The 57,540-nt window shown below is 72.4% G+C and carries 46 protein-coding genes (2 of these 46 running past the window's edge); 20 read left to right on the top strand and 26 right to left on the bottom strand.

Features of this window, described 5'->3' with window-relative positions; all coding sequences use genetic code 11:
• A protein-coding gene (locus ACWCQS_RS35485) for a GntR family transcriptional regulator (protein ID WP_451008280.1) crosses the window boundary here: on the top strand, positions 1-202 show its 3' portion. It extends 596 nt beyond the left edge of the window; the window shows 202 of its 798 coding nt (coding positions 597-798); its start codon lies beyond the left edge, outside the window; the stop codon is at positions 200-202.
• A gap of 72 nt (positions 203-274) precedes the next feature.
• On the opposite strand, the gene ACWCQS_RS35490 is transcribed toward ACWCQS_RS35485, so the two are convergent.
• Positions 275-1,042: a hypothetical protein gene (locus ACWCQS_RS35490; RefSeq protein WP_451008281.1), complete on the bottom strand. Its 768-nt coding sequence runs from the start codon at positions 1,040-1,042 to the stop codon at positions 275-277.
• Positions 1,043-1,209: 167 nt separating this feature from the next.
• Entirely contained in the window at positions 1,210-2,883 is a 1,674-nt protein-coding gene (locus tag ACWCQS_RS35495; RefSeq protein ID WP_451008282.1) for a PucR family transcriptional regulator, read from the bottom strand.
• Between the two features lie 343 nt (positions 2,884-3,226).
• On the opposite strand from ACWCQS_RS35495, the gene ACWCQS_RS35500 reads away from it, so the two are divergent.
• The 6 genes from ACWCQS_RS35500 (at position 3,227) to ACWCQS_RS35525 (ending at position 10,707) form a co-directional block, all read left to right on the top strand.
• Entirely contained in the window at positions 3,227-4,120 is an 894-nt protein-coding gene (locus ACWCQS_RS35500) for an FAD binding domain-containing protein (protein ID WP_451008283.1), read from the top strand.
• Positions 4,120-4,716 carry a (2Fe-2S)-binding protein gene (locus ACWCQS_RS35505; protein WP_451008284.1) on the top strand — a complete coding sequence of 199 codons (597 nt, stop codon included), beginning with the start codon at positions 4,120-4,122 and terminating at the stop codon, positions 4,714-4,716. The genes ACWCQS_RS35500 and ACWCQS_RS35505 overlap by 1 nt, the downstream gene beginning before the upstream one ends.
• Before the next feature lie 2 nt (positions 4,717-4,718).
• The gene (locus tag ACWCQS_RS35510; RefSeq protein ID WP_451008285.1) at positions 4,719-7,103 is read left to right on the top strand and encodes a xanthine dehydrogenase family protein molybdopterin-binding subunit; all 2,385 of its coding nucleotides are present in this window, start codon (positions 4,719-4,721) and stop codon (positions 7,101-7,103) included.
• Between the two features lie 211 nt (positions 7,104-7,314).
• Entirely contained in the window at positions 7,315-8,781 is a 1,467-nt protein-coding gene (locus ACWCQS_RS35515; protein ID WP_451008286.1) for an NCS2 family permease, read from the top strand.
• A 45-nt stretch (positions 8,782-8,826) separates the two neighbouring features.
• On the top strand, positions 8,827-9,978 hold the full coding sequence (locus tag ACWCQS_RS35520; protein WP_451008287.1) for an XdhC family protein: 1,152 nt from the start codon (positions 8,827-8,829) through the stop codon (positions 9,976-9,978).
• Between the two features lie 90 nt (positions 9,979-10,068).
• The gene (locus tag ACWCQS_RS35525; RefSeq protein WP_451008288.1) at positions 10,069-10,707 is read left to right on the top strand and encodes a LysE family translocator; all 639 of its coding nucleotides are present in this window, start codon (positions 10,069-10,071) and stop codon (positions 10,705-10,707) included.
• An 86-nt stretch (positions 10,708-10,793) separates the two neighbouring features.
• Here ACWCQS_RS35525 and ACWCQS_RS35530 read toward each other — a convergent pair whose 3' ends face one another.
• Complete coding sequence (locus ACWCQS_RS35530) at positions 10,794-11,234, bottom strand: SRPBCC family protein (RefSeq protein ID WP_450983919.1); 441 nt, start codon at positions 11,232-11,234, stop codon at positions 10,794-10,796.
• Between the two features lie 125 nt (positions 11,235-11,359).
• Between ACWCQS_RS35530 and ACWCQS_RS35535 the strand changes: the two genes are divergently transcribed.
• From ACWCQS_RS35535 to ACWCQS_RS35560, 6 genes are all read left to right on the top strand, one after another.
• Complete coding sequence (locus tag ACWCQS_RS35535) at positions 11,360-11,998, top strand: phosphoribosyltransferase (RefSeq protein WP_451008289.1); 639 nt, start codon at positions 11,360-11,362, stop codon at positions 11,996-11,998.
• Positions 11,999-12,183: 185 nt separating this feature from the next.
• Positions 12,184-13,920, top strand: a complete 1,737-nt coding sequence (locus ACWCQS_RS35540; RefSeq protein ID WP_451008290.1) for a trypsin-like peptidase domain-containing protein — start codon at positions 12,184-12,186, stop codon at positions 13,918-13,920.
• Positions 13,917-16,220: a tetratricopeptide repeat protein gene (locus ACWCQS_RS35545; RefSeq protein ID WP_451008291.1), complete on the top strand. Its 2,304-nt coding sequence runs from the start codon at positions 13,917-13,919 to the stop codon at positions 16,218-16,220. The genes ACWCQS_RS35540 and ACWCQS_RS35545 overlap by 4 nt, the downstream gene beginning before the upstream one ends.
• Positions 16,221-16,266: 46 nt before the next feature.
• Positions 16,267-17,796 carry a VWA domain-containing protein gene (locus ACWCQS_RS35550; RefSeq protein ID WP_451008292.1) on the top strand — a complete coding sequence of 510 codons (1,530 nt, stop codon included), beginning with the start codon at positions 16,267-16,269 and terminating at the stop codon, positions 17,794-17,796.
• Positions 17,793-18,884 (top strand): hypothetical protein, encoded by a 1,092-nt coding sequence (locus tag ACWCQS_RS35555; RefSeq protein WP_451008293.1) that lies wholly within the window; start codon positions 17,793-17,795, stop codon positions 18,882-18,884. Before ACWCQS_RS35550 ends, ACWCQS_RS35555 begins: the two co-directional genes overlap by 4 nt.
• Positions 18,881-20,182, top strand: coding sequence for an extracellular solute-binding protein (locus tag ACWCQS_RS35560; protein WP_451008294.1), 1,302 nt, complete (start codon positions 18,881-18,883; stop codon positions 20,180-20,182). The genes ACWCQS_RS35555 and ACWCQS_RS35560 overlap by 4 nt, the downstream gene beginning before the upstream one ends.
• A gap of 519 nt (positions 20,183-20,701) precedes the next feature.
• Here the strand turns inward: ACWCQS_RS35560 and ACWCQS_RS35565 are convergent.
• Complete coding sequence (locus ACWCQS_RS35565) at positions 20,702-21,865, bottom strand: magnesium and cobalt transport protein CorA (protein ID WP_451008295.1); 1,164 nt, start codon at positions 21,863-21,865, stop codon at positions 20,702-20,704.
• A gap of 136 nt (positions 21,866-22,001) precedes the next feature.
• Between ACWCQS_RS35565 and ACWCQS_RS35570 the strand changes: the two genes are divergently transcribed.
• The 3 genes from ACWCQS_RS35570 to dmpI all read left to right on the top strand — a co-directional run bounded on the left by ACWCQS_RS35570 (position 22,002) and on the right by dmpI (position 24,361).
• Complete coding sequence (locus ACWCQS_RS35570) at positions 22,002-23,177, top strand: winged helix DNA-binding domain-containing protein (RefSeq protein ID WP_451008296.1); 1,176 nt, start codon at positions 22,002-22,004, stop codon at positions 23,175-23,177.
• Positions 23,178-23,219: 42 nt separating this feature from the next.
• Positions 23,220-24,086, top strand: coding sequence for a LysR substrate-binding domain-containing protein (locus ACWCQS_RS35575; protein ID WP_451008297.1), 867 nt, complete (start codon positions 23,220-23,222; stop codon positions 24,084-24,086).
• A gap of 92 nt (positions 24,087-24,178) precedes the next feature.
• Complete coding sequence (gene dmpI, locus ACWCQS_RS35580) at positions 24,179-24,361, top strand: 4-oxalocrotonate tautomerase DmpI (protein ID WP_023545801.1); 183 nt, start codon at positions 24,179-24,181, stop codon at positions 24,359-24,361.
• A 115-nt stretch (positions 24,362-24,476) separates the two neighbouring features.
• Here the strand turns inward: dmpI and ACWCQS_RS35585 are convergent, their stop codons facing one another.
• The 3 genes from ACWCQS_RS35585 to ACWCQS_RS35595 all read right to left on the bottom strand — a co-directional run bounded on the left by ACWCQS_RS35585 (position 24,477) and on the right by ACWCQS_RS35595 (position 29,276).
• Positions 24,477-25,268 carry a S1 family peptidase gene (locus tag ACWCQS_RS35585; protein WP_451008298.1) on the bottom strand — a complete coding sequence of 264 codons (792 nt, stop codon included), beginning with the start codon at positions 25,266-25,268 and terminating at the stop codon, positions 24,477-24,479.
• 205 nt (positions 25,269-25,473) lie between these two features.
• Complete coding sequence (locus ACWCQS_RS35590; RefSeq protein ID WP_451008299.1) at positions 25,474-28,293, bottom strand: ATP-binding protein; 2,820 nt, start codon at positions 28,291-28,293, stop codon at positions 25,474-25,476.
• Positions 28,294-28,445: 152 nt separating this feature from the next.
• Positions 28,446-29,276, bottom strand: a complete 831-nt coding sequence (locus ACWCQS_RS35595; protein WP_451008300.1) for a LuxR C-terminal-related transcriptional regulator — start codon at positions 29,274-29,276, stop codon at positions 28,446-28,448.
• Positions 29,277-29,428: 152 nt separating this feature from the next.
• On the opposite strand from ACWCQS_RS35595, the gene ACWCQS_RS35600 reads away from it, so the two are divergent.
• Both ACWCQS_RS35600 and ACWCQS_RS35605 read left to right on the top strand, forming a co-directional pair.
• Complete coding sequence (locus ACWCQS_RS35600; protein WP_451008301.1) at positions 29,429-31,102, top strand: AMP-binding protein; 1,674 nt, start codon at positions 29,429-29,431, stop codon at positions 31,100-31,102.
• Positions 31,099-32,691, top strand: coding sequence for an AMP-binding protein (locus ACWCQS_RS35605; protein ID WP_451008302.1), 1,593 nt, complete (start codon positions 31,099-31,101; stop codon positions 32,689-32,691). The genes ACWCQS_RS35600 and ACWCQS_RS35605 overlap by 4 nt, the downstream gene beginning before the upstream one ends.
• A 584-nt stretch (positions 32,692-33,275) precedes the next feature.
• On the opposite strand, the gene ACWCQS_RS35610 is transcribed toward ACWCQS_RS35605, so the two are convergent.
• Complete coding sequence (locus tag ACWCQS_RS35610) at positions 33,276-34,052, bottom strand: hypothetical protein (RefSeq protein ID WP_451008303.1); 777 nt, start codon at positions 34,050-34,052, stop codon at positions 33,276-33,278.
• A gap of 267 nt (positions 34,053-34,319) precedes the next feature.
• Here ACWCQS_RS35610 and gcl point away from each other — a divergent pair, with 267 nt between their 5' ends.
• On the top strand, positions 34,320-36,107 hold the full coding sequence (gcl, locus tag ACWCQS_RS35615; protein ID WP_451008304.1) for a glyoxylate carboligase: 1,788 nt from the start codon (positions 34,320-34,322) through the stop codon (positions 36,105-36,107).
• Positions 36,108-36,338: 231 nt separating this feature from the next.
• Here gcl and ACWCQS_RS35620 read toward each other — a convergent pair whose 3' ends face one another.
• The 18 genes from ACWCQS_RS35620 to ACWCQS_RS35705 all read right to left on the bottom strand — a co-directional run bounded on the left by ACWCQS_RS35620 (position 36,339) and on the right by ACWCQS_RS35705 (position 55,589).
• Positions 36,339-36,572 carry a hypothetical protein gene (locus ACWCQS_RS35620; RefSeq protein WP_153543919.1) on the bottom strand — a complete coding sequence of 78 codons (234 nt, stop codon included), beginning with the start codon at positions 36,570-36,572 and terminating at the stop codon, positions 36,339-36,341.
• Positions 36,573-36,989: 417 nt separating this feature from the next.
• Positions 36,990-38,453: a catalase gene (locus ACWCQS_RS35625; RefSeq protein WP_451008305.1), complete on the bottom strand. Its 1,464-nt coding sequence runs from the start codon at positions 38,451-38,453 to the stop codon at positions 36,990-36,992.
• A gap of 161 nt (positions 38,454-38,614) precedes the next feature.
• A complete protein-coding gene (locus ACWCQS_RS35630) occupies positions 38,615-39,508 on the bottom strand; it encodes a 2-hydroxy-3-oxopropionate reductase (RefSeq protein ID WP_451008306.1) in 894 nt (297 codons plus the stop codon).
• A 42-nt stretch (positions 39,509-39,550) separates the two neighbouring features.
• Positions 39,551-40,390, bottom strand: a complete 840-nt coding sequence (locus ACWCQS_RS35635; RefSeq protein ID WP_451008307.1) for a TIM barrel protein — start codon at positions 40,388-40,390, stop codon at positions 39,551-39,553.
• A 149-nt stretch (positions 40,391-40,539) separates the two neighbouring features.
• The gene (locus ACWCQS_RS35640) at positions 40,540-41,310 is read right to left on the bottom strand and encodes a hypothetical protein (protein WP_451008308.1); all 771 of its coding nucleotides are present in this window, start codon (positions 41,308-41,310) and stop codon (positions 40,540-40,542) included.
• Between the two features lie 34 nt (positions 41,311-41,344).
• A complete protein-coding gene (locus tag ACWCQS_RS35645; RefSeq protein WP_451008309.1) occupies positions 41,345-41,833 on the bottom strand; it encodes a hypothetical protein in 489 nt (162 codons plus the stop codon).
• Positions 41,830-43,104 carry an MCE family protein gene (locus ACWCQS_RS35650; RefSeq protein WP_451008310.1) on the bottom strand — a complete coding sequence of 425 codons (1,275 nt, stop codon included), beginning with the start codon at positions 43,102-43,104 and terminating at the stop codon, positions 41,830-41,832. Before ACWCQS_RS35650 ends, ACWCQS_RS35645 begins: the two co-directional genes overlap by 4 nt.
• Positions 43,101-44,384, bottom strand: coding sequence for an MCE family protein (locus ACWCQS_RS35655; protein WP_451008311.1), 1,284 nt, complete (start codon positions 44,382-44,384; stop codon positions 43,101-43,103). Before ACWCQS_RS35655 ends, ACWCQS_RS35650 begins: the two co-directional genes overlap by 4 nt.
• Entirely contained in the window at positions 44,381-45,499 is a 1,119-nt protein-coding gene (locus ACWCQS_RS35660; protein ID WP_451008312.1) for an MCE family protein, read from the bottom strand. Before ACWCQS_RS35660 ends, ACWCQS_RS35655 begins: the two co-directional genes overlap by 4 nt.
• On the bottom strand, positions 45,496-46,497 hold the full coding sequence (locus tag ACWCQS_RS35665) for an MCE family protein (RefSeq protein ID WP_451008357.1): 1,002 nt from the start codon (positions 46,495-46,497) through the stop codon (positions 45,496-45,498). Before ACWCQS_RS35665 ends, ACWCQS_RS35660 begins: the two co-directional genes overlap by 4 nt.
• A gap of 242 nt (positions 46,498-46,739) precedes the next feature.
• Positions 46,740-47,780 carry an MCE family protein gene (locus ACWCQS_RS35670; protein ID WP_451008313.1) on the bottom strand — a complete coding sequence of 347 codons (1,041 nt, stop codon included), beginning with the start codon at positions 47,778-47,780 and terminating at the stop codon, positions 46,740-46,742.
• Positions 47,777-49,033 carry an MCE family protein gene (locus ACWCQS_RS35675; RefSeq protein ID WP_451008314.1) on the bottom strand — a complete coding sequence of 419 codons (1,257 nt, stop codon included), beginning with the start codon at positions 49,031-49,033 and terminating at the stop codon, positions 47,777-47,779. Before ACWCQS_RS35675 ends, ACWCQS_RS35670 begins: the two co-directional genes overlap by 4 nt.
• Before the next feature lie 4 nt (positions 49,034-49,037).
• On the bottom strand, positions 49,038-49,853 hold the full coding sequence (locus tag ACWCQS_RS35680; RefSeq protein ID WP_450983947.1) for an MlaE family ABC transporter permease: 816 nt from the start codon (positions 49,851-49,853) through the stop codon (positions 49,038-49,040).
• A gap of 3 nt (positions 49,854-49,856) precedes the next feature.
• The gene (locus ACWCQS_RS35685; protein WP_023545776.1) at positions 49,857-50,627 is read right to left on the bottom strand and encodes an MlaE family ABC transporter permease; all 771 of its coding nucleotides are present in this window, start codon (positions 50,625-50,627) and stop codon (positions 49,857-49,859) included.
• Positions 50,624-51,553: an ABC transporter ATP-binding protein gene (locus ACWCQS_RS35690; RefSeq protein ID WP_451008315.1), complete on the bottom strand. Its 930-nt coding sequence runs from the start codon at positions 51,551-51,553 to the stop codon at positions 50,624-50,626. Before ACWCQS_RS35690 ends, ACWCQS_RS35685 begins: the two co-directional genes overlap by 4 nt.
• A 380-nt stretch (positions 51,554-51,933) precedes the next feature.
• Positions 51,934-52,992, bottom strand: coding sequence for a sigma-70 family RNA polymerase sigma factor (locus ACWCQS_RS35695; RefSeq protein ID WP_451008316.1), 1,059 nt, complete (start codon positions 52,990-52,992; stop codon positions 51,934-51,936).
• A gap of 53 nt (positions 52,993-53,045) precedes the next feature.
• Positions 53,046-54,134, bottom strand: a complete 1,089-nt coding sequence (locus tag ACWCQS_RS35700) for a lytic transglycosylase domain-containing protein (protein WP_451008317.1) — start codon at positions 54,132-54,134, stop codon at positions 53,046-53,048.
• A 138-nt stretch (positions 54,135-54,272) separates the two neighbouring features.
• Complete coding sequence (locus ACWCQS_RS35705; protein ID WP_451008318.1) at positions 54,273-55,589, bottom strand: hypothetical protein; 1,317 nt, start codon at positions 55,587-55,589, stop codon at positions 54,273-54,275.
• A 596-nt stretch (positions 55,590-56,185) separates the two neighbouring features.
• Between ACWCQS_RS35705 and ACWCQS_RS35710 the strand changes: the two genes are divergently transcribed.
• A protein-coding gene (locus ACWCQS_RS35710) for a transglycosylase domain-containing protein (protein WP_451008319.1) crosses the window boundary here: on the top strand, positions 56,186-57,540 show its 5' portion. The gene runs 1,165 nt beyond the window's last position; 1,355 of the gene's 2,520 nt are visible here — the first part of the coding sequence; it begins with the start codon at positions 56,186-56,188; its stop codon lies off the right edge, out of view.

Consider the following 57,540-nt stretch of genomic DNA (forward strand, 5'->3'; position numbering starts at 1 on the left):
GCTCGCGCTGTCGGGCAACGAGCAGCTGGTCGGCATCGCGTCCGATCTGCACCGGCGCTCGCAGTGGCCGCCGGTTCGGCGGGGCCGGGCGTATCTGGTGGCGGACGCGGCCGAGCACATGGCTCTGCTGGACGCGCTGATCGCCGGGGATGTGGATGGGGTGCGGGGGTTGGTGTCCCAGCACTTCGCCGGGGCCCGCTGAGGGATTGCCGAAAGGCACGACCGCCCGCGGCTGCGGCGCCGAGCCTGCCGACGAGACCGACCCCACCCGCCCCTACGCCGTAGCCACCCCCGGAGCCGGCGGCGCCAGCTGTCGGGCCAGCCATGTCGGTACACCCCCGAGCAGCCGGAACAACCGTCGCGCCTCCTCCCGCAACCGCGAAGCCTCCGGCTCGGACTCCGCGTCGGCCAGTGAGGCCAGCGCGGGGGCCGTGCCCACCAGATAGCCCAACTCCTCGCGGATCCGCAGCGATTCGGCGAAGCCGTGCCGCGCCTCGGGCAGCTCGCCGTCGCGCAGGGCGAGTCCGGCGAGGTGGCGCCAGGTGAAGGACAGCAGCAGCGGATCGGCGTGCGCGGCGGCGCCCGCGTGCGCCCGGCGGTACGCGGCGCGCGCCGCCTGCGGGGAACGGGTCAGGTTCTCCGCGACCAGGCCCCGGCGGAAGTCCAGCAGGGCCCGGCCCGGCGCCCCCGGCGGGATCAGCGCCGCTGCCCGCCCCAGCGCGGCCCGCGCCTCGTCCGCGCGGTCCCGGACGCCGTGCAGCGTTGCCGTGTAGGCGAGTTGGCCGCGCTCACAGGCGGCGGCACCGCGCTCCTCGTCGGTGTGCGCGAGCGCCTCCGCCGTCCGCAGGGCGTCCTCCGCGTGTTCCCAGCCCCGCTCGGTGTACAGGCACCGTTCGACCAGCAGCGCGGCCCGTTGCAGGGACGTGGCGGGGGTGTCCGGCGGCAGCAGGGCCGCCGCGTCCGCCCAGCAGGCCCGCGAGCGCAACCGCCATACCGCGGTCTGGAGCGGATCGTCACCGGCGGTCGTTCCGTTACCAGACATGGCGGGATGCGCCACGTTGCCCTCCCCGAGCACGCCATCGAGCTGTTGAGTGGTGGCGGCATTCCAGCACCAATCGCAGGGCGGGGCCAAGAGGGTGGGTGAAAGATTTCACAAAGTCGTGGGGCGCGGGCGTGGCCGGGTTCGGCCGCCGCGCGCCCCCGCCGGCCTCAGCTCATGCGCAGGGCGAGGAAGAAGTCGAGCTTGTCCTCCAGGCGCGACAGGTCCCGTCCCGTCAACTGCTCGATCCGGCCCACCCGGTAGCGCAGCGTGTTGACGTGCAGGTGGAGCCGGGTGGCGCAGCGGGTCCAGGAGCCGTCGCAGTCCAGGAACGCCTCCAGGGTCGGGATCAGCTCGGCCCGGTGGCGGCGGTCGTAGTCCGTCAGCGGGTCCAGCAGGCGCGCGGTGAAGGCGCGGCGGACGTCGTCGGGGACGAAGGGGAGCAGCAGGACGTGCGACGCCAGCTCCTGGTGCCCCGCCGCGCAGACCCGGCCCGGGCGGGCGGCCGCCACCCGGCGGGCGTGCCGGGCCTCCTCCAGGGCGCCGCGCAGCCCCTCCGCGGAGTGCACGGCCGCGCTGACGCCGAGGGTGAGCCGCCCGTCGTCGTTCAGGCCCGCCGAGAGCGTCTCGCGCACCGACTGCAGCAGGGAGTCGGCCAGCAGCCCGGTCTCCGAGCCGTCGTGCTCGGTGGAGACCGCCGGCAGCGGCACCAGGGCGATCGCCTCGTCGCCGGTGTGCGCGACGGCGATCCGGTCGGACGGCTCCGGGCCGGTCGCCTGCGGGTCGACCAGCACTTCCTCCAGGAGCGACTGGGCGACCGGGCCGCCCTCGACCTCGCCGCCGTCCCACTCCACGCGGGCCACCACGACCTGCCAGTGCGGGGCAGCCCCGAGCCCGGGCAGCAGCACCGGGGCGGCCACCCGCAGGCGGGCCGCGATCTCGGCCGGCGCCGCGCCCGTCTGGACCAGCTCCAGCACCTCCTGGGCGAGCCGGCGCCGCACCGTGCGCGCCGCGTCCCGGCGGTCCCGCTCGACCGAGATCAGCTGGGTGACGCCCTGCAGCAGGTCCAGCCGCTCCTCGGGCCAGTCGCCGGCGTCCGCCTCGACGGCCAGCAGCCAGTCCGACAGCACCGACTCGCGCACATCGCGGGCGGCCTGCGGGGAGCGGCCGGAGGAGCGGATCGGGAAGAGGGAGTAGGTGCTGCTGCCGAGCAGGACGCGGTGCGGGCCGCGGCGGCCGGTGCGGGTGGCCGCCAGGTGCTCGGCGGCGAGCCTGGCACAGGTCTCGGCCGGCAGGGCCGGGCCCGCGACCTTGGAGCCGGCGATCAGCCGGCCGGTCGGGGCGAGCACCCAGGCGCGCAGGTCCAGGTCGGTGCCGAGCAGGTCCAGGACCACGTCCGGGCCGCCGCCCGCCGGGCCCGAGGTCATCATCCGCCGGTGCCGGTCGACCACGGCCGCCAGGTCTCCGGCGCGCTCGCTGGAGACCTGCCGGACGACGTGCTCGGTGATCGTGGCGAAGGCCACCGACTCGTGCACCGCGAACAGCGGCAGCCGGTGTCTGGCGCAGGCCAGGACCAGGTCGTCCGGGACATCGCCCAGCTCCGCCTCACCGGCGGCGAGCGCCGCCACCCCGGCCTGCACCAGGATCCGTACGAACGGCTCGGAGTCGGCGGCGTCCCGGCGCCAGGCCAGGCCGGTCAGCACCAGCTCGCCGCCGGAGAGATAGCGGCTCGGGTCGCGCAGGTCCGTGGTCATGACCCCGCGCACCGACCGGTCCAGTTCCTCCTCGCCGCCGAGCAGCCGCAGGCCCAGCGCATCGGTGTCCAGAAGTGCGCGCAGCCGCATCTCGTCGCCGCCGTTCTATGTCTCGAAACCTACGATGAATCTTGGAGGGTGACGGGGAAGTCACCCCGAACCTGTCGCCCGGGAACGCGTTCGGCGGTCCCCCTGCTGTTTCCTGCGTTTCTCCAGGAAAACGGAGAGGTTACCGATGACCTCCGTTCATACGAATCTACAAGATGCTCGCTGTGGCCAGCGAACTCCTTCATGGTTTCGGTGACTGACCCCGCCGGAGCACGGGGCGGTGTACTGAGTCCACTCCGCGTTAAGAGCACATGAACGAGCCGCGCCCGCCGCACACGGATTGGCTCAGTCTGTACGACCCACGAGACGAAGAAGAGAGCCGGTCATGGACTTCCTTCGCCCCGCCAGCTGGGAGGAGGCGCTCGCCGCGAAGGCCGAGCACCCCACCGCTGTGCCGATTGCGGGTGGCACCGATGTGATGGTCGAGATCAACTTCGACCACCGCCGGCCCGAGTATCTGCTGGACCTCAACCGCATCGGTGACCTCTACGAGTGGGAGGCCGGCGAGGAGAGCGTGCGGCTGGGCGCCTCCGTCCCGTACACCAGCATCATGCAGAACCTCCGTGCCGAGCTGCCGGGCCTCGCGCTCGCCTCGCACACGGTCGCCTCCCCGCAGATCCGCAACCGCGGCGGCGTCGGCGGCAACCTCGGCACGGCCTCGCCCGCCGGTGACGCCCACCCCGCTCTGCTCGCGGCGGGCGCCGAGGTCGAGGTGGAGTCGGCGGCCCGCGGCACCCGGCTGATCCCGATCGACGAGTTCTACACGGGCGTCAAGCGCAACGCGCTCCAGCCCGACGAGCTGATCCGCGCCGTGCACATCAAGAAGGCCGACGGACCGCAGCAGTACTCGAAGGTCGGCACGCGCAACGCCATGGTCATCGCCGTGTGCGCCTTCGGCCTCGCCCTGCACCCCGAGACCCGTACGGTCCGGACCGGCATCGGCTCGGCCGCCCCGACCCCGGTCCGGGCCAAGGCCGCCGAGGAGTTCCTGAACGCGGCGCTCGAAGAGGGCGGCTTCTGGGACAACGGGAAGATCATCACCCCGTCGGTCGCCAAGCAGTTCGCCGACCTGTGCTCGGCCGCCTGCAACCCGATCGACGACGTCCGGGGCACCGCGAGCTACCGCCGCCACGCGGTCGGCGTGATGGCCCGCCGGACGCTGACCTGGACCTGGGAGTCCTACCGCGGCACCCGCCGCACCACCGAGGGAGCTGCGTAATGCGCGTCAACTTCACCGTGAACGGTCGTCCGCAGGAGGCCGACGACGTCTGGGAGGGCGAGTCCCTGCTGTACGTCCTGCGCGAGCGCCTCGGCCTGCCGGGTTCCAAGAACGCCTGTGAGCAGGGCGAGTGCGGCTCCTGCACCGTCCGCCTGGACGGCGTGCCCGTGTGCTCCTGCCTGGTCGCGGCCGGCCAGGTCGAGGGCCGCGACGTGGTGACCGTCGAGGGCCTCGCGGACTACGCCAAGCAGCGCGCCGAGGGCGGCTGCGCTTCCGGCGCGTGCGGTACTGCCCTCCAGGACGCCCAGCATTGGCAGGCCAAGGGCACCGACTCCCAGACCGGCGAGGGCGCCATCTCCCCGGGCGCAGCCCTCTCGCCCATCCAGCAGGCGTTCATCGATGCCGGCGCGGTCCAGTGCGGCTTCTGCACCCCGGGTCTGCTCGTCGCCTCCGACGAACTCCTGGAGCGCAACCCGAACCCGTCCGACGCCGACATCCGTGAGGCGCTGTCGGGCAACCTGTGCCGCTGCACGGGCTACGAGAAGATCATGGACGCGGTCCGCCTGGCGGCCGCCCGCCAGTCCGAGGGGGTCTGACCATGCCGGCCAACGGCGCTCCTACGAAGATCACGCAGGGCTCCCAGACCAGGGGCGGCATCGGCGAGTCCACGCTCCGCCCGGACGGCACCCTCAAGGTCACCGGCGAGTTCGCGTACTCGTCCGACATGTGGCACGAGGACATGCTGTGGGGCCAGATCCTGCGCTCCACCGTCGCGCACGCCGAGATCGTCTCGATCGACACCGTCGAGGCGCTGAAGACCCCGGGTGTCTACGCCGTCCTGACGTACGACGACCTGCCCACCGAGGTGAAGAACTACGGCCTGGAGATCCAGGACACCCCGGTCCTCGCGCACGGCAAGGTACGCCACCACGGCGAGCCGGTCGCCCTCGTCGCGGCCGACCACCCGGAGACGGCCCGCCGCGCTGCCGCCAAGATCAAAGTCGAGTACCGCGAACTCCCGGTCATCACCGACGAGAAGTCGGCGCTGGCCCCGGACGCGATCCTCGTCCACGAGAACCGCGACGACCACCACGTCGGGCACGTCCCGCACCCGAACATCGTGCACCGCCAGCCGATCATCCGCGGCAACGTGGAGGAGGCCCGCAAGCGGGCCGACGTGATCGTCGAGGGCGAGTACACCTTCGGCATGCAGGACCAGGCCTTCCTCGGCCCCGAGTCCGGCCTCGCCGTGCCGGAGGAGGACGGCGGCGTCCACCTCTACATCGCCACCCAGTGGCTGCACTCCGACCTGCGCCAGATCGCGCCCGTCCTCGGCCTGCCCGAGGACAAGGTGCGCATGACGCTGGCCGGCGTCGGCGGCGCGTTCGGCGGCCGCGAGGACCTGTCGATGCAGATCCACGCCTGCCTGCTCGCGCTGCGCACCGGCAAGCCCGTCAAGATCGTCTACAACCGCTTCGAGTCCTTCTTCGGGCACGTCCACCGCCACCCGGCCAAGCTGTACTACGAGCACGGGGCCACCCGCGACGGCAAGCTGACCCACCTGAAGTGCCGGATCGTCCTGGACGGCGGCGCCTATGCCTCCGCCTCCCCGGCGGTCGTCGGCAACGCCTCGTCCCTGTCGGTGGGCCCGTACGTGGTGGACGACGTCGACATCGAGGCCATCGCCCTCTACACCAACAACCCGCCCTGCGGCGCCATGCGCGGCTTCGGCGCGGTCCAGGCGTGCTTCGCCTACGAGGCGCAGATGGACAAGCTGGCCAAGGAGCTGGGCATGGACCCGGTGGAGTTCCGGCAGCTCAACGCGATGGAGCAGGGCACCATCATGCCCACGGGCCAGCGTGTCGACTCCCCCGCCCCGGTCGCCGAACTGCTGCGCCGCATCAAGGCGATGCCGCTGCCGCCCGAGCGCCAGTGGGAGTCCAGCGAGGGCGCCGACGTACGGCAGCTGCCCGGCGGTCTGTCCAACACCACGCACGGCGAGGGCGTCGTACGCGGGATCGGTTACGCGGTAGGCATCAAGAACGTCGGCTTCTCCGAGGGCTTCGACGACTACTCCACGGCCAAGGTGCGCATGGAGGTCGTGGGCGGCGAGCCCGTCGCCACCGTGCACACCGCGATGGCGGAGGTCGGCCAGGGCGGTGTCACCGTCCACGCGCAGATCGCCCGCACCGAGCTCGGCGTCACCCAGGTGACCATCCACCCGGCCGACACTCAGGTGGGCTCGGCGGGTTCGACCTCGGCTTCCCGGCAGACGTACGTCACCGGCGGCGCCGTGAAGAACGCCTGCGAGCTGGTTCGCGAGAAGGTCCTGGAGATCGGCCGGCGCAAGTTCGGCACCTACCACCCGGCCTGGGCCACCGCCGAACTCCTGCTGGAGGGCGGCAAGGTCGTCACCGACGGCGGCGAGATCCTCGGCGATCTGGTCGACGTGCTGGAGGACGAGGTCGTGGAGATCGAGGAGGAGTGGCGGCACCGGCCGACCGAGGCCTTCGACCTGCGCACCGGCCAGGGCAACGGCCACGTCCAGTACTCCTTCGCCGCGCACCGCGCGGTCGTCGAGGTCGACACCGAGCTCGGCCTGGTCAAGGTCATCGAGCTGGCCTGCGCCCAGGACGTCGGCAAGGCGCTCAACCCGCTCTCCGTCATCGGCCAGATCCAGGGCGGTACGACCCAGGGCCTGGGCGTGGCGGTGATGGAGGAGATCATCGTCGACCCGAAGACCGCGAAGGTCCGGAACCCCTCCTTCACGGACTATCTGATCCCCACGATCCTCGACACGCCGACCATCCCGGTCGACGTGCTCGAACTCGCCGACGAGCACGCCCCGTACGGGCTGCGCGGCATCGGCGAGGCCCCGACCCTGTCGTCCACCCCGGCCGTCCTCGCGGCGATCCGGAACGCGACCGGGCTGGAGCTCAACCGCACGCCGGTGCGGCCCGAGCACCTCACGGGAACCGCGTAACACCCCACAGCTCTCCGGGCGGCGCAGGGAACGTCACACACTCCGGCGCGCCGCCCGGAGGAACCCCCTTTGAGTTCCGCACCGCTCGCGGTCCTTGAAGTACCAGGAAATTCGTTCGTCTCGGGCCGTCCCCCGGGTCGTCCATTCCCCAAATCCCGTGACCGTCAGGGCGGTTGCACGGGTGCCCCTGTGAACCTTGGGAGATGGCACCATGACCCAGCAGTCAGTGGAGCCCACGACCACCGCCGAAGACGCGGGCGCGGGTTCGCGCCCGCCGGCCGGCAGGTCGTGGCTCGACCGGTACTTCCACATATCCGAAAGAGGATCCACCGTCGCGACCGAGGTCCGCGGTGGCGTCACCACCTTCATGGCGATGGCGTACATCCTTCTCCTCAACCCCGTGATCCTCAGCGGCGCGGACAAGTCGGGCGACTCCCTGGGCCAGAAGGCCCTCATCACGGCCACCGCGCTCGGCGCGGCGGGCACCACCCTCCTCATGGGCTGGATCGGCAAGGTGCCGCTCGCCATGGCCGCCGGACTCTCCGTCTCCGGAGTGCTGGCCGGACTGGTCCTGGGGACCAAGACCCTGACATGGGCTCAGGGGCTGGGCATGTGCGTCGCGTACGGCGTCGTGATCATGCTGTTGGTGGTCACGGGACTCCGTGAGATGATCATGAATGCGATCCCGCTGCCGCTCAAGCACGGCATCACCATCGGCATCGGTCTGTTCATCGCGTTCATCGGCCTGGTCAAGGCCGGCTTCGTGCACGCCGGCACGGCGACCCCGGTCACCCTCGGCGACGCGGGCGAACTCTCCGGCTGGCCCGTCCTGCTCTTCGCGGTCACCCTCCTGCTGATCTTCGCGCTGCAGTCCCGGAACATTCCGGGCGCCATCCTCATCGGCATCGTCACCGGCACCGTTCTCGCGGTGGTCGTCAACGCGGCCGGCCTCGTCGGCGACAAGGGCTGGGCCAACGGCGAGGGCCCCGCGCTGCACGGCAGCGCCGTGTCGATGCCGGACTTCTCGCTCATCGGCAAGGTGTCCTTCAGCGGCCTGGGCGACGTCGGCTACATGACGGTGACCTTCATCGTCTTCACGCTGGTGCTCGCCGGCTTCTTCGACGCGATGGCCACCATCATCGGCATCGGCACGGAGGCCGGACTCGCCGACTCCCAGGGGCGGATGCCGGGCCTGTCCAAGGCGCTGTTCATCGACGGTGCCGGCGGCGCCATCGGCGGCGTGGTGGGCGGCTCCGGCCAGACCGTGTTCATCGAGTCCGCGACCGGCGTCGGCGAGGGCGCCCGCACCGGACTGGCCTCGGTCGTCACCGGTGGGTTCTTCGCCCTGTGCCTCTTCTTCACACCGATCACGGCGATCGTGCCGCGCGAGGTGGCCTCGGCCGCCCTCGTCACCATCGGCGCGATGATGATGATGAACGCCCGGCACGTGGACTGGGGCGACCGCTCCGTCGCGATCCCGGTCTTCCTCACCGTCGTGATCATGCCGTTCACGTACTCGATCACGCCCGGTGTCGCCGCCGGTGTGATCTCCTACGTGGTCATCAAGCTCGCCCAGGGCAAGTGGCGGGAGATCGGTCCCTTCATGTGGGGTCTGACGGTGCTCTTCCTCGTCTACTTCTCCCTGCATCCGCTCCGGTCCCTGCTGGGCGTGCACTAGCCGGTTGAACGTCCCTTCCACGCAACCCCGTTAGGAGACCGACAGATGCTGGACATCGCCGAAGAGCTGAACCGGTGGGTCGAGCAGGGCCGTGACTTCGCCGTCGCCACCGTGGTGGCCGTCGGCGGCAGCGCCCCGCGCCAGCCCGGCGCCGCGCTCGCGGTGGACGCCGAGGGCACGGCCATCGGCTCGGTCTCCGGCGGGTGCGTGGAGGGCGCCGTGTACGAGCTGTGCCGACAGGCGCTGGAGGACGGCGAGACCGTGCTCGAACGCTTCGGCTACAGCGACGAGGACGCCTTCGCCGTCGGCCTGACCTGTGGCGGCGTCATCGACATCCTCGTCACGCCGGTCCGGGCGGACGGTCCCGCCCGGCCGGTGCTCGCCGCCGCGCTGGCCGCCGCCGCCCGCGGGGAGGCGGCGGCGGTCGCGCGGATGGTGGAGGGACCGGCAGAGCTGCGGGGCCGGGCCCTCCTCGTCCGGCCCGACGGCCCCTACGACGGCGGTTTCGGCGCCCATCCCGAACTGGACCGCACGGTCGCCGCCGAGGCCGGCGCCTTCCTGGACGCCGGCCGCACCGGCACCCTGGAGATCGGCGAACAGGGCTCGCGCTGCGGCGCCCCGCTCACCGTCCTGGTCGAGTCCTCCGTCCCCGCTCCCCGCATGATCGTCTTCGGCGCGATCGACTTCGCCTCCGCACTGGTCCGCGTCGGCAAGTTCCTCGGCTACCACGTCACCGTGTGCGACGCCCGCCCGGTGTTCGCCACGAAGGCCCGCTTCCCGGAGGCGGACGAGATCGTGGTCGAGTGGCCCCACGAGTACCTGGAGCGCACCGAGACCGACGGCCGTACGGTCCTCTGCGTCCTCACCCACGACGCCAAGTTCGACGTGCCGCTGCTCAAGCTGGCCCTGCGGCTGCCGGTCGCCTACGTCGGCGCGATGGGCTCCCGCCGCACCCACCTCGACCGCAACGAGCGGCTGCGCGAGGTCGGCGTCACCGAGCTGGAACTGGCCCGGCTGCGCTCGCCGATCGGCCTCGACCTCGGCGCCCGTACGCCGGAGGAGACGGCCCTGTCCATCGGCGCGGAGATCGTCGCCGGCCGGCGGGGCGGCTCGGGCGTGTCGCTGACCGGTGCGCACACGCCGATCCACCATGACACGACCCCGGCACCTGTCGGCCGCATCGGCTCGGTGGCCTGAGGCCGCTTCGGCCGTCCTCCACGCCGCCCGGGGAGACCGCGTCGGGAAAACGGTTTGCCGGGCGCCGAGGCCGCCGTATTGCATGAGGGCATGGTGTCCACCGACCGGCTGGCTGCGTTCGCCGCCCTGTCCTTCCTGCTGATCGTGATCCCCGGCCCGAGCGTGCTCTTCGTCGTCGGGCGGGCGCTGGCGCACGGGCGGCGCGCCGCGCTGACCACGGTCCTCGGCAACACCCTCGGTGCGTACGTGCTCGTGGCGGCCGTGGCGCTCGGCATCGGCTCGATCGTGGAGCGCTCGGTGCTCGTCTTCACCGCCCTGAAGCTCGCCGGCGCCGCCTACCTCGTGCACCTCGGGATCAAGGCATGGCGGCAGCGGGGCTCCCTGCGGGCCGCGTTCACGGAGTCCGGACCGGCCCACGGCAGCCTGCGCACCCTCTGGGAGGGGTTCGCGGTCGGCGTGGCCAATCCCAAGACGGCGGTGTTCTTCGCCGCCGTGCTGCCCCAGTTCGTGGACCCCGAGCAGGGCCATGTGCCGGTGCAGATGCTGGTGCTCGGCCTGGTCTTCAACGCTATCGCGGTGGCCTCCGACAGCCTGTGGGGACTGGTGGCCTCCGCCGCCCGCGACTGGTTCGCCCGCTCGCCCCGGCGGCTCGCCGCCGTCGGCGGGATCGGCGGACTGACCATGGTCGGGCTCGGTGTGACGGTGGCGGTGACGGGGCGCAAGGACTGAGCGCTCCCCGGGGTGCCGTGCCGGGCCGTCCGGCGTCCGCGGCGCCGCCGTGGCCGGTCGCGCCGTTCCTCGCGTCCCCTCGGCGCTCACTCCCGCCGCAGCAACCGGTTCACGGCCCGCCCGAACACCGTACGGGCCGTGCGCTCCACCAGGCCGTCCAGGGCCGAGGGCAGGAAGCGCAGGCGCACCTCCTCGCGCCACACGACCCGGCTACGGCCGCCCGGCCCCGGCCGCACCTCGATCTCCGCCCAGCCGAGGATCACCCGGCCGCGTTTCTCCAGGCGGCACAGCCCGGCTTCGCCGTCGGCCGGCGGGCACCAGAGGGTGACCTCCATCAGGTCGTCGAAGGCGAGCGGGCCGATGCCCGACCGGGCCACGAAACGCGTGCCCACACGGGTCGGTGGGGGCGTGAGCAGCGTGATCCGGGTGAGCGGGACCACGTCGGCGTGGCGGGGCCACTGCGTGAGCCGGCGCCAGGCCTCGTCCAGGGCGAGCGGGGCCGTACGTTCGAAGGAGAAGGTGGGCACGGCACGATCGTAGGCAATGAAGGACCCCGCTACTTTCCGTGTACATAGAGCACGAGTTCGAATATCTCCACAACGCCCGACCGGGAGCACCATGGAAGGAGAGGCACCGCGGAGGAGGACGGACCATGCGCTTCCGGGACCGTGCCGAAGCCGGACGGGAACTCGCCGGACTGCTGAGCGACCTGCGTGAACAGGGCGCCCTCGTCGATCCGCTCGTCCTCGCCCTGCCCCGCGGCGGCATCGCCGTCGCCGAGCCCGTCGCCCGCGCCCTGGGCGCCCAGCTCGATGTGCTCATCGTGCGCAAGATCGGCGCCCCGCACCACCAGGAGTTCGCCGTCGGCGCGCTCGTCGGGGACGACCCGCCCCTCTTCAACGCCGGCACCCTGGACCGGCTCGGCCTGACCGAGGAGTCCATGGCCCCGGTGGTGGAGCGCGAGCGGCGGGAACTGCGTCGCCGCGAGCAGCGGTACCGCGGCGACCGTCCGGCGCCGGACCCTGCCGGGCGCACGGTGATCGTCGTCGACGACGGCCTGGCCACCGGCGCCACGGCCCGCGCGGCCCTGCGGCACGTACGGCGGCGCGGGCCCGCGCACCTGGTGCTGGCCGTGCCCGTCGGCGCGCCGGACTCCGTGGACCAACTCGCCTCCGAGGCCGACACGATCGTGTGCCCGCACCGGCCGGCCGGGTTCACCGCCGTGGGGCAGTGGTACGAGGACTTCGAGCAGTTGACGGACACGGAGGTGCTGTCCGCACTGGGGCGGTGAGGGGGCGCCGTCGGGGTGTTTCGCCGTTGCCGGGTGTGGGTTCGTCGTGGTTGCTCGCGCCCACGCGGCGGAGCCGCACATCGATACAGCCCCGCGCCCTCTCGGGGCGCTCGTTCACCGCCCCTCCGTAACACCACCGTGCACACCAGTAGTACCGGACCGGCACTCGGAGTAACCTCGGGGCCATGACGCGCACGGGGGAGCGAGCCGTCAAGTCGCGGTTACGGACGCCGTCCTGGATCGCGCGCATCGAGGCGCCGGACGGGCAGGTCCTCGGTGCCGGGGTGCTGCTCGCCCCGGACCGGGTGCTCACCGCGGGGCATGTCGCCGGGCCCGGCCGCCACTACACCGTCCGCCTGATCGGCGTACCCGGCCTGGACGCCGTACCCGCCACGGTCCGCGAGGACGAGTACGTGCCGGAGCAGGAGGACGCCTTCGGTGACCGCAGCGGTGATCTCGCCCTGCTGCGGCTGGCCGCACCGCTGCCGGCGGCCCACACCACCCGGCTCTACCGGCTCGCCTCACCGCACGGACCGGTGAGCATGTACGGCTTCCCGGCGGGCGACGACGGCGGCCGCTGGCACGGCGCCACCCTGGTCGCCGCCCGCGGCCGGGACAGCCAGGTGCAGCTGCGCCCGCTGGCCCCGGGCGAGCTGGCCGCACCCGGCTTCAGCGGCGGGGGAGTGGTCGACCATGCCACCGACCAGGTCATCGGGATCGTCCTCAGCGTGGACGAGGGGCCGGGGTGGGCCTTCAGCTATATGAGTCCCACCGAGACCATCCTCCGGCATCTGCCGCAGGTCGCCGCCTGGACCGACGGCGCCGAGGCGGTCGACCCCCGGCTGCGCACCGGAGCCGCGGAGGCCGCCGGCGCGCTGGACGTGCCGTTCGCGACCGAGCTCGCCTCCTGGTTCCGCGGCGAGGGCTGGCCGGTCCTCGTCACCGTCGCCCCCGCCCGCAGCGACCGCGCCTGGACCCTGAACCGGGCCGTCACCCTCGCCGACCGGGAACTGCGCACCGAGCGCAACACCAGCGTCTTCAGCCATGACCCGCCCGAGACCGTGCCCCCGGCCGGCGCGCACGATCTCGCCCTGGACGTCAAGGGACTGACGGCCAGTCAGGTCATGGAGCGCATCGCCGCCCGGCTGGGCATCCGCGACGACATCCGGCCCGAACGGCTCGGCGCCCTGCGCGTCCCGCTCGCCGCCGTCCTGGTCGGCGTCGACCAGGCCGCCGAACCCGAGGCCCTGCTCGGCCTGCTGGACCGGCTCGCCCGGCAGGATGCCCGGCTGCTGCTGGTCTTCCGCCGCCGGGGCGAGCGTGCGGAGCAGGCCGCCGAGTCCCTCGTACACCGCCCGCTGCGCGACCGCTGGAGTCGGCTGCACGCCGAACTCGACCGGATCGTGGACGAGTTGGGGCCGGGCCTGGACCGGCTCCGGGACCGGGTGCTGCCCGGCCCCGGCACCCGGCAGCTGGTGGAGCGGGCCGAGGCCGGAGTACGGCGGACCCGGATGCTGCGCGCCTGGGTCGCCCACACCCCCGAGCGGGAGCGCGACCCCGGCCGCGCCGGCCTGCTGTTCACCTTCGAGGACGCCGCCGACCGCCGCAGACAGCGCCTGGAACAGGCCATCGGCGTCCTCGACGCCCGGCTGCGCCGCCGCGAGGAACTGCTCGGCCGGGTCAGTGCCGAGTGGCCGCTGTGCCGCAGACGGGCCGCCGCGCACGGCGACCGGGTCATGGAGGCCTACCGGCTCTACGAGCACGCCCTGTCCCTGCTGCGGCACACCCCCTGCGACATCGAGCGGGCCGAGACCGCCGTCGAGCGCTTCGTCGGTTTCTGCTCGGCCTCCGCTCCGTCCGCCCCGGCCGCGCCGACGCGGCCCGCCGCCCCCGGCGCACCCCGGAAGGAGAGCGCACCGTGACCTCGTGCCTCCGGCCCGGCTGCTCGGGCCACATCATGGGCACCGGCTACTGCGACACCTGCGGCCGCCGCCACGCCGAACCGAATCCCGCGCCAGACCCGGAGCCACCGGCACCGGCCGGAGCGCGCACCGAACCGCGGACCCCGCCCCCGGGCACCCCGGCCGAGGAGAGCCCCGGCCCGCCGGCCGTGCACGCCGTCGCCGGGGTCGGGGACCTCGACCAGCACGGACTGGTCGTACTGCCCGAGGTGCCCGCCCCCGACGACGTGCTCGTGACCGACCCCCGCCCACCCACCGGCGGCCGCCGCTGCGGTGCGAACGGCTGCACCATGACCATCGGCGTCGGCTACGGCGGCCGGCCCGCCCCCGCCACCGGCCACTGCCCCCGCTGCGGCACGCCCTACTCCCTGCTGCCCCAGCTGGGCGAGGGTGACCTGGTCGCCGACCACTACCGCGTCCTCGGCTGCCTCGGCGGCGGCGGGCTCGGCTGGATCCATCTCGCGGAGGACACCCGCGCCGACGGCCACCGGGTCGTCCTCAAGGGTCAGATCGACGCCCACGACGCGCTCGCCCGCCGCACCGCCGTCGAGGAGCGCCGATCGCTGACCGACCTGCACCACCCCGACATCGTCCGGCTCATCACCTACGCCGACCACCACGTCCCGGGCCGTCCGCCCACCGGATACCTGGTCATGGACTACATCGGCGGCCGCTCCCTGCAGCAGTTGTTCGCCGCCGACGACGTCGAACGGATCTTCCACGGCCGCCCCCGCCTGGACCACGTCCTCACCTACGGCTGCAAGATCCTCGGCGCCCTGCAGTACATGCACGAACGCGGGCTGCTCTACTGCGACATGAAGCCCGCCAACGTCATCCACTTCGGCCGGGCGATCAAGGTCATCGACCTCGGCGCGGTCCGCGCGATCGGCGACCGCACCTCCGCCTACGTCTGCACGGCGCCGTTCGCCCCGCCCCAGGAGGAGATCGGCCGGCGCGGCTGGCACGTCGACAGCGACCTCTACACCGTCGGCATGACCCTCCAAGCGCTCTGCCACGGTACCGAGCCGGCCCGCGGCCTCGCCCCGGACTCCTTCCGCCGGCTGATCGACCGCGCCACCCACCCGGAGCCGGGGGCCAGGTTCCGCTCGGCAGCCGAGATGTCCCGGCAACTCTGGGAAGTCCTCCGGGAGTTCCGCTCCCTCCAGTTCGGCGAGCAGTTGCCGGAGAGCTCCACCCGGTTCCGCGCCACCGGCGCCAGCCTCGACGCCGGGCTCGGCGCGATCCCGGCCCTGCACCACTTCACCGCCCACTCCGGCGGGCAGCCGCCCGGCCTCGACGTCTCCCCGCCCTCCGCCGCCGAGGTCGCCGGCGCCCTGCCGGAGCCGGTCCCCGACCCCGACGACGGCGCCGCCCTGCTGCTGGACACCTTTCCGCCCGACGCCCCCGACCGGGTCGCCCGGCAGTGGCCCCGCGAGTCCCGCCTCGGCACCCCGGAGACCGCGCTGTGGCTGTGCCGCGCCCATCTCAGACGAGGCGAGCGGGACCAGGCCGAGAGCTGGCTCGCCGAGGCCGAGACCCAGCTCGGCGAACACGCCGCTGCACACGACTGGCGCATCGCCTGGCACCGCGGCGTCCTCCACCTCAGCAGAGGGGAGGTACGCCGGGCCGGCGGCCGCTTCGACGCCGTCTACCGGGCGCTGCCCGGCGAGTACGTGCCCAAGCTCGCCCTCGCCTACTGCGCGGAACACGAGGCCGGGACCGCAGGACCGCAGCGCATCCCGCGGGCCATGCGGTTCTACGAGGCCGTCTGGAAACGGGACTTCGCCCACACCGCCGCCGCCTTCGGGCTGGCCCGCGGCCATCTGGCCGGCGGTGACCGGGACGCCGCCGTCCGCGTCCTCGACGATGTGCCCGCCACCTCCCGGCACCACGACGCCGCCCGGATCGCGGCCGTCCGCGTCCGCGCCGGCATCCTGCGCGGCGGCCCGCCCACACCCGCCGACCTGCGCGACGCCGCCCGGCGGCTGCCCGAGCTGCGCCTGGACGGCGGCGCCGCCGACGGCGAGTCCCGGGCCCGGCTGGTCGCGGAGGTCCGCGAGAACGCCCTGCGCTGCCGGCCGGAACAGGGCTGGGGGCCGGAGTTCCCCGCCGGCGACCTCCTCGGACCCGGCGACGAGGACGGCCTGCGCCGCCTGCTGGAGCACTCCTTCCGCCTGCTGGCCGCGCAGGCCCGCACCGCCGACGAGCACGGCCGGCTGCTCGACCTGGCCCACGCGGTCCGGCCGGTCACCACCTTCTGACACCGAGCACGCCCGAGCACGCCCGTGACCACCTGGGGGACACACGATGACCGAGGCAGCGGAGATCGCCGAGGAGATCGAGGTGACACTCGCGGTCGGTCAGCAGAAGGAACTGCCCGCCGGGTCCGGGCCCGGGCAGTCCGCCGACCGGGAGATGCACGCCATCCTGGAGATCGGCGTCCGCAGCCGCGGCGGCCCCGGCGGCCCGGGATCCGGCCCCGCCCCCGCGCACGGGGCGGGCCCCGCGCTCGCCGAGGTGCTGATCGTCGACACCTCCCGCTCCATGCTCCACCCCGCCGCCAAACTGCACGCGGCGAAGGACGCCACCGCCGCGGCGGTCCGGCTGCTGCCCGACGGCACCGCGTTCGCCGTGCTCTCCGGGCGGTTCGACGCCACCGTGGTCCATCCCGGCCCCGGCCGCGCCCCGATGGCCGTCGCCGGCCCCGCCGAACGGGAGGCCGCCGAGCGGGCCGTACGGATCCTGGACGCGGACGGCGGCACCGCCCTCGGCACCTGGCTCGACCTCGCCCGGCGGCTGCTGAAGAAGCAGCCCGCCCCCGTCAAGCACGTCCTGCTCCTCACCGACGGGCGCAACGAGCACGACCACCGGGCCGCGATGTCGCTGGACACCGCCCTGGACGCCTGCGAGGGCCGGTTCGTCTGCGACGCCTGGGGAATCGGCGACGACTGGGACGCCGAGCTGCTGCTGCGCATCGCCCGGCGGCTGCACGGCCGCGCCGGAGCGGTCCGCGAGGAGTCCGAACTGCCGGCCGCCTACAAGGAGTTGGTGACCGGACTGCTCGGCACCGCGATCCCCGAACTGCGCATCAGGATCACCCCCACCCCCGGCACGGTGATCCGCCTGGTCAAGCAGGTGGTGCCCGGCGAGCAGGAACTGGCCGCCGTCCCGGCCGGCTCCGGTGGCCGCGCCGCCGAGTACGTCACCCGCGCCTGGGGCGACGAGACACGGCACTATCAGGTCGTCCTGACCGCCGACCCGGCCGGCCGCGAGACCGGCGAGGACCTTCAGCTGGCCGCCGTGGAGGTCGCCGTACCGCACTTCGGGCGCCCGGTACGGCTGCCCGCGCCGCGGCCCGTCCTGGTCTGCTGGACCGACAACCCGCTCGACGCCTCCCGGCAGCATCCCGGAGTCCGCCGGCACGAGCTGTACCAGCAGGCGAGCGCCGCCGTCGCGGGCGCCTACCGGGCCTGGCTGCGCGGCACCGGCGGCCGGGCCGAGGCGGACCGGCATCTGGCGCGCGCCCTGGCCCTCGCCGGTGAGCTGGGCGACGCCCAGTTCCTCGGCGCACTGCGGCGGATCGAGGAACCGGGCACCGGCCGGGTCCGGGCCGGCCTGAAGGACGTCGACTGGCAGCACCTGATCCTCTCCAGCGCCCTGACGACCCCGCCGCAGCCCCCCAGCCCCGGCCCGCCGGCCACGCCCCCACCCGGCACCGCCACGCCCCCCGACGCCGACGCCCTGGTCGAGTGCCCGTACTGCAAGTGGCTCGGCCCCGCCGACTCCGTCTACTGCGGGGGCGACTGCGGCCGCCGGCTGGGGGAGCCGGCCTCATGACCCCCGGCCGGGGCGCGACGCCGCCCGGCGGCGAACCGGGTCACGACGCCGGCCCGCCCGTCGGTCCGTCCCTTGCCACCCCCGACGGCCGACGCGCTCCGGCCGACCGGCGCGCCCCCGCCGGAAGACCGGCCCGACTCCGCCACCGGCTGCTCCCTCCCGCTCGGCGTCCGGTGGGCGGCGGCAGTACGACCGCCCACGATCTCGCCGTACGCCACCGCCTGCTGCTGGCCCTGTCCGCGCTGCTGACGCTGTCGCTGTTCCTGTCCTACGAGGGCGTGCACGGTGACGCGAACCCGCTGCGCACCTCCAGCGCTCCGGCCGTGCTGTCCATCGACACCGCGCTGTACGCGCTCGGCCAGGCCCAGCAGGACGCCGGCGCGGCGGCACCGACCAGCGACTTCCAGAAGCAGATCTCGGTCGCCGCGCAGAGCCTCGCGGCCGCCGCCGGGGACGACGTCGGGGGGCCGGCGGGCCGGCAGGCCCTGCAGACGGTCGCCGGACTGATCACGGTGTACGCCGTCAAGGTCCAGCAGGCCCAACTCCAGCCCGCCGACAGCGTGTTGCGCGAGGCCTACCTCAGCTACGCCACCAGCATCCTGACCGACGAGGGCTCCGGGATCCAGGCCCGGCTGACCGCACTGCAACGGCAGCAGCGCGCCGCGGTGCACCGGCAGACCTCGTTCGGCCCGCTGCTGTGGCTCGGCTGGGGTACGACCCTGCTGCTGGCCCTCTCCCTCGGCGCGGCCCTGCTGGAGACCCAGCTGTTCCTGCGCCGGCGCTTCCGGCGCCGGTACAACCGCGGCCTCCTCGCGGCCGGCGCCCTGCTGGCCGGCGGGCTCGTCGCCACGCTGCTGTTCACGGTGTGGACGCACCAGGGGATGGCGCACACCCGCGAGCTGCTCGACCGCCCGCTGACCGGGCGGCTCATCACGGACGCCGGCCGGCACACCGCGTCGTACCTGGCGCACACCGGTTTCCGGGCTTCGGCCGCGGTGTGGATCCTGATAGGAGGCATCCTGCTCATGGCCCTCGCCGAGACGGGGCTGCGGCGGCACATCGACGACTACCGGTTCAGGCCCCGGTGAGCGCCCCGCAGGGCGGCGCCGCGACGGCCACCGCGTCCCGTGCCCGCCGCATCCGCACCCTGACCGTGCTGGCGAGCTGTCTGGTCCTGCTGGCGGCGGCCGTCGTGTTCGCCGTGCGCGCCCTCGGCCAGGAGCCGACCGTCACACTGCTCGCCAACTGGACCGGCACCGACGAGCGGAACTTCCGGGAGTCGGTGATCGAACCCTTCGAGCGGAAGTACCACATCCACGTGGACTACCAGGGCAGCTCCGCCGAGAGCCAGGTGCTCGGCGCCGACGTGGAGGCCGGGACGCCACCGGACGTGGTGGTGCTGACCGGTCCGGGCGAACTCGCCGACTACGCCGGGCGGGGACAGCTGAAACCCCTCGACGACCTCGTGCCCCGGGCCGGCTTCGGCGCGTCCTGGACCACGCCGCTGGACGGGCACGTGTACTGGTTCCCGCTCAAGGCCGACCTGAAGTCCGTCGTCTGGTACCCGGCCGGCACGAGCGAGCGGCAGCGCGCCGAGGCGGCGGGCAAGCCCGGCCAGTGGTGCGTCGGCCTGGGCTCCGGGGCGACCAGCGGCTGGCCCGGCACGGACTGGATCGAGGACATCCTGCTCCAGCAGTACGGCCCCGGCACGTATCAGCGCTGGGCGCGCGGCGAGCTGCCCTGGACGTCCAAGGAGGTGCGGTCGGCCTGGACCACCTGGGGGCGGCTGGTGGGGGCCGGCGGGGACCCCGAACTGGTCCGGCGCGTGCTGAAGACGCCGTACCAGGACGCGTCGAAACCGGTTACTGCCACCCCGCGCGGCTGCACACTGGAGCATCAGGCGTCCTTCATCCGCAACGAGGACTCCTGGAAACGCGTGGACGGCCGTTACGAGCCCTCGGCCCGGCGGATACCCGGTGCGCGGGCGAGCGACGCCTGGGAGGTCTCCGGGGACCTGGTCGCCCTGCTGCACGACACCCCGCAGGCCAAGACGCTGATCCGGCACCTCGCCTCGGCGGGCGCCCAACGCGCCTGGAACGCCAGGGAATCCGGTTTCTCGGTCAGCCCCGAGGCGCAGCCGGCGCCCTCCGCCGCCGGCTCGGCCTGGCACCGCTCCCTCGCCGCGATCCTCCTCGACGACCGGGCGGTGCACTGCTTCGACGCCTCCGACGCGATGCCGCCCTCGGTACGGGACGCGTTCGCCGAGGCCACGATCGAGTTCCTCGCCCACCCCGGCCATCTGAACACCCTGCTGGCCTCCCTGGACACCCTCACCCGCACCCAGGGCCTGACCTGGCTCCCCTCGGTCTGCGACCACACACCATGACCGGCCCGGCGAGACCGCGGCTTCGCGTGCCGACCCCACGCGAGGGCCGGTCGGCCGGGAACGGCGAATACGCGGCCCGGCCCACGGCAGGTCCGGCTCGCCGGTCGGCTCACGGTGGGGTGAGTGCGCGGCCCGGTGCCGAGCCTGGGTGGGCTTGTGGGTCGGCCCGGCGGGTACGGCTTTCGCGGGCCGGCGCAGGGCAGGGTTGGTGTGCCGGTGGGTCCGCGGTGGGGTGGGTGCGCCGCCCGGCGCCGAGCAGGGTCGGCGTGGCGGGACGGTGAGTGCCCCGCCCGGCGCCGAGCCAGGTCAGCCTGCCGGTCGGCCTCGCAGGAACGGTGTGTTCGCGGGGCCGCCCCGCGGCAGGGGCAGTTCGTCGGGGCGCCCCACGGAAGGCCGGCGCCGCTGACGTCCTGCCCGGCCTTCGTCAGCCCCGTGAGGAGCCCGGCCATTCAAGTGATCCGCCACCTCCACCGGCGCCCAGCACCAGCGCCTCGGTCATCCCCGCTCCTCGACCGTCGGCTACAGCCAGTCGCGCTTCCTGAAGACCACGTACAGCGTCAGACACACCACGCCCATCAGCCCGATCGCGAACGGGTAGCCGAACAGCCAGTGCAGCTCCGGCATGTGGTCGAAGTTCATGCCGTAGATCGTGCCGACGAGGGTCGGGGCGAAGAGGATGGCCGCCCAAGAAGAGATCTTCTTGACCTCCTCGTTCTGCTCGAAGCCCGCCTCCGCCAGCGCCCGCATCTCCGCGTTCTGCTGCTGGGTGACCAGAGTGGCGTTGACCGTCAGGATCTCGGAAAGGGCCTGGCGGAAGCCGTCGACGCGTTCGCTGATGTGGGTGACGTGGTCGGCGACGTCCCGCAGATAGCGCTGGAGTTCCTCGTCGGTCTCGTACTTGGCGAAACCGGCCATCAGCCCGTGCAGCATGCCGACCAGCGGGCGGGTGGCGCGCTGGAACTCCACCATCTCGCGGGAGAGTTCGTAGATGCGCCGGGAGACCTCGGGATCACCGCGGAACACCTCGGTCTCGATCTCGTCGATGTCGTTCTGGACGCCGGAGACCACCGGCGCGTAGCCGTCGACGACGGCGTCGAGGATCGCGTACAGGACCGCTTCCGGCCCGAGCTTGAGCAGATCCGGGCTGCCCTCCATCCGGCGGCGGACCGCCGACAGGTCCGGCGCCGCGCCGTGCCGGACCGTGATGACGAAGTCCGGGCCCACGAACACATGCAGCTCGCCGAAGTCGACCTCCTCCGGCGCGTCCAGATAGCGGGCGGCACGCAGCACGACGAACAGTGTCTCGCCGTACCGCTCCAGCTTGGGCCGCTGGTGCGCCTCCATCGCGTCCTCGACCGCGAGCGGGTGCAGGCCGAACTCGGCGGCCAGCGAGTGCAGATCGGCCCCGGTGGGCCGGGCCAGGCCGATCCAGGCCATGCCCGAGGGCTGTTCGCGCAGCTCGCGGTAGGTCTCGGCGAGCGTGGCGGGGGCCGAGACGCGGACGCCGTCGCGGTACAGCGCCGCCTGGACGACGCTCACCGGCTCGGCGCCGTCCGCCGCGGCGGGGGCGGGCGCGGGCGTCTCGGCGCCGGGGGACGGGGGCTGGGTGAGGGCGCGGCGCCAGCCGGACCTGCGCCCGTTCCCGCCGTTCCCGCCGTTCCTGCCGTTCTCTCGCTCGGACATCGGCCGCCTCGTAGGAACCCAGGGGGACAGGAGAAGCAGGATATCGGCGGGCTGCCGCGAGCGGCGCGCGCCGCGGGGCAGGGTTGGGTGAGAGCCACGGACAGAGGGTGTCCGCGATCCCGGTTAGCGTGCGGCCATGACGAAGAGCAGTGCGGAGACCCGTGCGAAGAGCAGCAGGACCGGCAGTACCACGGGCAGTAGGACGAACAGTGCGGCGAAAGCTCCTCTCCTGGACGCCCGCGCCCTCAACCGCGCCACCCTGGAACGCCAGCTGCTGCTGCGCCGTCCGTCGCTGTCCGCCCGGGACGCCGTGGCGCACCTGCTCGGTCTCCAGGCGCAGAACGTCAAGCCGCCGTACTACGCCCTCGCCGCCCGCCTCGACGGCTTCGCACCGCAGGAGCTGTCCACGCTCATGGCCGACCGCGAGGTCGCCCGGATCGTCACCCTGCGCTCCACCCTCCACACCCACACCGCCGAGGACTGCCTCACCCTGCGGCCCCTCGTCCAGCCGGCCCGGGACCGCGAGCTTGGCCAGTTCCGCGGCGGCCTGGCCGGTGTCGACCTGGACGTCCTGGCCGGCCTCGCCCGCGAGCTGGTCGAGGCCGAGCCGCGGACCATGGCCCAGCTGCGGCAGGCGCTGAGCGCCCGGTGGCCGGACGCCGACCCGCGGGCCCTCGCCGTCGCCGCCCGCTGCACGCTGCCGCTGGTCCAGGTCACCCCGCGCGGACTGTGGGGCCGCAGCGGCCAGGTGGCCCTCACCACCGCCGAACACTGGCTGGGCCGCCCGGCCGGGCCGGCCCCCCAGCCGGACGCCGTGGTCCTGCGGTATCTCGCCGCCTTCGGCCCGGCCTCGGTCAAGGACATGCAGACCTGGGCCGGGCTCACCCGCCTGAGGGACGCCTTCGAACGGCTCCGCCCCCGGCTGCTCACCTTCCGGGACCCGAACGGAGCCGAGCTCTTCGACCTCCCCGACGCCCCGCGCCCCGACCCGGACACCCCGGCCGCGCCCCGCTTTCTGCCCGAGTTCGACAACCTCCTGCTCTCCCACGCCGACCGCGGCCGCGTCGTACCCGCCGAGCACCGGGGCCGCCACTGGCAGGGGAATCAGGCCCACCGCACCCTCCTCGTGGACGGTTTCCTGGCCGGCCTGTGGAAGCTGGACCCGGACGCCCTGGTCATCGAGCCCTTCACCGAGCCGACCAGGGCCCAGCGGGACGAGATCACCGCGGAGGGGGAGCGGATGCTGCGCGTCCTGCATCCGCGAACGTCGTACGACATCCGCTTCGGGACGGTCGTGCAGCGGGAAACCTGACCCTCGGCGGTCACCCCCGTGCGCCCCCTCTAAAGTCGGCCCATGGAACTCCGCCAGCTCAGCTATTTCGTCGCCGTCGCCGAGGAGTTGCACTTCGGGCGGGCCGCCGAGCGGCTGCACATCGTGCAGTCGGCGGTCAGTCAGCAGATTCAGCGGCTGGAGCGGGAGCTGGGCGCGGAGCTGTTCGACCGGTCGCCGCGCCGGGTGCGGCTGACCGGCGCGGGGGAGCGGCTGTTGCCCGAGGCGCGGGCGGTGCTCGCGGCGGCGGAGAAGGCGCGGGCCGCGGTGGTCACGCCCGCCGGGCTGCGCCTCGGCACCAGCACCGGGCTCGGCGCGCATCTGGACCGGGTGCTGGCCGCGTTCGCCGAGCGGGCACCGGACGTGCCGGTGGAGCTGTTCTCCCTGCCGGCCGAGGAGCGCCTGAACCGGGTCGCGGCGGGTCGGCTGGACGCCGCGTTCGTACGCTCGGCCGAACCCCCGGTCGGCGTACGCGTGCTGCCCCTGTGGCCCGATCCGCTGGTCGCCGCCCTGCCGGCCACGCATCCGCTCGCGCGGCAGTCCGAGATCGACCTCGCCGACCTGGCTAGGGTGCCCCTCGCTCTGACCGCGCGCCGCAACAACCCCGCGCTGGTCGATCTCGTGCTCGGCGCCTGCCACGCGGCCGGGTTCGAGCCGGTGCCCGGGCGGGCCGGCGGCACCCTGCACGACACCCTCGCCACCATCGGCGCCCGCCCCCTGTGGACGGTCGTCTTCGCCTCCCACGCGCGCGTGCTGGCCACGCCCCGGGTGGCGTACGTGCCCTTCCGAGCGCCCGGACTGGCCCTGGAAACCGGTCTCGCGGTACCCGTCGGCACCCTCTCACCGCACCTCGAGAAACTGCTCCTGGCCTGTGGTGATCACGAGAGCTGATCGCTGCGGTCGTGGACTGCTTCTTGGTCGGGGGCGCCCGCCGCGATGGACTGGTCCCACCGAACGGGAACACCGACCGAGGGAGTCCAGTCATGCCGATCGTCACCATCCAGCAGGGCCCGCGCGATGCCGAGCTCAAGCGGGAGCTGGTCAAGCGGGTCACCGACGCGTTCGTCGACGCGTACCGGATCCCGGCGGAGACCGTCCAGGTGTGGATCCACGAGGTCCCGGCGGACAGCTGGGGCGCGGCCGGGAAGCTCACGGCCGACAAGTAGTCACCGCGTTCCACGGGGGTGAACGTGGAGAGGGGGGCGCTGCGGGCCGCTCGTGGTGGCTCGCAGCGCCCCCCTGGCATCTACCTGAGGGGTGCTCAGGTGTCCTTCTTCCGGGTCACGAGTTGACCTGCGCGGTCACCAGGTCCGAGAAGGTGGTCAGCCGGGTGTACACACCCGGGTGACCCGCCTCCGCGCACCCCTCGCCCCAGGAAGTGATCCCTGCCAGGACGCCCCCGATGAGCAGGGGACCGCCGCTGTCGCCCTGGCAGGTGTCTACGCCGCCGGAGGAGTATCCGGCGCACACCATGTCGGACTGGACGAAGTCCGAACCGTAGGAGGAACGGCAGCTGGAGTCGGACACGACCGGGACGGTCGCGGTCCGCAGCTGGTTGGAGGAGCTGCCGTTCTCCGAGGTGGTCCCCCAGCCGAGGATCCGGGCCGTGGTGCCGGCCGCGTACACGCCCGTCTGGGAGGAGGAGACGTACGACACCGGTTGGTACGGCATCGACGTCGACAGGGTCAGTACGGCCACGTCGTGGCCGTCGGTGGCGTCCATGTAGTCCGGGTTGACCCAGATCTTGCTGACCCGGCCGACCGTGCCGTCGGTGCCGTTGAGATAGGTCCGGCCGCCGACCACACGGACGTTGCTCGCCGACGCGCCGACCATGCAGTGCGCGGCCGTCACCACCTTCGTGGCGGACACCAGGGTGCCGGAGCAGAACTGGCTGCCGTACGCGTCGGTGATCTGCATGACGAACGGGTACGCGGTCGTCGTCGTGGTCGTACCGCCGACGATGGGCTGGGGTGCGGCGCTCGCCGTGGGGGAGGCGAACAGCGCGGTCACCGCGGCGGCGGCGCCGGCCACGAGGGTCGCGGCGGCCTGTCTTGCGCGTCTGGGCCCGAACATGAGTCTCCTGAGTGGGGTTGCACCGGTGGGGGATCGCACGGGTGTGGGGGGTTGCACGGGGGTCGCGGGACCGACCCCCGTATGCCCGGGCGAGCGGCACGCCCATTACGCTAGGACCCGGCACCCTCGGCTCCCAATGAGGGAACCCCCTAGGGGGTTGGGTGAGGGAAAACCCTCGGTCCGGTTCAGTTAACCGGCCGCGTTCTCACTTCGCGCGGCGAGCCGCCGCCAATCGGACGATGTCCACCCGCGACCGGATCCCCAGCTTGCGGTAGACCCGGGTCAGGGTCGCCTCCACCGTCTTGACGCTGATGAACAGCCGGGCGGCGATCTCCCGGTTGGTGGCGCCCTCCATGACCAGCGCGGCGACCTGACGCTCCATCGCGGCCAGCACGTCCAGCGCGTCCAGGGCGCCCGGCACGGGACGCGCGGGTTCCGGCTCGGGGGCGGTGAGGGATTCGTCCACCTGGCGCAGCCAGGGCAGTGCCCGGCAGCGGCGGAACATCCGGGTGGCCTCGTCGTACGCCGCGGAGCCGGGGCCCCTGCCGCGCAGCCGGGCGAGGGCGAACGCGGCGCGCGCCTCCTCCAGCCCATAGCCGAGTTTGCCGAGCCGGTCCTGAGCGGACGTCAGCTGGGCGATCGCCGCCTCCAGCTCGCCCCGGGCGGCCCGCACCAGGGCCTCGGAGCGGTCCAGGACGGCGAGGACGCTCTCCCGGCCGAGCCGCAGGGCGTGCTCGCGGCTCACGTCGATGACGTCCTGCGCCTCGGCCGGTTCACCGATCCGGACCAGCGCCTCGGCGAGATCGCCGTGCCAGCGGCCGCGCGCCGGGTCGGTGATGCCGAGCCCCAGCTCCAGGGTCCGCACCCGGCGCAGCGAGCGGACCGTGCCCGCCGGGTCCCCGGCCACCAGCTGGGCGTACCCGAGCGCGCCCAGGGCCCGGGAGAGGTACATCTGGTCGCCGTCCTCCTCGGCGTGCTCGACCGCCTCCCGGGCGAGCGCGAGGGCCCGGTCCACGTCGCCGCCGGAGGCCTCGGCGAGCGAGGTGAGCATCGCCGAGGCGGTCTCGCCGATCCCGGAGTCCCGGGCGAGGCGCAGGCTCTCGCGGGCCAGCTCCAGGGCGCGCCCGCAGTGCCCGACGCGCAGCTCGGTCTCGGCGAGGCCGCGCAGGAAGTGCACCTCGCTCTCCACGGAGCCGCGCCGGCGGACCTCGCGCAGCAGCGCGGTGACCGTCGCCCGGGCCTCGGTCAGCTGGTCGCTCATCACCAGCCAGCGGAACCGGGCGCTGCCCGCCCCGTTGTGGTGCCAGGCAACCCTGGGGTCCTGAGGCTCCTTCAGGGCGCGTTTGATGGTCCGGGGCGCCTCCGGATGGCCCATCAGGGTCTCGGTCTGGGCCTGGAAGGCGAGGGAGAGCAGTTCGGTGCGCCGGTCCTTGCCGCGCGCGGCCAGCTCGGCGGCGTGCGCGGCGGCCTCGCGGGCCTCGGTGAAGTCGCCCTCCACGATCAGCGCCCGCCAGGCCAGCTGATAGTGCACCAGGGCCAGCAGCCGGGGGTCGTCGCCGGCGTCGGCGAGGGCCTGCGGGAAGACGGCGTCGACCTCGGCCATGGTGTGACCGGCGGTGTCGATGACGATGATCCAGGCCCGCACCCGTTCGGCGGGCACACTCGCCCGCGACAGCACCTCACGGGCGATGTCCCGGGCCAGGTCGATCTCGCCCGCGGTGATCGCGTCCTCGGCGGCCTGCAGCCGGCGCTCCTCCGGGCCGGGCGCCCCGTCGGCGGGGGTGTGCCGGGCGGCGAGCAGTCCCAGGTGGGCGGCGACCGAGGGGGCGCCGCGGTCCCGGGCGAGGGCGGCGGCCTCGGCGAGCCGGGCTGCCACGTCCGGGTCGGTGCCGGTGGTGGCCAGGGCCAGGTGCCGGGCCCGTTCGATCGGGTCGGAGGCGGCCGTGGACAGGGCCGCGTGCGCGGCACGCCGCTCGTGCGCGGGCGCCTCCGCGTACAGCGCGGCCGATATCAGGGGGTGCGCGAACCGTACGGCGGGGGCGTCGGGCTCGGTGGCCAGCAGCCCGAGTTCGGCGGCCTGGGCGCACTCGGCCTCGGCGTTCTCCCGGCCGGCGGCGTGCAGCAGTGCCGGGGTGGGGCGGGCGCCGGCGCTGGCCACCAGCAGGGTGCGGCGGGCCTCGACCGACAGCATGTCCAGGCGGCTGAGCACCAGGGCGCGCAGGCTGGTCGGCACCGGCAGCGGCTCGCCCGGCCTGGGCGGGGTGGGGCTGTCGGCGAGGGCGCGGCCGAGTTCCAGGGCGAACAGCGGATTGCCGCCGCTGGTGCGGTGGATCTCGCGGACGGTGGAGCGGGGCAGGCCGCCGTGGCCGCGGTGGTCGAGGAGCTGGGCGACCTGGGCGCGGGACAGCGGGCCGAGCCGGACCGCGAGGGTGCCGGGCGGGCAGGCGCGCAGATGCCGGTCGTACTCCTGGCTCTCCTGGCCCTCGGTGCGTACCGCGCACAGCAGCTGCACCGGGGTGCCCTCGAGCCGGCGGGCGGCGAAGCCGAGCAGTTCGGCGCTGGCCGGGTCCAGCCACTGCAGGTCGTCGGCGACGACGAGGACACCGCCGTGCGCGGCCAGTGCGCGCAGCGCGGAGAGCACCGCGAGGCGCAGGGCGAGTCCGTCGCGCTGGAGGCTGGACTCGCCGCGGCCGGTGAGTGCCGACTCCAGGGCGGTGCGCTGGGCCAGGGGCAGCCGGGGGAAGACGTCGTCAAGGACCAGGCCGAACAGGTCGGCGAGGGCCAGGAAGGGAAGATGGGATTCGGACTCGGTGGCGGAGCAGCGCAGGACGGTGCGGGCGGTGGCGCCGTATTCCTCGGCCAACTCCCGCAGGACGGTGGATTTCCCTATTCCCGCGGGACCGTGGAGCAGCACACTGCCGCCCGAGGCGAGTTGGTCACGGGCGCCGGCGAACAACTCCTCGCGGCCGATGACCAGGTCGGGGCGGCACCTGGCAGGCTCCTGGAAGTCCCGTCGCACGGTCACCGCTCCCCTCGTGTGTCGTGTCCTGACCAAATTCTAGGCAACGATCCTTGAAATTCGGCCGGAAGCTGTGGTGAGGGAAATAACAAACGGTCAAGCATGAGGAAATTCAAGGCATCGCCGCTTGAATGGAAAGGTTTCCCAACTGCTCCCCGTCATGGCAGCAGCCCCGCCCTGCGAGCCGCGGTCACCGCCTCCCCCCGGGTGTGCGCGCCCAGCTTCCGCATCGCCGAGCGCAGATAGCCCTTCACCGTCTCCGCACGCAGTCCCAGCCGTTCGGCCACGGCGGCGTTGGTCGCCCCCGCCGCCACCCAGGACAGCACGTCCAGCTCGCGTGGCGCCAGGGCCACGCCGCCGGCCCGTGCCGGCGCCGTCAGCAGTCCGCAGGCCGCCAGCAGTTCGGCCCGCAGCTCCGGATCGGTGATCCGGGGGGCCAGGGCCCGCAGCGCCGCATGCGCCTCGCGCACCTGCTCCCAGGCGGCACCCTGGTCGCCCCCGGCGGGCTCCGGCCGGGCCGCCGCCAGCAGCCCGCGGGCCTCGTCCCGCACCACCAGCGCCTGCTCCACGTCCCGGGCGACGGCCATGGCCGCGCCCAGCGTCCGGTCGCCGAGGGGCTGGGCCGAGCGCAGCGCGCCGTAGAGCACGCCGCGCACCCGGCGCCGTACCACCACCGGCACCGCGACGACCGAGCGGATGCCCTCCGCGGCCACCGGGACGTCGTACTCGTGGCTGATCTGCCGGGAGCTGGAGTAGTCCGTGACCGCGCACGGCCGGGCCAGCGCCACCGCCTTGCCGCCGAGCCCGTTTCCGGAGGTCACCGCGAGCGAGCGCAGGGCGGCCGTGGTCGTGCCGCTCAGCTCGCTGATCCGGATCTGCGGCCGGCCGGACTCGACCAGGCCGCCGAAGGCGACGGGAAGCCCCGTGGCACGCCGCAGCCGGACCAGTGCGCCGCCTATCTCCACCGTTCCCGCCGCGTCTGCCGTCACGTGTTCGCCCCTTCTGCCGTCCACACCCCCGTTCGGGGGTAGTGAGACCTGCATCACGGATTAGACGATGCCAGAGAGCCGCCCGGCAATGGTCCGGAACAGCGGGAGTGAGCCGCAGGCCCAGGGCGCGCCGGTGACGCGAGGAGTGTGTGATGACGACGGCGACCGAGTCGTTCCGAAAGGCCCGGGACTTTCTGCTGGCCCACCGAGAGGACTATGCCGCCGCCTACGACGGCTTCGCCTGGCCGCGGCCCGCGCAGCTCAACTGGGCGCTGGACTGGTTCGACGTGATCGCCGCCGGCAACGACCGGACCGCGCTGCACATCGTCGAGGAGGACGGCGGCGAGACGCGGCTGTCCTTCGCCGAGATGTCCGAGCGGTCCAACCGGGTCGCGAACCATCTGCGGGCACGGGGCGTCGCCGCCGAGGACCGGATCCTGGTCATGCTCGGCAACCAGGCCGAGCTGTGGGAGACCGCCCTGGCCGCGATGAAGCTGCGCGCGGTGGTCATCCCCGCCACCCCGCTGCTCGGTCCGGCCGATCTGCGCGACCGCGTGGACCGGGGCCGGGTGAAGCACGTGATCGTACGGGCCGAGGACGCCGCGAAGTTCGCCGAGGTGCCCGGCGGCTACACCCGGATCACGGTCGGCGGCCCGCCGCAGGACGGCTGGGAGCCGTACGAGGACGCGTACACCGCCCCCGCCGAGTTCGTGCCCGACGGCCCCACCCTGGCCGACGACCCGCTGATGCTCTACTTCACATCCGGCACGACCGCCCGCCCCAAGCTGGTCGAGCACACCCACACCTCGTACCCCATCGGGCATCTGGCCACCATGTACTGGATCGGCCTGAAACCCGGTGATGTGCACCTGAACATCTCCTCGCCGGGCTGGGCCAAGCACGCCTGGTCCAATCTCTTCGCGCCGTGGAACGCCGAGGCGACCGTCTTCCTCTTCAACTACACACGGTTCGACGCGGCCCGCCTGATGGCCGAGATGGACCGGGCCAAAGTCACCACCTTCTGCGCCCCGCCGACCGTGTGGCGCATGCTCATCCAGTCCGACCTGAGCCTCCTCGCCACCCCGCCCCGAGAGGTGGTGGCCGCCGGAGAGCCGCTCAACCCCGAGGTCATCGAACAGGTCCGGCGGGCCTGGGGCGTGACCATCCGGGACGGCTTCGGGCAGACCGAGACCGCGGTGCAGGTCTCCAACAGCCCCGGCCAGCCGCTGAAGACCGGTTCCATGGGCCGCCCGAGCCCCGGCTACCGTGTCGAGCTCCTCGACCCGGTCTCCGGCGCGCCCGGCGCCACCGAGGGCGAGATCGCCCTCGACCTCTCCGAGCGCCCGGTCGGCCTGATGACCGGCTACCACGGCGACCCGGACCGCACGGCGGAGGCCATGGCGGGCGGCTACTACCGCACCGGGGACATCGCCTCCCGCGACGAGGACGGCTATCTGACCTACGTCGGCCGCGCGGACGACGTCTTCAAGGCGTCCGACTACAAGATCAGCCCGTTCGAGCTGGAGAGCGCGCTGCTGGAGCACGAGGCGGTGGCCGAGGCCGCCGTGGTGCCCGCGCCGGACGAGCTGCGGCTCGCGGTGCCGAAGGCCTACGTCGTGCTCGCCGAAGGCTGGGAGCCCGGACCGGACACCGCGAAGGTCGTCTTCGAGCACTCCCGCCAGGTGCTCGCCCCCTACAAACGCATCCGCCGGCTGGAGTTCGGCGCGCTGCCCAAGACCGTCTCCGGCAAGATCCGCCGGATCGAGCTGCGCGAGGCGACCGCCCAGGGCTCGGAGCACGAGTACCGCGAGGAGGACTTCCGGTGACCGCATCGCTGTCGTACACCCACGGAACCGGTTCCACCGCCCTGCTCGGGGACACCATCGGTGCCAACCTCGACCGGGCCGTGGCCGCCTGGCCGGACCGCGAGGCCCTGGTCGACGTGCCGTCGGGGCGGCGCTGGACGTACGCCGAATTCGGCGCGGCCGTCGAGGAGTTGGCACAGGCGCTGGTCGCGAGCGGAGTCGTCAAGGGCGACCGGGTGGGCATCTGGGCGGTCAACTGCCCGGAGTGGGTGCTGGTCCAGTACGCCACCGCCCGCATCGGCGCGATCATGGTGAACATCAACCCGGCCTACCGCACCCACGAGGTCGAGTACGTCCTCAACCAGGCCGGGATCTCCCTGCTGTTCGCCTCGCTGAGCCACAAGAGCAGCGACTACCGCGCGATGGTCGAGGAGGTGCGCGGCCGGTGCCCGGCGCTGCGCGAGGTCGTGTACATCGGCGACCCGAGCTGGGAGGCACTGCTCGGGCGGGGCACCGGTGACGCCCCGTACGCGGAACTGTCCTGCGACGACCCGATCAACATCCAGTACACCTCGGGGACCACCGGTTTCCCGAAGGGCGCCACCCTCTCCCACCACAACATCCTCAACAACGGTTACTTCGTGGGGGAGTTGATCGCCTACAGCGAGCAGGACAGAATCTGCATTCCTGTCCCGTTCTACCACTGTTTCGGCATGGTGATGGGCAATCTGGCGGCCACCTCGCACGGTGCCTGCATGGTCATCCCGGCCCCGTCCTTCGAGCCGAGGGCCACCCTGGAGGCCGTGCAGCAGGAGCGCTGTACGTCCCTGTACGGCGTGCCGACCATGTTCATAGCCGAGCTGAACCTCCCCGACTTCGCCACGTACGACCTCTCGACGCTGCGCACCGGCATCATGGCGGGCTCGCCGTGCCCGGTGGAGGTGATGAAGCGGGTCGTCGCCGAGATGCACATGGCGGAGGTCTCCATCTGCTACGGGATGACCGAGACGTCCCCGGTGTCCCTGCAGACCCGCCGGGACGACGACCTTGAGCACCGCACGGGCACCGTCGGCCGCGTGCTGCCGCACCTGGAGGTCAAGGTCGTCGACCCGGCCACCGGTGTCACTCAACCACGCGGCACGGCAGGGGAGTTGTGCACCCGCGGCTACAGCGTGATGCTCGGCTACTGGAACGAGCCCGAGAAGACCGCCGAGGCCGTCGACGCGGGCCGCTGGATGCACACCGGGGACCTGGCGGTGATGCGCGAGGACGGGTACGTCGAGATCGTCGGCCGGATCAAGGACATGATCATCCGGGGCGGCGAGAACATCTACCCGCGCGAGATCGAGGAGTTCCTCTACGCCCACCCGAAGATCAGGGACGTCCAGGTCGTCGGGGTGCCGCACGAGACGTACGGCGAGGAGGTCCTGGCCTGTGTGATCCCGCACCACGCGACCGACCCGCTCAGCCTGGAGGAACTGCGCGCCTTCTGCCGGGGCCGGCTCGCGCACTACAAGATCCCCAGCCGGCTGCAGCTCCTCGACTCCTTCCCGATGACGGTGTCCGGAAAGGTGCGCAAGGTCGAACTGCGCGAGACGTACGGGGCGTGAGCGCCGCTCGGTACGGCGGTGAGCCCGTCGCGGCACGACCGGTGAGCCCGTCTCCCCCGCACGGCGGAGGCGGGTTCGCCGTGCAGTCGGACGCGGTCGGCCGGCCTCGCGGGACAGCATCGGGCCTGTCGGGACAAGCCCGCTCGCGAAGGGGTCCCTCCCATGGCCGCGGCCGCGCCCGCCACCACCCGCCCCGCCCCTCCGGACCGCACCGCAGGTCCCCCGCTGGGCCCGGGGGGCCGCCGCCGCTGCCGTATGGGTGAACCTGCCGTCCGGGCTGTGGCGGCCGGCCTCGTGCTCGGCGTGCGGCTGGGGCTCGGTGACAGCGGGTACGTCGCGATGCTCCTGCCCGGGTGGGGGCTGCCGTGGGGCGAGACCTGGCCGAGCCGGCTTCCCGTCCCGGGCGGCCGGCGCATCCCCGTCCCCGCGGCCGTGGTGCCCGCCGGGCTTGGCGCGCCGGCGCGCTCGGTCCACGGGGTGCTGTTCGTGTGGACGACCCTGCACGCGCGGATGGACATCACCCCGTGGGGGTCATGGCCGCTGAACGCCTGCTGTCTGCCGCTGCTCGGCGTCGTCGCCGTGCACTACTGCAGGCGCCGCCGCGTCCATGGCCGACCGCCCGGCGCGTCCGCCTCGTTCAGGGCGTCGGCCGCGTCGTTCACCGGCTGCGGGGCGCCCGCGAGGTCCAGGGCGAAGAGGGGGATGCCCAGGGTGTTCGCGCGGGCCCGGGCGTCGTCGGTGTAGCCCGCGAGGGAGAAGTACACACAGTCCGCGGACTCCGTCATCGCCGTCAGCCACAGGCATTCCACGTCCCGGGGCGCCGCCGGGCGCACGGTCGGGTCCACCTGGGCGAGAAGCCCGTGCGCGGCGAGCCCGATGCCGTTCGGGGGCCGCTGGTCGGCGCGGCGGATGTCCCGGTAGCCGAGCCAGCGCAGATAGAGCGCGGCGGCGGTGACGGCGTCGCAGGCGGTGCGGATGGCGCGCGGCTGGAAGGCGGGGCGGTGGGCGGGGTATCCCGGCTGGGCCACAGCCGACCGCGTACCGCTGTCCGACGGGGTTCTGCCGGCCGCCGCCGACGGCATGCCGCTGTCCGCCGGAGGCGTCGTCCCCACCGGGATGCGCAGGACCGTGCCGCAGGTACAGCCCAGTTCCGGGTGCGGCCACTGATTGCTGCGCCCGCAAACGGCGCACGGGACGGAGATCCACTCGTCGTCCCAGGCCCGGTGGGCCGCCACGGCCGGTTCGGCGGCCGGATCCAGCCGCGGGGCGGTGGGCGCGCCGCATGCGCACGGATACGACGGCGCGGTGTAGACGTGCTCGCGCCGGCAGGCCGGGCAGCGCACCGGCACGCTCTCGGGCATGGCCCACCCCCAGGCGTCACGTCGGAACCGTCGCGTCGGGACAGCGGCTCCCATGCTCCTCCTCTCCCGCCCCGCTTGTCCGGCTCTTGCCATGTCTCGCCCTCTCTTGACGACACTTGGCGCGCACTTCTACATTGATTCCAGATAGTAGAAGTTAAGTTCCGCGATACGGAAAACATCTTCGCGGAACTTCGACAGTCCGGGGACTGTGCTCACCGCGGGGCGCGACGGGAGTACGCATCCGAGAAGCCGAAGCAGGAGTACTCGATGGCTCGTATGACCGCTGCCCGCGCGGCAGTTGAGATCCTCAAGCGCGAGGGCGTCACCGACGCCTTCGGTGTGCCGGGCGCGGCGATCAACCCCTTCTACAAAGCCCTCAAGGAGGGTGGCGGTATCAACCACACCCTCGCCCGCCATGTCGAGGGCGCCTCGCACATGGCCGAGGGGTACACCCGCACCGAGCCGGGCAACATCGGCGTCTGCATCGGCACTTCCGGTCCCGCCGGCACCGACATGATCACCGGCCTGTACTCGGCCATCGGCGACTCCATCCCGATCCTGTGCATCACGGGCCAGGCGCCCACCCATGTGATCCACAAGGAGGACTTCCAGGCCGTCGACATCGCCTCGATCGCCAAGCCGGTGACGAAGATGGCGGTCACCGTCCTGGAGGCCGCGCAGGTCCCCGGCGTCTTCCAGCAGGCCTTCCACCTGATGCGCTCGGGTCGTCCCGGCCCGGTGCTGATCGACCTGCCGATCGACGTCCAGCTCACCGAGATCGAGTTCGACCCGGAGACGTACGAGCCGCTGCCCGTCTACAAGCCGGCCGCGACCCGCGCCCAGATCGAGAAGGCGATCTCCTTCCTGCTGAACTCCGAGCGCCCGGTCATCGTGGCCGGCGGCGGCATCATCGGCGCCGACGCCGCCGACCTGCTCGTCGAGTTCGCCGAGCTGACCCAGACCCCGGTCATCCCCACCCTGATGGGCTGGGGCGCACTGCCCGACGACCACGAGCTGAACGCCGGCATGGTCGGCGTCCAGACCTCGCACCGCTACGGCAACGCCAACTTCCTGGAGTCGGACTTCGTCCTCGGCATCGGCAACCGCTGGGCCAACCGCCACACCGGCTACAAGCTCGACGTCTACCGCGGCGGGCGCAAGTTCGTCCACGTCGACATCGAGCCCACCCAGATCGGCAAGATCTTCCCGCCGGACTACGGTGTCGTCTCCGACGCCAAGGTGGCGCTGGAGCTGTTCGTCGAGGTGGCGAAGGAGCTGAAGGCCGAGGGCAGGCTCCCCGACCGCTCCGCCTGGGTCGCCGACACCCAGGAGCGCAAGGCCACGCTGCTGCGCCGTACGCACTTCGACGACGTGCCGATGAAACCGCAGCGCGTGTACGAGGAGATGAACAAGGCCTTCGGCCCGGACACCCGGTACGTCACCACCATCGGCCTCTCCCAGATCGCCGGTGCGCAGATGCTGCACGTCTACAAGCCGCGGCACTGGATCAACTGCGGCCAGGCCGGCCCGCTCGGCTGGACCATCCCGGCCGCGATCGGCGTCGCCAAGGCCGACCCGGACAGCCCGGTGGTGGCCCTCTCCGGCGACTACGACTTCCAGTTCCTGATCGAGGAGCTGGCGGTCGCCGCCCAGCACAGGATCCCGTACGTCCATGTGCTGGTGAACAACGCCTATCTGGGCCTGATCCGGCAGGCGCAGCTCGGCCTGGACATCAACTTCCAGGTCAACCTGGAGTTTGAGAACATCAACACGCCGGAGATCGGCGTCTACGGCGTCGACCATGTGAAGGTCGCCGAGGGCCTGGGCTGCAAGGCGATCCGGGTCACCGAGCCGGACCAGCTGGGCGCGGCCTTCGAACAGGCGAAGAAGCTGGCCGCGGAGTACCGGGTGCCGGTCGTCGTCGAGGCGATCCTGGAGCGGATCACCAACATCTCGATGAGCCGCACCATGGACATCAGCGACATCTCCGAGTTCGAGGACCTGGCCACCGAGCCGGGCCACGCGCCGACGTCGATCAAGCCGCTGAAGGTCTGATCCCCCGCCACGCACACCAAGGGCGGCCCGTCCTCAGGACGGGCCGCCCTTACGCGTCCCCCGTGATTCCCCCGTCGTGTCCCCCGTCTCGGGGCCCGCCGCCCCCGTGCCGGCGGGCCCCGTGCCCGTAACATGCCCGACCGCGGGGGCGGTTGAAGCCTGAGCCGCGGTGTTCAGAGGATGATTTGAGGATGGCGTAGCCCGTCTACGACCGCTGCCGTACACCAGCCGCTACAGCTCGTGCTCCGACAGTCCCGGCCAGTCGTCGGGCCCGCCGCCCTGCCACTCGATGAGATCGCTCTCCTCCACCTCGATCCGGTCCAGATCGGCCAGCCGCAGGATCTCCACGACATCGTCCAGATGCGAGGCGATCCCCAGGGTCACCTCCCCCTCGGTGACCCGCCGGGAGCCGTCCAGTGCCGGGGAGTGGACCACGATGTGCGGGTAGTGCGTCGGATTGCCCATGGGTTCAGCGTGCTGCGGATACGGCGGCCCCGCACGCCGGCCCGGGCCGTGCCCGGACAGCACGAAGCGCTCCCCCCGACCGGGGAAGCGCTTCGTGTCCGTATGGTGACCGTCCGGCGGTGCGAGGCTGGGCGCGACAGGTCGTTCGCGCCGCCGGACGGAGCGGGTGGCCCCCGTCGGAGGGGGCTGGGTGGGACCGTGGGGCGTGCGACGGAGCCGGGACCCTTCCCTCTGGTCGAGAAGGGGACCCGGTCCTTGACCACCGCACTGGCTCGCATGCCGCCACGGTCCGCGCCCTGCCCGCGCCCACCGCCGCACGACCACCCCTCATCCGGGCCGTACGGCGGTGCGCGCGGGCCGCGTGCGGGGGCTGTGACTCTCCGTCAGATCCCGTACGCTGCTTCTGGGTTCCTGATATCAGTCCTCGCGCAGGGCGCGAACCGCTTCCTCCACGCGCTTGCCGTACTCCGGGTCGGCGGCGTGGAAGTGGGCCAGGTTCTTCTCGATCACGTCGTCGCGGGAGACCTGTGACAGGCCGCCGGCGATGTTCGCGACGAGGCGGGACCTCTCCTCCGCCGACATCAGGCGGTACAGCTCGCCCGCCTGGTAGAAGTCGTCGTCCTTGGTGTGGAGCGGGGCGGAGTGGTTGCCCGTGTGGCCCGACACCGCCAGGGGTGCCGACAGCGGGCGGCCGGTCTCCACCGGGCCGTCGTAGGAGTTCGGCTCGTAGTTCTTGGCGCCGCGGCCCTGCGCGTTGAACGCCATGTAGCCGTCGCGGCCGTAGTTCCGGGCGCCGCCCGGCACCGCCTTCGGGGAGTTGACCGGCAGCAGGGTGTGGTTGACCCCCAGGCGGTAGCGGTGCGCGTCCGCGTAGGCGAACAGGCGGCCCTGGAGCATCTTGTCGGGGGAGGGGCCGATGCCGGGCACGAAGTTGTTCGGGGCGAACGCGGCCTGCTCGACCTCGGCGAAGACGTTGTCCGGGTTGCGGTCCAGCACCAGGCGGCCCACCCGCTGCAGCGGGTAGTCCCTGTGCGGCCACACCTTGGTCAGGTCGAACGGGTTGAAGCGGTAGTCCGCCGCCTCGGCCGCCGGCATGAGCTGCACGTACAGGGTCCACGACGGGTGCACGCCGCGCTCGATCGCCTGCAGCAGGTCGGTCTGGTGGGAGTTCGGGTCCTGGCCGGCGAGCTCCGCGGCCTGCTCGCTGCTCAGCGAGCGGATGCCCTGGTTCGTCTTGAAGTGGTACTTGACGAAGAAGGCCTCGCCCTGGGCGTTCGTCCACTGGTAGGTGTGCGAGCCGTAGCCGTTCATGTGCCGGTACGACGCCGGGATGCCGCGGTCGCCCATCAGCCAGGTCACCTGGTGCGTGGCCTCGGGGGCGTGCGCCCAGAAGTCCCAGACGTTGTCCGGCTCCTGACGGCCCGTGAAGGGGTCGCGCTTCTGCGAGTGGATGAAGTCGGGGAACTTGATCGGGTCCTTGATGAAGAAGACCGGGGTGTTGTTGCCGACGAGGTCGTAGTTGCCCTCCTCGGTGTAGAACTTCACCGCGAAGCCGCGCGGGTCACGGACGGCGTCCGCGCCGCCGAGGGAGTCGGCCACCGTGGAGAAGCGCACGAACACCTCGGTGCGCTTGCCGACCGTGCTCAGGAAGTCGGCATGGGTGAAGCCGGTGACGTCGTCCGTCACCTCGAAGTGGCCGTACGCGCCGGAGCCACGGGCGTGCACCACACGCTCCGGGATCCGCTCGCGGTTGAAGCGCGCGAGCTTCTCCAGGAGGTGCTGGTCCTGGATCAGGAGCGGGCCGCCGACGCCGGCGGAGGCGGAATTCTGGTTGTCGGCGACCGGGGCGCCGGACTCTGTCGTGAGCACGCGCTTCGACATCGGGGACCTTCCGTGCTGGAGTCAGCGGAAACCTGTTTCCGCTTTGTGGAGCCTAAAAGTTGGTGATCTGGGCGTCAACAGTTTGTTGAAGTCGATTCCGGGCCGCGGCGCCGCCTGGGCGCGACAGGACAGGTGTCAGCGGCGCCGCGGCCCGGAAGTCTCTACAGCCGAGCGCCGGAGAGGCGCTCGACCGCGCGCAGCAGGGCCGAGTGGTCCAGGCCGCCGTCGCCCTGGGCGCGCAGCGAGGCGACGAGCTGGGCGACCACGGCACCGACCGGCAGCGCGGCGCCGACGTTGCGGGCGGCGTCGGTGACGATGCCCATGTCCTTGTGGTGCAGGTCGATCCGGAAGCCCGGCTTGAAGTCGCGGTTCAGGAAGTTGTCCTTCTTCCGCGTCAGCACGGTGGAGCCCGCAAGGCCGCCGTTGAGGACGTCCAGCGCGGCCACCAGGTCCACGCCCGACTTCTCCAGGAAGACGACGGCCTCGGCGCACGCCTGGATGTTCACGGCGACGATCAGCTGGTTGGCCGCCTTCACGGTCTGGCCCGAGCCGTGCGGGCCGCACAGCACGATGGTCCTGCCGAGCGCCTCGAAGATCGGCTTGGCCTGGTCGAAGTCGGCCTGCTCACCGCCGACCATGATCGACAGCACGGCCTCGACGGCGCCGGCCTCGCCGCCGGACACCGGGGCGTCCAGCACCCGGATGCCCTTGTCCTCGGCGGCCTTCGCGAGGTCCACGGAGGTCTGCGGAGTGATCGAGGACATGTCGATCAGCAGGGCGCCCCGCCGGGCGTTCTCCAGGATGCCGTCCGGGCCGTAGGAGATGGCCTCGACCTGCGGGGACGCGGGAACCATGGTGATCACCACGTCGGCGTCGCGCACGGCCTCGGCGATCGAGGGGGCGGCGGTGCCACCGGCGGCGGCCAGACGGTCCAGCTTGTCCTGCTCCAGGGTGAAGCCGGTGACGTCGTAACCCGCCTTGATCAGGTTCTCGGACATGGGGGAGCCCATGATGCCGAGGCCGATCCACGCGATCTTGGGGAGATTGCTGCTCATGATGGGGGTGCCTCTCTCAACTGCCTTGCAAAGTCAGGGGGTTCAGCGCGTCGCGCGGGCTTCGCGCGGGAGCCAGTCGAAGGCCTCGGCGCTCGGGCGGTCGCCAGGCTTGTACTCCAGGCCGACCCAGCCGTCGTAACCGGCCTTCCTGAGCTGGTCGAGCAGTTCCTCCAGCGGGAGCGAACCCGTCCCGGGGGCGCCGCGGCCGGGGTTGTCGGCGATCTGGACGTGGCCGGTCTTCGCCGCGTGCCGCTCGATGACCGACGGCAGGTCCTCGCCGTTCATGGACAGGTGGTACAGGTCCATCAGGAACCTGGCGTTCCCGAGCCCCGTCGCCTCGTTGACCTTGTCCACGACCTCGATGGCGGCGGGCGCGCTCACCAGCGGGTACCGCGGGGACTCCGGCCGGTTCAGCGTCTCGATCAGCAGGATCGCGCCGGTCCGGTCGGCCGCCCGGGCCGCGAGGACGAGGTTCTCCAGGGCGAGCGCGTCCTGCTCCGCCGGGTCCACGCCCTCGACGCGGTTGCCGTACAGGGCGTTGAGCGCGGTGCAGCCCACGGAGGCGGCGAAGTCGGCGGCCACGTCGATGTTGGCGCGGAACCTCTCCGACTCCTCGCCCGGGATCGACAGGGCGCCGCGGTCCGGGCCCGGCAGCTGTCCGGCGTAGAAGTTCAGCCCCGTGAGCTGGACGCCCGCGTCCTCGATCGCCTTCTTCAGGGCGTCGAGCTCGGACCGCTCGGGAGTGGGGGAGTCGACCCAGGGCCACCACAGCTCGACCGCCGTGAAGCCCGCCGCGGCGGCGGCCGCGGGACGCTCCAGGAGCGGGAGTTCCGTGAAGAGGATCGACAGGTTGACGTTGAAGCGCTGGTCTGCGAATCCCACGGGGACGGCGCTCCCTTCCCTGTAATTCCGTATTGCGGAAGTTGCTTTCTGCTCTATGGAAAGATTGCCTGCGGGGGTGGACGACTGTCAAGAGAGCCCACGAAAAAGTGCCCCCGCGCGATCGCGCAGGGGCACAGGTGAAGGCCTGGTCAGAGGGCGTCTACGCCGCTCACCTTCCAGCCGTCGGAGGTGCGGGTGAGCGTCATCCGCACCCGGTTCAGGTCCAGCCGGGGCTCCGGGACCTGGGTGCTCTCGGTGACCTGGTTGACGAAGAGCAGGACGACGGCCCGGTCCGGTGCCGCCGACACGACGGAGGCCGCGGGGGCGCCGCCGTCGGCGGGGGTGGCCACGGTCGCCTTCACCACGCCGTGGTACTTCGTCGCGGTCGGCGCGACCACCGTCTTCGTGGTCCTGCCGTACTCGTCGCGGAAGTGCCCGGTCAGCAGGGCACGGGCCCGGGCGAAGTCGCGGTCCAGATGCCGGTAGTCGTACGACAGCACGGCCGGCGCCGCCTTCTGCGCGGCCGCGAGGGCCTCGCCACGGGCCTGCTCCGCCTGCCGCCCCTCCTGGTACCGCCAGCCCAGTACGGCGGCCACGACCAGGGCCGCCACGAGGACGACGCCCAGGACCGCGATGAGCACGTGCCGTCCGGCCCTGCGCGGGGACGCGCTCTCCTCCGGCCCACTCTCCTGCGGCTCGTTATCGGACGGCTCGGGTGAGTCGGACGGCTCGGGCTCCGGTGGGTCCGCCCAGCCGTCCGCCGGGGGATCGATGAGCAGCGTGCGCCCGGGGGAGACCTCCTCCTCCCGGCGGGGAGCGCGCTCCGGCCGCCCGGCGCGCTTGGCCGCCGCGCGGGCGGCCGCGGTCAGGGTACGGCGGGCCGGGGAGCCGGCGCCGCGGGTTCGGGTCGGGTTCGCCATGGTCTCTCTCCTCACTGATGGCCTCACCGGCGGGTCAGCCCACGAACGTGACGTCGGAGGTCAGCCAGCGGTCGCCGACCCGCACGAGGTCGAGCTGGAGCCGGTAGGTGCGCGCCTGGCCCTCGGGCGCGGCGGTGTTGGTCACCTTGCTGTCGGCCACGACCAGCACCCGCGCCGAGCGCGCGTCGGACCGCACGATGCCCGCATCCAGCACCTGCCCCTCGGACACCGACTTGTTCTGCGCGACCAGCTTCGTCAACTGGGCTGTCTGCGCCGCGAACTGCTTCTTGAAGTCGCCGGTGGCACCCTCCAGCACAGTGCGGCTGTCCTGGTCGTAGTGCCGGTAGTCGAGCGAGGTGAAGTTCAGCGCCGACTGGCGGGCCGCCGCCAGGACCTCCTGGCGGCGCTGCTCCGTCCCGCGCTGGTCGGCCAGCTTCAGGCCCAGCCAGACGCAGAGCACGGTCGTCAGCACGGTCGCGGCGACAAGGCCGGCCGACAGCAGCCGCAGGCGCCCCCCTGTCATGCCATCGGTCCCGCGAGCAGCCATTGCCACGACTCCTTTCCGAACACGCTCTGTTCGCCGCCCGCCGAGCCGATCTCGACGGGCGTTCCGTCCGGGCCGGTCAGGGTGCCGGTCTCCGGGTCGTACGGGGCCACGAACGCGGCCTGGTTCGCGCCGTCCGCGCCGGTCGTCGCGCCGGGGGCGTTCTGCGCACCGCGCACCGAGGTCTTGCTCCCACGCGGCGCCGTGCAACGGGCGTCGGTGTTCGCCGGGCGCGGGCCGGTGTCGGCCGGGTCGCGGCGCTGGGTGCCGTAGCCCTGGGTGCAGGCGGGCGGGTCGTCGGCGTTCACGGTCAGCCCGAAGTGGGTGGTGCCGTCGCCCGGGATCACCGTGTAGCTGCCCGCCACGGTGAGCGGGAGCGTGACCAGGGCCTGCTCGACGCCGGGCAGCCGGGCCACGGTGATCTGGCCGCCGCTGATGAGATTGGCCAGCAGGACCGGCACGTGCGGCCGGGTGGACTTCAGCAGGGAGTCCAGCTCCTGCGTGGCGGGCACCGTGTTGCCGATCAGCCGGCGCAGATCGCCGTCGCTCGACTTCAGCTGCGCGGTGAGCCTGGCCAGGTCACGGGAGAACGACTTGATGGCCGAGCCCTGGTCGGCCTGGGTCTTCAGCACCTTCCGCGAGTCCTCGATCAACGAGACGGTCTGCGGGAGCGATGCGGACGCCGACTCCACCAGGGAGTTGCCGGAGTCGACCAGACGGCTCAGGTTCGGCCCGGTGCCGGCGAACGCCTTGCCCAACTCGTCGACGGTGACCCGCAGATCGTCCTTGCCGACCGAGTTGACGAGCCGGTCGAGGCTGAGGACCAGGTCGGTGACCGGCAGCGGGGTCCGGGTGCGGCTGCGTGGGATCGGGCTGCCGTCGATGAGGTACGGCCCGCCCGACCCGCGCGGCTGGAGGTCGACGTACTGCTCGCCCACCGCCGAACGGTCGGCGATCACCGCGAGCGTGTCGGCCGGGATCCTCGGGGCACCGTCCTCGATCTTCAGCGCCACCGAGACCCCGGACCCGTTCAGCCGCAGGTCGCCCACGCGGCCCACCGGCACCCCGCGGTAGGTGACCTCCGCGCCGGGGAACACGCCCCCGGACTCGGCGAAGTCGGCGCGCACGGTGTACCCACGGCGCAGCACGTCGTCCACCAGACCCGTGTACCGGGCGCCGACGTACGACACCCCGAGGGCGGTGACGGTCGCGAAGGCGAGCAACTGGGCCCTGACCGTACGTGTGATCACGGCAGTATCCCCTTCAGCATCAGCTCGGCCAGGCCGAGGTCGATCCCGGGTGGGAGGCGACGTGAGCCGTCCCCCGTGCCGTAGGCCGCGGTGCACACCGGCGGACACAGCAGGGTGCTGCCGCCGGAGGGCTTCGAGGGCACGGCAGGGGCGGAGGGCACGGACGGGGTGGACGGGAGGGACGGGGTGCCCGGCAGGGACGGCAGGGGGACCGGCGTGGGGACACCCGGAAGACGCGGGGTCCCGGGCGTCGGCGTGCTCCTGCCCTTGCCGGGCTTGCCGTTGAGGTTGCCGTAGATGCCCGCCAGGTCGAGGTCGGCGGTGATCCTCAGGTTGACGTAGTCGCCCTTGACCGCGTCCGTGGCGTTGCGCGGGAACGGATACGTGGTCAGCAGTTCGAGGGAGTTGGGCAGGTCGTCGCCCGCCTTGTTCAGCTCCTGCAGGATGGGTTGCAGATTTCTCAGGTCGGCGACGGTGTCGGCGTGGGAGGCGTTTATCACCTTGGTGCCGGTCGTGCCGAGCCGGGACAGTGCGGTGAGCATCTTCGTCAGGTCGCGGCGCTGGTCGGCGAGGGCCTTCAGGGCCGGCGGCATGGTGTCGACGGCGAGGGCGATCGTCTTCTTCTCCTTCTTCAGCCGCTCGGCGAGCCGGTCGACACCCTTGAGCGCGCGCACGATCTCGCCCCGCTGGTCGTCGAGGCCGCCGAGGAAGGTGTCGAGCTGCTTCAGCAGCGACCTGACCCGGTCCTCACGGCCGTTCAGGGCCTTGTTCAGCTCTACGGTGATCGTCTTCAGCTGGGCCACCCCGCCGCCGTTGAGCAGCGCGGACAGGGCGGACAGCACCTCCTCGACCTCCGCGTTGCGGCCGCTGCGGGAGAGCGGGATGCGGTCGCCGTCGCGGAGCCGTCCGACGGGTGGCGTGCCGGCCGGCGCGGACAGGGCCACGTACTTCTCGCCGAGCATGCTGGTCTGCCGCAGGTCGGCGACCGCGTTGCCGGGCAGCTTCACCGAGTCGGCGATCCTGAGCCGCACGCGCGCGTGCCAGCCGTCCAGCTCCACCTTCTCGACCGCGCCCACGGTGACGTTGTTCACCTTCACCGCCGACTGCGGCACCAGGTCCAGGACGTCCCGGAAGTCGACGGTGACGTGGTAGGCGTGGCCGTCCGAGGCGGCGCCGCCGGGGAGCGGGACGTCGTACCAGCCGTTGAACTCGCAGCCGGTCAGGAGCAGCGAGCCGACCGCGGCCCAGGCGGCCACCCGCCCCAAGCGCCGCGCGCTCATGCCCGGGCCCCCAGGATTCCGCCGAGGGTCTTGTCGACCGTGCCCGTCACCGCAGGGGCCGACGGCACCTCGGGCAGGGACTGGAAGAGCTTCTTCAGGTCCGTGCAGTCGGGGTTCTTGCCGCCCTCGTCCCCGGTCGTCCGCAGGATCGAGCAGAGCAGGGACGCGGGGTCCTGCGGGGCCTGCGCGTTGTTGCGGGTGTCGAGGGTGCCGGCCGCGGGGTTGTAGGCGTTCTGCAGGTTCGACAGGCCGGTGGGCGCGACGGTCAACAGCTCCTCCAGTGCGGCCCGTTGGGTGACGAGCACCTTGGTGACCCTGGCCAGGCCCCGTACGTCCGAGGTCAGCGCCTTCTTGTTGCCCTTCACGAAGCCGGAGACGTCGCCGAGGGCGGCGGCCAGGTACTTCAGCGCGGCCGCGAGATCCTTGCGCTCCCCGGCCAGCTGCCCGGCCACGTCGGCGAGGTCGGTGTCGAAGGACCGCACGCTGGTGTCGTCCGCCGCCAGTGCGGCCGTGAACACCTGCAGGTTCCGCACGGTCCCGAACAGGTCGCCGCGCCCGTCGGACAGCGTGGTGACCGCCTGGGAGAGGTCCCCGACCGTCTGGTTCAGGTTCTCGCCCTGCCCCCGGAGGTTGTCGGCGCTCACCCCCAGCAGCCGGGACAGCGAGCCCTTCTTGTTGGCGCCGTCCGGCCCGAGTGCCTCCGCCGTGGTGTGCAGGCTGTCGAAGATCCGGTCCAGCTCGACGGGAACGGCCGTACGGGACTCGGGGATGACGTCGCCGTCCCGCATGACCGGGCCCTTCCGGTACACCGGCAGCAGCTGCACATAACGGTCGCTGACCACCGAGGAGTTGACGATGGCGGCCTGGGCGTTCGCGGGGACCCTGCGGCCCCGGTCGTACTCCAGCTCCACCCTCACCCGGCCGCCCTCCGGCGTGATCTTCCTGACCTCGCCGATGCGGACACCGAGCACGCGGACGTCGGAGCCGGGGTAGATGCCGACGGTGCGCGGGAAGTACGCCGTGACCCGGACGGGGTCGGGGCCGGGCCACAGGAGCACGGCGAGGCCTGCGACGACCGCGAGCGCGGTGAACAGGGCCAGGAGCCTGCGGGTCATCGGGTGCCTCCTGTCCGTGGCGTGACCGGGGCGGCGACCAGGTTCTGGACGTAGGAGTCGAACCAGCGGCCGTTGCCGAGGGTGTTGGTGAACAGACGTACGTACGGCGCGAGGAGCTGGACGCTGCGGTCGAGGCTCGCCTGGTTGCGTTCGAGCATCTTCACGAAGGTGTCGAGGTTCTTCAGGGCGGGTCCGATGTCCTTGCTGTTGTCGTCGACCAGGCCGGACAGCTCGATGCCCAGCAGGGCGGAGCTCTTGAGCAGGTCGTGGATCGCCGTGCGGCGCCGGCCGATCTCCTTGAAGAGCGCGTCGCCGTCCTTCACCAGCGCCGAGAAGTCCTTGGTGTGGCCGGCCAGCACCTTGGTGACCCCGTTCGCGTGGTCGAGGAGCCCGCGCAACGCCTTGTCACGGGAGGCCACGGTCCGGGAGATCCGCGACAGTCCGTTGATGGACGCCCGCACCTCCGCTGGTGAGTCCTGGAAGGTGACGGAGATCGTGTCCAGCGCCTTCGCGAGCCGGTCCGTGTCGACCTCCTCGGTGGTGGTCGTGAGGTCGCTGAAGGCCTGGACGACGTCGTACGCCGACACCGTCCGCCCGATCGGGATCTCACTGCCCGGCTTCAACTGCCCGGGTCCTCTGGGGGAGAGGGCCAGGTACTTCGCTCCGAGGATCGTCTTGACCCGGATCGACGCGCCCGTGTCGGTGCCGAACGCCGGGTGACCCTTCACCTTGAAGGTGACCTTGACGTGGTCGCCGTCCAGTCCGACGTCCTCGACCTTGCCGACCTTGACTCCGGCGATCCGCACCTCGTCGCCCGGCTTGAGCCCGCCGGCCTCCGAGAAGGCGGCGCTGTAGGTGTCGCCGCCGCCGATCAGCGGCAGGCTGTCGGCGTTGAAGGCGGCGACCGTGAGCAGCGCGAGGACGGTGAGACCGACGGCGCCGACGACGACCGGGTTACGCTCCCGGAAGGGCTTCAGCCGAGGGCGCCCCAGCCGGATCCTGGGCAGCTTCGGTGGCAGGACGCGCACCTTCACCAGGGGCTGGGGACGGGTCTCGCGCTTCGGCAGCCGGGGCAGGAGCCTCGGCAACCGGGGCGGCAGGACGCGCACGTTCACCAGGGACTCGGGGCGCGCCTTGCGCCTCGGCAGCCGGGGCAGGAGCCTCGGCAGTCTCGGTGGCAGGACCCGTACCTTCACCAGCGGTTCGGGGCGGCGGACCCTGCGCCGTGGGACGCGCATGCTCATCCGCCGCACCTCGCCCGTGCCACGTGCAGGTCCGGGGTGATCACCTGCTTCGTCTTCGGCAGCACGATCCGGCCGTCGAAGTCGCAGAGGTAGAAGTTGAACCACGAGCCGTAGGACGCCGTCCCGGTCAGCTTGTTGAGCTTGTTCGGCAGCCGTTTCAGGACACCCTCCACGGTGGTCTCGTTCGTGTTCAGCGTTCCGGTGAGATCGCCGAGACCGGCGATGTCGTCCTTCAGCGGCGGACGTGCGTCCTTCAGCAGCCCCGCCGTGGCGTCCGTGAGATCGCCGATGCTCACCAGGGACTCCCCGATGGGCTTGCGGTCGGCGGACAGCCCCGAGACCACCCGGCGCAACTGCGTGAGCAGATCGGAGAAGCGGGAGCCGCGCTTGTCGAGCGTCTTCAGGACGGTGTTGAGGTTGTCGATCACCGAGCCGATCAGCCGGTCGCGGTCGGCGAGGGTCGTGGTGAGCGAGGCCGTGTGCGCGAGCAGGCTGTTCACCGTGCCGCCCTCGCCCTGGAGGGTCTGGACGATCTCGGTGGCGAGCTGGTTGACGTCGCTCGGGCTGAGCGCCGCGAACAGCGGCTTGAAGCCGTTCAGCAGGGCGTTGAGGTCCAGCGCCGGCTGGGTCCGGGACAGCGGGATGGTGCCGCCGGGCCGCAGCCGCCCGCTGCCGCCGCCGGTGCCCTCGGTCAGCGCGATGTACCGCTGCCCGACCAGGTTGCGGTAGCGGACCACCGCGTGGGTGCCGGCGAACAGCGGCCGGTCGGCGGTGACGGTGAACGTGACCTCGGCCAGGGTCCGGTCCTTGATCCGGATGCCCTCGACCTGGCCGACCCGCACTCCGGCCACCCGGATGTCGTCGCCCGTCTCCAGCCCGGTGACGTCGGAGAACACCGCGTGGTAGGTGTCCTTCGGGGTGAAGGAGATGTTGACGATGGTGGCGGCGAGCAGCGCCGTCGCCGCGATGGTGACCAGCGCGAAGAGGCTGAACTTGATCAGTGGGCCGGCGGTCTGCCGGGCTCCTGCCCTGCTCATGCGACGCTCACCGCCGTTCCGCGCGCGAGCGGCCCGAACAGCAGGGTCGCGACGGGCGGCACCTGGTCCGCGGGGACGCCCATGACGGGGGCCACGAGCGAGCCGACGGCCCGCTGCTCGGCCGCGGTGGCGGACATGTCGACACCTCCGGGGAGTGGGCCGCCCGAACTCCGGGCGGACGTACCGTCGTTCAGATGAGGCTTGGGCCCGGGCACCGGCGGATCCGGCAGCCCACGGCAGTTCGGGCCGGACCGCTCCCCGTACACCGGCTCCTCACCGGGCCGGTACGCGCCCTGCGGCCGGACGGCCTCCAGGGTGATCCGCATCTCCCCGCCCCGGAACGCGTCCTCCGACGCCTGCTCCTGCCGGACCAGGCCCTTCAGCAGGCACGGGTACTCGGGGGAGTAGCGGGCGAACAGTTGCAGCGTGGGGCGGGAGACCCGGCCCAGGGTGATCAGCCGGTCGCCGTTCTCGGACAGGAAGTCGTCCGCCGTGCCCGCCAGGGCAGCGGTCGAGCGGAGGCCCGCGGCCAGCTGGTCCTTCTTCTCGACGATCGTCCGGCTGGTGGTGACCGTGTTGCGCAGGATCCGCATCAGGTCGGGTGCGGCGTCGCCGTAGACCTCGGCGACGTCGGCGAAACGCGAGATGTCCTCCTTGAGCGACGGCAGGTGTGGGTTGAGGCGGCGCAGATAGCCCTCGACCCGGGAGAGGTTGTCGCCGATCCGGTCGCCGCGGCCCTCCAGCGCGGTGGCGAACGCCGAGAGAGTGGCATTGAGTTCACCGGGCCGGACGGTCCGCAGCAGCGGCAGCAGGTCGTTCATCAGCTGCTGCACCTCGATGCCGACCTTCGTGCGGTCCTGGGTGATGACGTCCCCGGCGCGGATGGGCCGGGCCGACGACTGCGCAGAACGGGCGGGCGCCACGAGGTCGACGTACTTCTCGCCGAACAGGGTCTTCGGCAGCAGCCGCGCATGCACGTCCGAGGGGATGTACGGGACGTACTGCGGCTTGATCGCGATGTCTAGGGTCGCCTTCGTGCCGTCGGCGTGCACCTCGCGCACCTCGCCGACCAGTACCCCGCGCAGCTTGACGTCGGCGCGCGGATCGAGCTGGTTGCCGAGGCTGTCCGCCTCCAGGGTGATCGGTACGACGGGCGTGAACGCCTGCTGGTAGACGGCCACCGCGAGCGAGAGCAGCGACGCGAGGACGGCGATGAACGCGATGCCGTACAGCCTGAGTCTCAGATGCCTCACCGGTTCACCCCGCGATCCGTACGGTCGTGTTGGCGCCCCAGATCGCGAGGCTCAGGAAGAAGTCCAGGACGTTGATGGCGACGATGGACGTCCGCACCGCGCGGCCCACCGCGACGCCGACGCCCGCCGGGCCGCCGCTCGCGTGGTAGCCGTAGTAGCAGTGCACCAGGATGATCAGCACGGCGAAGACGATCACCTTGCCGAAGGACCAGAGCACGTCCACCGGCGGCAGGTACTGCTGGAAGTAGTGGTCGTAGGTGCCCGTCGACTGCCCGTAGTAGCCGGTGGTGATGGTGCGCGCGGCGAAGTAGGACGACAGCAGCCCGATCACGTACAGCGGGATCACCGCGACGAAGCCGGCGATCATCCGGGTCGTCACCAGGAACGGCAGCGACGGCACGCCCATCACCTCCAGCGCGTCGGTCTCCTCGCTGATCCGCATCGCGCCGAGCTGCGCGGTGAACCCGGCGCCGACCGTCGCGGACAGGGCGAGTCCGGCCACCAGCGGGGCGATCTCCCGGGTGTTGAAGTACGCCGACAGGAACGCCACGAAGTTGGAGGTGCCGAGCTGGTTCAGGGCCGCGTAGCCCTGGAGGCCGACCTCGGTGCCGGTGAAGAAGGACAGGAAGGCGATCACGCCGACCGTGCCCCCGACGACGGCGAGCGCACCGCGCCCGAAGCTGACCTCGGCGAGCAGCCGCAGGATCTCCTTCTTGTAGCGGCGCAGGGTGCGGCCGGTCCACGCGAGCGAGCGGCCGTAGAAGGAGAGTTGGGTGCCCAGCTCTTCGAGTGAGCGCAAGGGGCGGTCGAGAAGTCTCATCGGCTAACCCCTCTGCGGGACGACCTGGAAGTACACGGCGGTCATCACGAAGTTGGTCACGAACAGCAACATGAAGGTGATGACCACGGACTGGTTGACGGCGTCGCCGACGCCCTTCGGGCCGCCCTTCGCCGTCAGCCCCTTGTACGAGGCGACGATCGCCGCGATGGCGCCGAACACCAGCGCCTTGATCTCGGCCGCCCACAGGTCGGACAGCTGGGCGAGGGTGGTGAAGGACGCCAGATAGGCGCCGGGGGTGCCGTGCTGGAGGATGACGTTGAAGAAATAGCCGCCCGCGACGCCGACCACCGAGACGAGGCCGTTGAGGAGCACGGCCACGACCATGGACGCCAGCACACGCGGAACGACGAGCCGGTGGATCGGGTCGATGCCGAGCACCTGCATCGCGTCGATCTCGTCCCGGATCTTCCGCGCCCCGAGATCCGCGCAGATCGCGGTACCGCCCGCGCCCGCGATCAGCAGCGCGGTGACGATCGGCGAGGCCTCGCGCAGCACGGCGAGCACGGACGCGGCACCCGAGAACGACTGGGCGCCGAGCTGCCGGGTCAGGCTGCCGATCTGCAGCGCGATGACCGCCCCGAAGGGGATCGAGACCAGCGCCGTCGGCAGGATCGTCACGCTCGCCACGAACCACGCCTGCTGGATGAACTCCCGTGCCTGGAAGGGCCGTCGGGGCAGCGTGCGGACGACGTCCAGCGCCATCGCGAACAGGTTGCCGGAGTGCCTGAGCGCACCCGTCGGGGAGAGGCTCATCCGCCTGTCACCCCCGTCCCGTGCAGCTCGGCCTCCCGGCGCGCGATCGCCTCCCAGCGGGGCGGGCGGGCGATGCCGGGGCTCGGCAGCAGGCGGGGAGTCAGGCCCTCGGCCGACCCGCCCTCGTCCATCTGGGCCAGCTCCTGCTCGACCTGGGCCGCGTCCTTCTCCTCCGCCATGCCGATCGGCCCCTGCATCCGGCCGTTCAGGAACTGCCGTACGACCGGCTCGTCGCTGGTCAGCAGCTGCTCGCGGGGCCCGAACATGACCAGTTCGCGCCGGAAGAGCAGCCCGATGTTGTCGGGGACCTGCCGGGCGGAGGCGATGTCGTGGGTGACGATCAGGAAGGTGGCGTCGGTCTGTGCGTTGAGGTCCACGATGAGCTGGTTGAGATAGGCCACACGCACCGGGTCCAGACCCGAGTCCGGCTCGTCGAACAGGATGATCTCCGGATCGAGGACCAGGGCGCGGGCGAGCCCGGCCCGCTTGCGCATACCGCCGGAGATCTCGCCGGGCAGCTTCTTCTCGGCGCCGATCAGCCCGACCATCTCCATCTTCCCGAGCACGATCCGCCTGATCTCGCTCTCGGACTTGCGGGTGTGCTCGCGCAGCGGAAAGGCGATGTTGTCGTACAGGTCCATGGAGCCGAACAGCGCGCCGTCCTGGAACAGCACACCGAACAACTTCCGCACCTCGTACAGGTCGCGTTCGCGCAGCCGGGTGACGTCCCGGCCCGCGACTCGCACCGAGCCGTGCTCAGGCTTCAGCAGCCCGACGAGCGTCTTGAGGAACACCGACTTGCCCGTCCCGGAGGGCCCGAGCATCACCGAGACCTCCCCGGCGGGCAGCGTCAGCGAGACGTCCTCCCAGATGACCTGGTGACCGAAGGACTTGCTCAGCCCTTCCACACAGATCTCGACACCCATCCGGTTCCACCCTTCGCCCGGGAAGCAGCTGCGACATCTGCTCTACGGGGAGGGGCGGGGCGTCCGTCGCGGCGACCGCGAAATTTTTTCGGGCGCGTGTACGGGTGTTACGGCAGCTGCGGCGACGGCGTGCCTGAGGGTGTCGGGGCGGAGACGGGCAGTGGAGCGGTTGGCGGGGCCGGGGGTGGGGGAGGCGGTGGCGCGGTGGCGGCGGTCTTCGCCGATTTTCTGGGTGTGTGTGGGCTCAGGGCAGCTGTGGCGGCTGTGTGTCTGAGGGTGTCGGGGTGGAGACGGAGGGCGGGGCGGTTGGCGGGTCCGGGGGCAGGGAAGCGATGGCGCGGCGGCGGTCTTCGCCATTTTTGCGGGGGCGTGTGGGGGCGCTACGGCAGCTGTGGCGACGGCGTGCCTGAGGGTGCCGGGGCGGAGACGGGCAGTGGAGCGGTTGGCAGGGCCGGGGGCGGGGGAGGTGACGGCGCTGCGGCGGCGGGGGACTTCGTCGGCAGGTCCGGCACGGTGGGCAGGCCCGGCGCCTGCGGCACCCCGGGCACCCGCGGGATGTGCGGTGTCGGCAGGTCGGGGAGCGGGGACGAGGGCACGGCCGGCAGGGACGGTACGGACACCGGCAGCGGCAGGGCCGTTCCCGCGTTGGGCGAGGGCGTCCGGCCGGCGGCCCCCGACGCTCCGGTCGGCGCCGTGCGCGTCTGCGGGGCGCGTTCCCGGCCCGTGGCCCCGGTCCGCAGGCTCGGGGCGTCGCCGGACACGGCCGGCCGGGGCGCGGGACTGCTGCCGTTTCCGCCCGCGTGGAGCGCGTACGGCAGCACGAGTCCCGCCATCACCAGGGTCGCCGCCGTCGAGGTGGCCGCGACCGCCTGGGCCTTGCCGCTCCCGCGCAGCCGCCCGCGCCCGAACAGGAACAGGACGAGCCCGAGCGTGCCGGCCAGCGAGGCGCGCAGGGTCCGCCGGGCCCGGGCGAGCAGCGACTCGACGGTGCGGTAGCTGAGCCCCATCCGCATCGCGACCTGGCTCACGTCCAGGTCCTCGGACTTCAGCCGCAGCGCCTCCGCCTGCCGCGCGGGCAGCTCCCCGCTGCGCACGGCGAGCCACTTCGCCTCGGCCCGGTCGCACACCACCTCCTCGACCGGCACCGGGCCCGGCGCGACGAGCGTGGGGCGACTGCCCACCTCGGCCTCGCGGTTGACCTGCCGGTACCGGTCGACGCACAACCGCATGGTCACCGTCGTCAGCCAGGCGCCGAGCCGCTCGTCGTCGAGGTCCGGGCGCTCCGCGGCCCGCAGCATCGCCTCGTGCACGGCGTCCTCGGCGTCCTCCAGGCTCATCGAGCGGCGCCGGGCCACCTTGAGCAACTGCTCGCGGTGGCTCCACATGCGCTGCCAGCGCTCGTCGGCGGCAGCTGTGTCCGCAGGCATGTCCGTCGCCATGAGGGCCCCTTTGCGCTCACCCGCCGGTCCGGTGCTCCCGGCGGGTGGCGACATTACCGCCGGGTATCCGCGGTTGTGGAGGGGGCGGCGCCCATCGTGTTCCAGCTGTTGCCCGTGGTCAGTGGGGCTGTGTCGGACAGCACACCGCCGCCGGGCAGAGTGAGGGTCGGTTCGGGGACGGGAACCAGGGGCGTCCCGGACTCCGTTGGGGCACCGGCCGTAGGGGACGGGGCGGGGGAGGGCGAGGCGGGCGGTGCCGACGGCGTGCGCGAAGGACCCGGGCGGCCCGGCCTCCGGTCGTCCGACGGCCTCGGCGAGGGTTTCGGGGCCTTCGGGCGGGACGGCTCCGGCCGGGCCCCGGACTCGGCGGGCGCGTCCGGCACCACCCGGTGTCCCGTCAGGTAGTACGCGTACCAGGCCCGGACCGTGCGCAGATAGGCGTCCGAGTGGTTGTAGCCGAGGATCGCCCGGTCCAGGTCGGCGGGGTTCGACAAATCCCGGCCGCCCGCGCACAGGTAGCGGCCGGCGGCGAGCGCCGCGTCGTATACGTTGTTCGGGTCCGCGCGCCCGTCGCCGTTGCCGTCCGCGCCCCAGCGGGCCCAGGTCGACGGGATGAACTGCATCGGGCCGACCGCACGGTCGTACACCGCGTCCCCGTCGTACGCGCCGCCGTCGGTGTCCGGTACGACGGCGAAGGCGCCGCCGGTCAGCCGGGGACCGAGGACGGGCGTCACGGTCGTACCGTCCGGGGTCACCCGGCCGCCCCGCGCCTGCCCGGACTCCACCTGGCCGATCGCAGCCAGCAGCTGCCAGCGCAGCCGGCAGCCGGGCGCGGTGCGCGCCAGCTCCTCCTCGGCACGCCGGTACGCGTCGAACACGGTCGCGGGCAGGGCGCCGCCCGGCACGGCCTGTGCCGAGGCCCGCTCACGGGTGCGCAGTGGGGGCAGATCGGTGCGGTAGGGCGTGTCACCGGACACGCTGGGCCCCTGCTCGGCGGCGGGTGCCCCCTGCCGCGCGGACTCCGCGACCCGCGCCGACACCGCCCCCGGCGCCTGCGACGCGGTCAGCGCGGCCATCGCCGCCGCTGCGATCGCCGTACCCCTGGCACCCCTCAACACTCCCTTGAGCTCACGCGCTGTCACTGCTCAGTCCCCTCCCCGAACGGATCCGTCGTCCGCTCTACGCGGCCGGACGGCCGGTCCGTCGCACGGAGTGGGCAGAGAGGGAGGAGCGGGGAGACGGCTGGCGTCCGACCGCCGCGCCGCCGCCGTCACCCTCTCTCACCAAGTCCAGCCGTGGCCGCCGCTGTTGTGGGACAGGGCCAGGACGGCGGTGGCCATGGTGAGGTACTCAGTCGCGCGGCCCTGGCTGAACAGGGCCGCCAGGGCCCAGGCGAGAGCCGTGTACCACGGCATCGACCACGGTGCCGCGAGGACCCAGGCGAAGGCCAGCGCGAACGGCAGGGCGGCGACAGCGGGGGCGTCCGGGGCGGCGTGGCGGCGGAGTGCCCACGCCACCGCGAGCATCACCACCGGCCACAGCACGCTGACGAGTGCCGCAGTCGCGCGTGGGCCCAGGACCGCGGTGCCGAACTGGTCGAAGACCGCCCACAAGGAGGGTGTGGAGACCAGTCGGGAGGCCGCGGAGAGCGGGGCCAGTGCGTGCGCGCCGTAGGCCGCGTAGAGCGCGGCCAGGGTCAGTGCGGCCGCGCATGCCTGCCGGGCGGCCGGTCGCCAGGTGCCTGAACGCAGCAGCGGCCAGACCAGCCCGACGCCCAGCAGACAGGCACTGATCTTCGCGCCGCAGGCAAGGCCGGCCAGCATGCCCACGAACAGGTCGTGGTGCCACCGGGTCGTCCTGCGGGCGAGGTGGATCGCGCAGACCGCCAGGCCCGCGACGAGGGTGTCGAGGTGCCCGCCCGCGACCAGCACGGTGATCAGCAGCGGGTTGACGCTCCACAGCAGGCCCGCGCGGACCGGATCGTCGGCGGTACGCAGCAACAGGTACCCGGTAGCCACAAAGACCGCGGCGTTCGCGAGCATCAGCGCCCATATCGTCAGCCACGGCCGCTCCTGGCCGATGAACGCCGCAGCGCCCTGCCACCACGTCGCCACCGGCCCGTACACGGAAGGTGTGTTCCGCCACGCCTTGCTCACCAGGTGGGCGTACGCGCCCCCCAGCCGGGCGGGAGTCGTCACGTACGGGTCACCGCCGAGCGCGGCGATACGGCCGTACGCGGCGTAGCTGGCCATGTCGGAGGAGCCGACCGGGGTGAGGTTGGCGACGGCGAGCGCGGTCAGCGCGCCGAGCCGGAACAGGAGCCGGGCATCAGGTCTCCAGCCCTGCTCATGGGCCTTGAGCATGCCCAGCGAGCCGCAGCAGGACAGCACGATCGCCGCGATCGTGGCCGTCTGGGAGACGGTGTCGGACATGGCGGGCAGCCGGAGCCAGGGGATCGGTGCCCTGAGCGTGTTGTGGTTGGGCGCGCTCGCGCCGACCAGAGCGAACAGTGCGATACCGGCTCCGGCCATCCACACCGCCGGGCGCGGTGTCGGCCGGTCGACGACCATCAACTTCGGTGAGGGAATTCTCCGCATCGGGCCCGTGAGACGCAGAGCCCACTGAACATGGTTGGTCGTCAAGCTCACTCTCCGAGGCGTTGCTTCAGCTCGCGGCGTGGACTACCGTGACCGCCTTGCTCGCGAACTCGCGGCCCTTGCCGCTGCCGGGCATCACGGTCGCCACCACATCGCCGCTCCTCCGGCCGGCACTCCCTTGTCGAGCATGGGACAGCATGGTCGCCACCCGGAACTCACGGGTTGGTTTCCCTCCCCTCATTGTCTACAGTCCGTGTAGACGTCAGCGTGCCGCCGAGTGTGCCACGCCCTCCTGTGCACCACGCAACCCGGTGCGGGGCTCCCCGGTCGTACCGTCGCGGGCTCGGCGCCGTTCGCCACCGCCACAGGCGGTGCGGTCCGAGAGCCTGAAGGCGGGCACTTCGACCGGATCGGCAGCATCGGGTTCAGGTCGGGTGCGGTCGGCGTCCGGCACGCCCCCGCGTCCCGCGCGATTCTCCGCCGTGAGTATGCGGGGCGGGGGCGGTCGCCGGCGTATCGCGCACCCGGCTTACTCTTACAACTTGTAGGAGTTGCCAGGAGCGTCAGCCCGTGTGCCTGGCCGAGGAGTGGCGAGTATGAGTGAACACCGGCGCCGATCGTCGGGGAGGACCGGACCGTCCGGCTCGGACGGCGTGCCGTACGGCGGCCGGGCAGCGGCGCGCAGGGCTGCCCGGGCCGGGGACGGGCGGGGCCGCCGCGCGGCGGACGCGCGACGTCCGGACGACAGACGCTCCGGCCGGGCAGAAATGCGGCGTGCGCAGGCCGGGAACTCCGCCCGGCGCGGTCTCATCGACTACCCGCGGGCGGGCAAGCGTGGCCTGCGGCGGTGGCTGCCGTCGTGGAAGCTGGTGACCGGTACCTTCCTGCTGTTCCTGGCCGGCCTGCTGGGCCTTTTCGGCTACGCCTACGCCACGACGACGGTCCCCAGCGCCAACCCCAGCACCCAGGCGCAGAGCAACACGTACTACTGGTCGGACGGCTCGGTGATGACCACGCAGGGGTCGACCAACCGGCAGAACGTCGACCTCGCCCAGGTCCCGAAGCTGGTGCAGTGGGACTTCCTGGCCGCGGAGAACGCCACCTTCTACACCGACCCCGGCGTCGACATGCAGGGCATGCTCCGCGCCGTCTACCACATGGCGACGGGCGGCGAGGTGCAGTCCGGGTCCACCATCACCCAGCAGTTCGTGAAGAACACCTACCTCAGCCAGGACCAGTCGGTCACCCGCAAGCTCAGGGAGATCATGATCTCCCTGAAGATCGGTGGCCAGATGTCCAAGCAGCAGATACTCCAGGGGTATCTCAACAGCTGCTACTACGGCCGCGACGCGTACGGCATCGAGGCCGCGGCGCGCACCTACTACCACGAGCACGTCTCCCAGCTGACCGTCAGCCAGGGCGCCTTCATCGCCGCCACGGTCAACGAACCGAGCCTGTTGATGCACGCCGACACCGACCCGCAGGCCAAGGCCCAGGCCACGGCGCGCTGGAAGTACGTGCTGGACCGCATGGTCAAGATCAACAAGATCACCAGCGCCCAGGAGCAGCAGTACCTAGCCGCCGGGTTCCCCACGCCCAAGCCCTACACGCCGTCGGCGGGGATGTCCGGGCAGACCGGCTACCTGGTGCAGACCGCGGAGAAGTACGTCGAAGCCCACACGTCCCTCACCGACCAGCAGTTGGGCCATGGCGGATACCAGATCTACACCACCTTCGACAAGAAGAAGGTGAACGCGCTGTCGGCGTCCGTCGCGGCGATGGAGCACAAGCACCTCGACCCGCGACACCGCTCGGCCGACAAGGACGTCCAGGTCGGCGCGGCGTCCATCGATCCCACCACCGGCGCGGTCGTGGCGCTGTACGGCGGCGCGGGCTGGGACAAGGGCCACTGGACGGACAACGCCGACGCCAAAGGTGTGCCGGTCGGCTC

It is taken from the genome of Streptomyces sp. NPDC002076, from assembly GCF_053593835.1.

What these genes read in the sequence shown, in the direction of transcription:
- ACWCQS_RS35525 (WP_451008288.1), top strand. Translation starts at nt 10,069, where the DNA reads ATGGTGTCCACCGACCGGCTGGCTGCGTTCGCCGCCCTGTCCTTCCTG.
- ACWCQS_RS35565 (WP_451008295.1), bottom strand. Translation starts at nt 21,865, where the DNA reads ATGTCCGAGCGAGAGAACGGCAGGAACGGCGGGAACGGCGGGAACGGG.
- ACWCQS_RS35570 (WP_451008296.1), top strand. Translation starts at nt 22,002, where the DNA reads ATGACGAAGAGCAGTGCGGAGACCCGTGCGAAGAGCAGCAGGACCGGC.
- ACWCQS_RS35510 (WP_451008285.1), top strand. Translation starts at nt 4,719, where the DNA reads ATGCCGGCCAACGGCGCTCCTACGAAGATCACGCAGGGCTCCCAGACC.
- ACWCQS_RS35575 (WP_451008297.1), top strand. Translation starts at nt 23,220, where the DNA reads ATGGAACTCCGCCAGCTCAGCTATTTCGTCGCCGTCGCCGAGGAGTTG.
- ACWCQS_RS35680 (WP_450983947.1), bottom strand. Translation starts at nt 49,853, where the DNA reads ATGAGACTTCTCGACCGCCCCTTGCGCTCACTCGAAGAGCTGGGCACC.
- ACWCQS_RS35585 (WP_451008298.1), bottom strand. Translation starts at nt 25,268, where the DNA reads ATGTTCGGGCCCAGACGCGCAAGACAGGCCGCCGCGACCCTCGTGGCC.
- ACWCQS_RS35695 (WP_451008316.1), bottom strand. Translation starts at nt 52,992, where the DNA reads ATGGCGACGGACATGCCTGCGGACACAGCTGCCGCCGACGAGCGCTGG.
- ACWCQS_RS35490 (WP_451008281.1), bottom strand. Translation starts at nt 1,042, where the DNA reads ATGTCTGGTAACGGAACGACCGCCGGTGACGATCCGCTCCAGACCGCG.
- ACWCQS_RS35600 (WP_451008301.1), top strand. Translation starts at nt 29,429, where the DNA reads ATGACGACGGCGACCGAGTCGTTCCGAAAGGCCCGGGACTTTCTGCTG.
- ACWCQS_RS35690 (WP_451008315.1), bottom strand. Translation starts at nt 51,553, where the DNA reads ATGGGTGTCGAGATCTGTGTGGAAGGGCTGAGCAAGTCCTTCGGTCAC.
- ACWCQS_RS35520 (WP_451008287.1), top strand. Translation starts at nt 8,827, where the DNA reads ATGCTGGACATCGCCGAAGAGCTGAACCGGTGGGTCGAGCAGGGCCGT.
- ACWCQS_RS35505 (WP_451008284.1), top strand. Translation starts at nt 4,120, where the DNA reads ATGCGCGTCAACTTCACCGTGAACGGTCGTCCGCAGGAGGCCGACGAC.
- gcl (WP_451008304.1), top strand. Translation starts at nt 34,320, where the DNA reads ATGGCTCGTATGACCGCTGCCCGCGCGGCAGTTGAGATCCTCAAGCGC.
- ACWCQS_RS35630 (WP_451008306.1), bottom strand. Translation starts at nt 39,508, where the DNA reads ATGAGCAGCAATCTCCCCAAGATCGCGTGGATCGGCCTCGGCATCATG.
- ACWCQS_RS35640 (WP_451008308.1), bottom strand. Translation starts at nt 41,310, where the DNA reads ATGGCGAACCCGACCCGAACCCGCGGCGCCGGCTCCCCGGCCCGCCGT.
- ACWCQS_RS35645 (WP_451008309.1), bottom strand. Translation starts at nt 41,833, where the DNA reads ATGACAGGGGGGCGCCTGCGGCTGCTGTCGGCCGGCCTTGTCGCCGCG.
- ACWCQS_RS35555 (WP_451008293.1), top strand. Translation starts at nt 17,793, where the DNA reads ATGACCCCCGGCCGGGGCGCGACGCCGCCCGGCGGCGAACCGGGTCAC.
- ACWCQS_RS35540 (WP_451008290.1), top strand. Translation starts at nt 12,184, where the DNA reads ATGACGCGCACGGGGGAGCGAGCCGTCAAGTCGCGGTTACGGACGCCG.
- ACWCQS_RS35550 (WP_451008292.1), top strand. Translation starts at nt 16,267, where the DNA reads ATGACCGAGGCAGCGGAGATCGCCGAGGAGATCGAGGTGACACTCGCG.
- ACWCQS_RS35655 (WP_451008311.1), bottom strand. Translation starts at nt 44,384, where the DNA reads ATGAGCGCGCGGCGCTTGGGGCGGGTGGCCGCCTGGGCCGCGGTCGGC.
- ACWCQS_RS35500 (WP_451008283.1), top strand. Translation starts at nt 3,227, where the DNA reads ATGGACTTCCTTCGCCCCGCCAGCTGGGAGGAGGCGCTCGCCGCGAAG.
- dmpI (WP_023545801.1), top strand. Translation starts at nt 24,179, where the DNA reads ATGCCGATCGTCACCATCCAGCAGGGCCCGCGCGATGCCGAGCTCAAG.
- ACWCQS_RS35495 (WP_451008282.1), bottom strand. Translation starts at nt 2,883, where the DNA reads ATGCGGCTGCGCGCACTTCTGGACACCGATGCGCTGGGCCTGCGGCTG.
- ACWCQS_RS35660 (WP_451008312.1), bottom strand. Translation starts at nt 45,499, where the DNA reads ATGACCCGCAGGCTCCTGGCCCTGTTCACCGCGCTCGCGGTCGTCGCA.
- ACWCQS_RS35705 (WP_451008318.1), bottom strand. Translation starts at nt 55,589, where the DNA reads ATGCGGAGAATTCCCTCACCGAAGTTGATGGTCGTCGACCGGCCGACA.
- ACWCQS_RS35620 (WP_153543919.1), bottom strand. Translation starts at nt 36,572, where the DNA reads ATGGGCAATCCGACGCACTACCCGCACATCGTGGTCCACTCCCCGGCA.
- ACWCQS_RS35625 (WP_451008305.1), bottom strand. Translation starts at nt 38,453, where the DNA reads ATGTCGAAGCGCGTGCTCACGACAGAGTCCGGCGCCCCGGTCGCCGAC.
- ACWCQS_RS35670 (WP_451008313.1), bottom strand. Translation starts at nt 47,780, where the DNA reads ATGAGCAGGGCAGGAGCCCGGCAGACCGCCGGCCCACTGATCAAGTTC.
- ACWCQS_RS35515 (WP_451008286.1), top strand. Translation starts at nt 7,315, where the DNA reads ATGACCCAGCAGTCAGTGGAGCCCACGACCACCGCCGAAGACGCGGGC.
- ACWCQS_RS35535 (WP_451008289.1), top strand. Translation starts at nt 11,360, where the DNA reads ATGCGCTTCCGGGACCGTGCCGAAGCCGGACGGGAACTCGCCGGACTG.
- ACWCQS_RS35610 (WP_451008303.1), bottom strand. Translation starts at nt 34,052, where the DNA reads ATGCCCGAGAGCGTGCCGGTGCGCTGCCCGGCCTGCCGGCGCGAGCAC.
- ACWCQS_RS35685 (WP_023545776.1), bottom strand. Translation starts at nt 50,627, where the DNA reads ATGAGCCTCTCCCCGACGGGTGCGCTCAGGCACTCCGGCAACCTGTTC.